58 protein-coding genes and 1 tRNA gene (2 of these 59 cut by a window edge) are annotated in these 57671 nt (G+C 33.2%); 37 read left to right on the top strand and 22 right to left on the bottom strand.

What is annotated here, in order from left to right; translation table 11 throughout:
- The 3 genes in view from dinB to Q0770_RS08185 are tightly spaced (at most 39 nt apart) and all read left to right on the top strand, a layout consistent with a single transcriptional unit that may run on beyond the window.
- Positions 1-435: the 3' end of a DNA polymerase IV gene (gene dinB / locus Q0770_RS08195; RefSeq protein ID WP_299115860.1), read on the top strand. Its footprint begins 675 nt before the window's first position; the window shows 435 of its 1110 coding nt (coding positions 676-1110); its start codon lies off the left edge, out of view; the stop codon is at positions 433-435.
- Between the two features lie 39 nt (positions 436-474).
- A complete protein-coding gene (locus tag Q0770_RS08190) occupies positions 475-837 on the top strand; it encodes a glyoxalase/bleomycin resistance/extradiol dioxygenase family protein (protein ID WP_299115858.1) in 363 nt (120 codons plus the stop codon).
- 25 nt (positions 838-862) lie between these two features.
- Positions 863-1852, top strand: coding sequence for a hypothetical protein (locus Q0770_RS08185; RefSeq protein ID WP_299115856.1), 990 nt, complete (start codon positions 863-865; stop codon positions 1850-1852).
- A 92-nt stretch (positions 1853-1944) separates the two neighbouring features.
- On the opposite strand, the gene pyk is transcribed toward Q0770_RS08185, so the two are convergent.
- From pyk to Q0770_RS08160, 5 genes are all read right to left on the bottom strand, one after another.
- Positions 1945-3384, bottom strand: coding sequence for a pyruvate kinase (gene pyk / locus Q0770_RS08180; protein ID WP_299115854.1), 1440 nt, complete (start codon positions 3382-3384; stop codon positions 1945-1947).
- 5 nt (positions 3385-3389) lie between these two features.
- Positions 3390-3869 (bottom strand): IPExxxVDY family protein, encoded by a 480-nt coding sequence (locus tag Q0770_RS08175; protein WP_299115852.1) that lies wholly within the window; start codon positions 3867-3869, stop codon positions 3390-3392.
- Positions 3870-3993: 124 nt separating this feature from the next.
- Entirely contained in the window at positions 3994-4737 is a 744-nt protein-coding gene (gene rnc / locus Q0770_RS08170) for a ribonuclease III (protein ID WP_299115850.1), read from the bottom strand.
- A 7-nt stretch (positions 4738-4744) separates the two neighbouring features.
- Complete coding sequence (fabF, locus tag Q0770_RS08165; protein WP_299115848.1) at positions 4745-5995, bottom strand: beta-ketoacyl-ACP synthase II; 1251 nt, start codon at positions 5993-5995, stop codon at positions 4745-4747.
- Positions 5996-6007: 12 nt separating this feature from the next.
- A complete protein-coding gene (locus Q0770_RS08160; protein ID WP_008269813.1) occupies positions 6008-6241 on the bottom strand; it encodes an acyl carrier protein in 234 nt (77 codons plus the stop codon).
- Between the two features lie 183 nt (positions 6242-6424).
- On the opposite strand from Q0770_RS08160, the gene purN reads away from it, so the two are divergent.
- The 5 genes from purN to Q0770_RS08135 all read left to right on the top strand — a co-directional run bounded on the left by purN (position 6425) and on the right by Q0770_RS08135 (position 11294).
- Complete coding sequence (gene purN, locus Q0770_RS08155) at positions 6425-6991, top strand: phosphoribosylglycinamide formyltransferase (RefSeq protein ID WP_299115846.1); 567 nt, start codon at positions 6425-6427, stop codon at positions 6989-6991.
- Complete coding sequence (locus Q0770_RS08150) at positions 6984-7625, top strand: ribonuclease H family protein (RefSeq protein WP_299115845.1); 642 nt, start codon at positions 6984-6986, stop codon at positions 7623-7625. The genes purN and Q0770_RS08150 overlap by 8 nt, the downstream gene beginning before the upstream one ends.
- An 81-nt stretch (positions 7626-7706) precedes the next feature.
- Positions 7707-8324 carry an START domain-containing protein gene (locus Q0770_RS08145; protein WP_299115844.1) on the top strand — a complete coding sequence of 206 codons (618 nt, stop codon included), beginning with the start codon at positions 7707-7709 and terminating at the stop codon, positions 8322-8324.
- Between the two features lie 56 nt (positions 8325-8380).
- Complete coding sequence (locus tag Q0770_RS08140; protein ID WP_299115843.1) at positions 8381-9310, top strand: PfkB family carbohydrate kinase; 930 nt, start codon at positions 8381-8383, stop codon at positions 9308-9310.
- A gap of 85 nt (positions 9311-9395) precedes the next feature.
- Positions 9396-11294, top strand: coding sequence for an amidophosphoribosyltransferase (locus Q0770_RS08135; protein ID WP_299115841.1), 1899 nt, complete (start codon positions 9396-9398; stop codon positions 11292-11294).
- Positions 11295-11751: 457 nt separating this feature from the next.
- On the opposite strand, the gene Q0770_RS08130 is transcribed toward Q0770_RS08135, so the two are convergent.
- The gene (locus Q0770_RS08130; RefSeq protein WP_299115839.1) at positions 11752-12360 is read right to left on the bottom strand and encodes a superoxide dismutase; all 609 of its coding nucleotides are present in this window, start codon (positions 12358-12360) and stop codon (positions 11752-11754) included.
- Between the two features lie 116 nt (positions 12361-12476).
- Between Q0770_RS08130 and Q0770_RS08125 the strand changes: the two genes are divergently transcribed.
- From Q0770_RS08125 to Q0770_RS08100, 6 genes are all read left to right on the top strand, one after another.
- Entirely contained in the window at positions 12477-15605 is a 3129-nt protein-coding gene (locus Q0770_RS08125) for an exodeoxyribonuclease V subunit beta (RefSeq protein ID WP_299115837.1), read from the top strand.
- A gap of 28 nt (positions 15606-15633) precedes the next feature.
- A complete protein-coding gene (kbl, locus tag Q0770_RS08120; protein ID WP_299115835.1) occupies positions 15634-16827 on the top strand; it encodes a glycine C-acetyltransferase in 1194 nt (397 codons plus the stop codon).
- A gap of 123 nt (positions 16828-16950) precedes the next feature.
- Complete coding sequence (locus Q0770_RS08115; protein WP_299115833.1) at positions 16951-18342, top strand: OmpA family protein; 1392 nt, start codon at positions 16951-16953, stop codon at positions 18340-18342.
- Positions 18343-18446: 104 nt separating this feature from the next.
- Positions 18447-19841: an OmpA family protein gene (locus Q0770_RS08110; protein WP_299115831.1), complete on the top strand. Its 1395-nt coding sequence runs from the start codon at positions 18447-18449 to the stop codon at positions 19839-19841.
- Between the two features lie 62 nt (positions 19842-19903).
- On the top strand, positions 19904-22648 hold the full coding sequence (locus Q0770_RS08105; RefSeq protein WP_299115829.1) for a PD-(D/E)XK nuclease family protein: 2745 nt from the start codon (positions 19904-19906) through the stop codon (positions 22646-22648).
- A complete protein-coding gene (locus Q0770_RS08100; RefSeq protein ID WP_299115827.1) occupies positions 22648-23487 on the top strand; it encodes a S9 family peptidase in 840 nt (279 codons plus the stop codon). Before Q0770_RS08105 ends, Q0770_RS08100 begins: the two co-directional genes overlap by 1 nt.
- A 4-nt stretch (positions 23488-23491) precedes the next feature.
- On the opposite strand, the gene Q0770_RS08095 is transcribed toward Q0770_RS08100, so the two are convergent.
- A tRNA-Ala gene (locus tag Q0770_RS08095) sits at positions 23492-23565 on the bottom strand.
- Between the two features lie 464 nt (positions 23566-24029).
- Here Q0770_RS08095 and Q0770_RS08090 point away from each other — a divergent pair.
- Both Q0770_RS08090 and Q0770_RS08085 read left to right on the top strand, forming a co-directional pair.
- On the top strand, positions 24030-25829 hold the full coding sequence (locus Q0770_RS08090) for a DUF6119 family protein (protein WP_299115825.1): 1800 nt from the start codon (positions 24030-24032) through the stop codon (positions 25827-25829).
- A 15-nt stretch (positions 25830-25844) separates the two neighbouring features.
- Positions 25845-27077: an ImmA/IrrE family metallo-endopeptidase gene (locus Q0770_RS08085; protein ID WP_299115823.1), complete on the top strand. Its 1233-nt coding sequence runs from the start codon at positions 25845-25847 to the stop codon at positions 27075-27077.
- A gap of 27 nt (positions 27078-27104) precedes the next feature.
- On the opposite strand, the gene Q0770_RS08080 is transcribed toward Q0770_RS08085, so the two are convergent.
- Complete coding sequence (locus Q0770_RS08080) at positions 27105-27326, bottom strand: helix-turn-helix domain-containing protein (RefSeq protein WP_299115821.1); 222 nt, start codon at positions 27324-27326, stop codon at positions 27105-27107.
- A 104-nt stretch (positions 27327-27430) separates the two neighbouring features.
- Between Q0770_RS08080 and Q0770_RS08075 the strand changes: the two genes are divergently transcribed.
- Positions 27431-28108, top strand: coding sequence for a lipocalin-like domain-containing protein (locus Q0770_RS08075; RefSeq protein WP_299115819.1), 678 nt, complete (start codon positions 27431-27433; stop codon positions 28106-28108).
- A gap of 255 nt (positions 28109-28363) precedes the next feature.
- The gene (locus Q0770_RS08070; RefSeq protein ID WP_299115817.1) at positions 28364-28594 is read left to right on the top strand and encodes a DUF2188 domain-containing protein; all 231 of its coding nucleotides are present in this window, start codon (positions 28364-28366) and stop codon (positions 28592-28594) included.
- Between the two features lie 42 nt (positions 28595-28636).
- On the opposite strand, the gene Q0770_RS08065 is transcribed toward Q0770_RS08070, so the two are convergent.
- The 4 genes from Q0770_RS08065 to Q0770_RS08050 form a co-directional block, all read right to left on the bottom strand.
- The gene (locus tag Q0770_RS08065; protein WP_299115816.1) at positions 28637-28885 is read right to left on the bottom strand and encodes a hypothetical protein; all 249 of its coding nucleotides are present in this window, start codon (positions 28883-28885) and stop codon (positions 28637-28639) included.
- Positions 28886-28962: 77 nt separating this feature from the next.
- A complete protein-coding gene (locus Q0770_RS14715) occupies positions 28963-29319 on the bottom strand; it encodes a 4-fold beta flower protein (RefSeq protein WP_368667006.1) in 357 nt (118 codons plus the stop codon).
- Positions 29303-29977 (bottom strand): hypothetical protein, encoded by a 675-nt coding sequence (locus tag Q0770_RS08055; RefSeq protein ID WP_299115812.1) that lies wholly within the window; start codon positions 29975-29977, stop codon positions 29303-29305. The genes Q0770_RS14715 and Q0770_RS08055 overlap by 17 nt, the downstream gene beginning before the upstream one ends.
- Before the next feature lie 434 nt (positions 29978-30411).
- The gene (locus tag Q0770_RS08050; RefSeq protein ID WP_299115810.1) at positions 30412-31302 is read right to left on the bottom strand and encodes a DNA cytosine methyltransferase; all 891 of its coding nucleotides are present in this window, start codon (positions 31300-31302) and stop codon (positions 30412-30414) included.
- A 646-nt stretch (positions 31303-31948) separates the two neighbouring features.
- On the opposite strand from Q0770_RS08050, the gene Q0770_RS08045 reads away from it, so the two are divergent.
- The 9 genes from Q0770_RS08045 to Q0770_RS08005 all read left to right on the top strand — a co-directional run bounded on the left by Q0770_RS08045 (position 31949) and on the right by Q0770_RS08005 (position 38704).
- The gene (locus Q0770_RS08045; protein WP_299115809.1) at positions 31949-32290 is read left to right on the top strand and encodes a hypothetical protein; all 342 of its coding nucleotides are present in this window, start codon (positions 31949-31951) and stop codon (positions 32288-32290) included.
- A complete protein-coding gene (locus tag Q0770_RS08040; RefSeq protein ID WP_299115807.1) occupies positions 32290-33543 on the top strand; it encodes a hypothetical protein in 1254 nt (417 codons plus the stop codon). Before Q0770_RS08045 ends, Q0770_RS08040 begins: the two co-directional genes overlap by 1 nt.
- A 335-nt stretch (positions 33544-33878) precedes the next feature.
- On the top strand, positions 33879-35339 hold the full coding sequence (locus tag Q0770_RS08035; RefSeq protein ID WP_299115805.1) for an arginine decarboxylase: 1461 nt from the start codon (positions 33879-33881) through the stop codon (positions 35337-35339).
- A gap of 1 nt (position 35340) precedes the next feature.
- Positions 35341-36279 (top strand): agmatinase, encoded by a 939-nt coding sequence (gene speB / locus Q0770_RS08030; protein ID WP_299115803.1) that lies wholly within the window; start codon positions 35341-35343, stop codon positions 36277-36279.
- The gene (locus Q0770_RS08025; protein WP_299115801.1) at positions 36266-37243 is read left to right on the top strand and encodes a deoxyhypusine synthase family protein; all 978 of its coding nucleotides are present in this window, start codon (positions 36266-36268) and stop codon (positions 37241-37243) included. The genes speB and Q0770_RS08025 overlap by 14 nt, the downstream gene beginning before the upstream one ends.
- A gap of 8 nt (positions 37244-37251) precedes the next feature.
- A complete protein-coding gene (locus Q0770_RS08020; RefSeq protein ID WP_299115799.1) occupies positions 37252-37659 on the top strand; it encodes an NUDIX hydrolase in 408 nt (135 codons plus the stop codon).
- Positions 37660-37669: 10 nt separating this feature from the next.
- Positions 37670-37975: a hypothetical protein gene (locus Q0770_RS08015; RefSeq protein ID WP_299115797.1), complete on the top strand. Its 306-nt coding sequence runs from the start codon at positions 37670-37672 to the stop codon at positions 37973-37975.
- A 36-nt stretch (positions 37976-38011) separates the two neighbouring features.
- A complete protein-coding gene (locus tag Q0770_RS08010) occupies positions 38012-38272 on the top strand; it encodes a hypothetical protein (RefSeq protein ID WP_299115795.1) in 261 nt (86 codons plus the stop codon).
- A gap of 18 nt (positions 38273-38290) precedes the next feature.
- Complete coding sequence (locus tag Q0770_RS08005) at positions 38291-38704, top strand: VOC family protein (protein WP_299115793.1); 414 nt, start codon at positions 38291-38293, stop codon at positions 38702-38704.
- Positions 38705-38884: 180 nt separating this feature from the next.
- Here the strand turns inward: Q0770_RS08005 and Q0770_RS08000 are convergent, their stop codons facing one another.
- Positions 38885-39364: a hypothetical protein gene (locus Q0770_RS08000; protein WP_299115791.1), complete on the bottom strand. Its 480-nt coding sequence runs from the start codon at positions 39362-39364 to the stop codon at positions 38885-38887.
- Between the two features lie 25 nt (positions 39365-39389).
- Positions 39390-41174, bottom strand: coding sequence for a hypothetical protein (locus tag Q0770_RS07995; protein ID WP_299115789.1), 1785 nt, complete (start codon positions 41172-41174; stop codon positions 39390-39392).
- 150 nt (positions 41175-41324) lie between these two features.
- Between Q0770_RS07995 and Q0770_RS07990 the strand changes: the two genes are divergently transcribed.
- Genes Q0770_RS07990 through Q0770_RS07980 form a run of 3 tightly spaced genes read left to right on the top strand, consistent with a single transcriptional unit; the run spans position 41325 to position 45292 of the window.
- Positions 41325-41849, top strand: a complete 525-nt coding sequence (locus Q0770_RS07990) for an RNA polymerase sigma factor (protein ID WP_299115787.1) — start codon at positions 41325-41327, stop codon at positions 41847-41849.
- A gap of 49 nt (positions 41850-41898) precedes the next feature.
- Positions 41899-42801: a FecR family protein gene (locus Q0770_RS07985; RefSeq protein ID WP_299115785.1), complete on the top strand. Its 903-nt coding sequence runs from the start codon at positions 41899-41901 to the stop codon at positions 42799-42801.
- The gene (locus Q0770_RS07980) at positions 42788-45292 is read left to right on the top strand and encodes a TonB-dependent receptor (RefSeq protein ID WP_299115783.1); all 2505 of its coding nucleotides are present in this window, start codon (positions 42788-42790) and stop codon (positions 45290-45292) included. The genes Q0770_RS07985 and Q0770_RS07980 overlap by 14 nt, the downstream gene beginning before the upstream one ends.
- Before the next feature lie 157 nt (positions 45293-45449).
- Here Q0770_RS07980 and Q0770_RS07975 read toward each other — a convergent pair whose 3' ends face one another.
- On the bottom strand, positions 45450-46247 hold the full coding sequence (locus Q0770_RS07975; protein ID WP_299115781.1) for a universal stress protein: 798 nt from the start codon (positions 46245-46247) through the stop codon (positions 45450-45452).
- Positions 46248-46283: 36 nt separating this feature from the next.
- Here Q0770_RS07975 and Q0770_RS07970 point away from each other — a divergent pair, with 36 nt between their 5' ends.
- The 5 genes from Q0770_RS07970 (at position 46284) to Q0770_RS07950 (ending at position 50838) form a co-directional block, all read left to right on the top strand.
- Positions 46284-46784 (top strand): GNAT family N-acetyltransferase, encoded by a 501-nt coding sequence (locus tag Q0770_RS07970; RefSeq protein ID WP_299115779.1) that lies wholly within the window; start codon positions 46284-46286, stop codon positions 46782-46784.
- On the top strand, positions 46781-48115 hold the full coding sequence (locus Q0770_RS07965; protein WP_299115778.1) for an MATE family efflux transporter: 1335 nt from the start codon (positions 46781-46783) through the stop codon (positions 48113-48115). Before Q0770_RS07970 ends, Q0770_RS07965 begins: the two co-directional genes overlap by 4 nt.
- Before the next feature lie 133 nt (positions 48116-48248).
- A complete protein-coding gene (locus Q0770_RS07960) occupies positions 48249-48701 on the top strand; it encodes a 6-carboxytetrahydropterin synthase (RefSeq protein ID WP_299115776.1) in 453 nt (150 codons plus the stop codon).
- Entirely contained in the window at positions 48694-49464 is a 771-nt protein-coding gene (locus tag Q0770_RS07955) for a UDP-2,3-diacylglucosamine diphosphatase (RefSeq protein WP_299115774.1), read from the top strand. The genes Q0770_RS07960 and Q0770_RS07955 overlap by 8 nt, the downstream gene beginning before the upstream one ends.
- 60 nt (positions 49465-49524) lie before the next feature.
- A complete protein-coding gene (locus tag Q0770_RS07950; RefSeq protein WP_299115772.1) occupies positions 49525-50838 on the top strand; it encodes a sulfatase-like hydrolase/transferase in 1314 nt (437 codons plus the stop codon).
- Positions 50839-50842: 4 nt separating this feature from the next.
- Here the strand turns inward: Q0770_RS07950 and Q0770_RS07945 are convergent, their stop codons facing one another.
- Genes Q0770_RS07945 through Q0770_RS07935 form a run of 3 tightly spaced genes read right to left on the bottom strand, consistent with a single transcriptional unit; the run spans position 50843 to position 54251 of the window.
- Positions 50843-52111, bottom strand: coding sequence for an MFS transporter (locus Q0770_RS07945; RefSeq protein WP_299115770.1), 1269 nt, complete (start codon positions 52109-52111; stop codon positions 50843-50845).
- A 3-nt stretch (positions 52112-52114) separates the two neighbouring features.
- Positions 52115-53806 carry a single-stranded-DNA-specific exonuclease RecJ gene (gene recJ, locus Q0770_RS07940; RefSeq protein WP_299115768.1) on the bottom strand — a complete coding sequence of 564 codons (1692 nt, stop codon included), beginning with the start codon at positions 53804-53806 and terminating at the stop codon, positions 52115-52117.
- Between the two features lie 13 nt (positions 53807-53819).
- A complete protein-coding gene (locus tag Q0770_RS07935; protein ID WP_299116466.1) occupies positions 53820-54251 on the bottom strand; it encodes an OsmC family protein in 432 nt (143 codons plus the stop codon).
- A gap of 143 nt (positions 54252-54394) precedes the next feature.
- Here Q0770_RS07935 and Q0770_RS07930 point away from each other — a divergent pair, with 143 nt between their 5' ends.
- On the top strand, positions 54395-54997 hold the full coding sequence (locus Q0770_RS07930) for a carboxymuconolactone decarboxylase family protein (RefSeq protein WP_299115767.1): 603 nt from the start codon (positions 54395-54397) through the stop codon (positions 54995-54997).
- 81 nt (positions 54998-55078) lie between these two features.
- Here the strand turns inward: Q0770_RS07930 and Q0770_RS07925 are convergent, their stop codons facing one another.
- Genes Q0770_RS07925 through Q0770_RS07910 form a run of 4 tightly spaced genes read right to left on the bottom strand, consistent with a single transcriptional unit; the run spans position 55079 to position 57430 of the window.
- Positions 55079-55651 carry a uracil-DNA glycosylase family protein gene (locus Q0770_RS07925; RefSeq protein WP_299115765.1) on the bottom strand — a complete coding sequence of 191 codons (573 nt, stop codon included), beginning with the start codon at positions 55649-55651 and terminating at the stop codon, positions 55079-55081.
- Positions 55651-56322 carry a 16S rRNA (cytidine(1402)-2'-O)-methyltransferase gene (rsmI, locus tag Q0770_RS07920; RefSeq protein WP_299115763.1) on the bottom strand — a complete coding sequence of 224 codons (672 nt, stop codon included), beginning with the start codon at positions 56320-56322 and terminating at the stop codon, positions 55651-55653. The genes Q0770_RS07925 and rsmI overlap by 1 nt, the downstream gene beginning before the upstream one ends.
- A 1-nt stretch (position 56323) precedes the next feature.
- Positions 56324-56680: a DoxX family protein gene (locus Q0770_RS07915; protein ID WP_299115761.1), complete on the bottom strand. Its 357-nt coding sequence runs from the start codon at positions 56678-56680 to the stop codon at positions 56324-56326.
- Between the two features lie 3 nt (positions 56681-56683).
- On the bottom strand, positions 56684-57430 hold the full coding sequence (locus Q0770_RS07910; protein ID WP_299115759.1) for a hypothetical protein: 747 nt from the start codon (positions 57428-57430) through the stop codon (positions 56684-56686).
- Positions 57431-57514: 84 nt separating this feature from the next.
- Between Q0770_RS07910 and Q0770_RS07905 the strand changes: the two genes are divergently transcribed.
- Positions 57515-57671 carry the 5' end (the start) of a thymidine kinase gene (locus Q0770_RS07905; protein WP_299115757.1) on the top strand. 491 nt of this gene lie beyond the right edge of the window, so only the first 157 of its 648 coding nucleotides appear in the window; its start codon is at positions 57515-57517; the stop codon falls past the right edge of the window.

The raw sequence follows: 57671 nt of genomic DNA, 5'->3' as shown, positions 1-57671 counted from the left end.
TACTATTACCATATCGTTAGAGGAATTCATAATAGTCAGGTAAAACCAAACCGTATCAGAAAATCTCTAGCCGCTGAGCGTACATTTAGCGAAAATCTATCTTCAGAAATTTTTATGCTAGAGAAACTAGACCATATTGCCGAAGAGGTTTCTAGACGATTAGATAAAAGCAAAGTAGCGGGAAAAACAGTAACGCTAAAAATAAAGTACAGTGACTTTACATTACAAACCCGAAGTAAAACCTTACCTTATTTTATTAGCGATAAAGACATTATACTAGAAACCGCAAAGAATTTACTCTACCAAGAAAAACTAAATAATTCTGTTCGCCTTTTAGGTATTTCTTTGTCTAATTTAAATACAGAAGCTACAAAAAAGAAACCCGCTGAAAAGGAAAAGAAATCTGTTAGCGTACAGTTAAAATTTGAGTTTTAAAAAAAGTTGTTGTATTAATTCTTGTAAATTGTAACAACTATGAAGACAAAACTATTACACGTATCTCCAGTATTGCCGAGTCAAGATATTGATAGAGATGTGGCTTGGTATGAAAAATACATTGGGTTTTCGCTCTTACACAAAGACTCAATGTATGCTGTAATGCGAAGAGAAAACATCTACTTTCATTTACAATGGCATGCCGATACTGAGGACGACCCTCTACTTGGCGGTTCTGTGGTGAAAATATTTGTTGATGATATACAACCTATTTTTGAAGAATTTGTTGACCGTGGCACTATAAAACCAGAAAAACTAAGACTAAAAACCGATTGGGGCACTAGCGAGTTTGGTTTTTATGACTTGAATAACAATGCTGTTTTCTTTGTTCAAGATTTATAACCCTTTTTTAAATACATCATCAATCATGAAACCACTACAACTTTTTATCTCAATACTTACTTTTTCGCTTGTTTTATCATGTAACGAAAAGATAAAAGCTCCAGAAGTTGATTATGAAGCAAAGCAAACTGAAGCCATAAAAGAGGGTGTTCAGCCTTTTGCTAAAAACATCTTTTCGCAATTTACCAATGTTAGAGATTTTACGATAAATACTGACGATACAGAAGCCTACTTTTCATTGCAAAGCCCAGGACGAGAGCTATCTGTAATTATGAAAATTGAAAAAGTGAATGATAGTTGGCAAGCACCAGAAATCACAAACTTCTCAGGCAAGTATACCGATTTAGAACCCTTTTTATCTCCAGATAATCTAAAACTCTATTTTGTATCTAACAGACCCATTTCAAAAGATAATTCAAAGACTAAGGATATGGATATTTGGTTTGTGGAGCGCGCAACAACAACTGATAACTGGTCTAGCCCTAAAAATATTGGTGCGCCTATTAATACTGAAGGTGACGAGTTTTACCCTGCGGTAGCTGCCAATAGAACCCTTTATTTTACAACTATAAAAAAAGAACTCGAATCTGCTGATGATATTTTTATGAGTAAATGGGAAAACGGCACATATACCGAACCAGTAATTTTAGGTGAAGGCGTTAACACTAAAGGTGCTGAATACAATGCCTTTATTGCTCCAGATGAGTCTTATATTATTTTTGGCGGTTGGAGACGCACAGATGGATTAGGCTCTGGTGATATGTATATGAGTAAAAATGTAGATGGCGAATGGACAAAAGCCGAAAACCTTGGAAAAAAGATTAATTCTAAATACATGGAATTTTGCCCTTTTGTTAACAATGAAACATTATACTTTACTAGTCGTAGAAGTAATGTTACAAAAAAAGAAGAAGGTTATACAAATGCCGAAGAGTTACTTTCGGAAATAAACCGCTATGACAATGGAGCTAGCAGAATTTATAAAGCAGATTTTAGCAGCCTTTTAAATGATTGATTTTCTTGACTTTCTAAAAATTTTCCACGAACTTCGTTATCGACCGATAAAATCAATTAAAACTGAATTTATCTAAGCAATAACGAAACTCCTTAAAAATTACAACTCTCTATTTCAGTAACTCTCAAAGTATTTACCATACCCTTATCTTTAATTGGCATCGCCGCTAAACTAATGAGCATATCGCCAACACCAAGATAGCCTTTTTTACACGCAATAGCATTAACGTCTTCGATAGTTTCGTCAGTGCTTACAAACTTATCGTAATGAAAGGCTGTAACACCCCAAAGTAAACTTAAACGTGTTAACATGCGCTTATTTGACGTAAATACTAAAATATGTGCCGATGGTCGCCATGCAGAAATCTGAAACGCTGTATAACCACTATTAGTTAATGTTGAAATAGCTTTGGCATCTATCTCATTTGCCATTTTTGCAGCATGATAACAAATAGATTTAGTAATATATCTTTTGGTACGGATATGTGGTGGCAATTGTGGCACTTCAATTAAAGAAGAATCCTCAACACTACGGATAATATTAGCCATTTGACGTATCACTTCTACTGGATATTTCCCTACGGAGGTTTCACCAGATAGCATGACTGCATCTGCGCCATCCATAACGGAGTTAGCCACATCATTAACTTCAGCACGTGTTGGCGTCAAGCTAGAAATCATGGTCTCCATCATTTGCGTGGCAATAATTACAGGAATACGCGCACGTTTAGCACGATGTACCAATTGTTTTTGCACTAATGGCACTTCTTCGGCTGGGATTTCGACACCCAAATCACCACGAGCAACCATTAAACCATCGCAATATGCTACAATCTTATCTATATTAGCTACTGCTTCAGGTTTTTCGATTTTTGCTATAATTGGAATTTTCTCTTTACTATGCTCACTAATTAACTTCTGAAGTTCCATTAAGTCCTCCGCATGACGCACAAATGATAAAGCTATCCAATCTACATTCTGGCTGATTGCGAAAATAGCATCTTCGATATCTTTCTCTGTTAATGCAGGTTGTGAGATATTTGTATTTGGAAGGTTAACACCTTTTTTAGATTTTAACGGCCCGCCTTGAATCACTTTTGCTTTCACTTCAGATTTGCCGTCTGTAGAAATAACTTCGAAAATTAATTTCCCATCATCTAAAAGAATACGCTCACCAGGTTTAGCATCTTGAGGAAACTTATCATAAGTCATATAAACGCGTTCCTTTGTGCCTTCAAAACGTTTTCCGGTAGCAAAGACTATTTCATCTCCAGGATTAACAACAACCTCTTCTTTCATCGTACCTACACGTAATTTTGGGCCTTGTAAATCTCCCAAAATTGCTGCGTTATAACCATACTCTTCATTAAGCTCACGTATCATTTTAATTCGCTTCTTTACACCTTCATAATCGGCATGAGAAAAGTTAATTCTAAACACGTTTGCGCCTTCTTCTAACATTTGTTTTAAAACACTCTTACTGCTTGTAGCTGGACCAAGCGTAGCTACTATCTTCGTTTTCTTATTCATCATTAATTCTAAAAAATTAAATGTTCTTTCGATTTTATTTTAGTTAAATCTACTGCGTAACTCGTAATAATTTGAGGGACGTTTTGTAGCTTACTAATCATCAGTTTTTCGTTAATCTGTTGCGTTTCGTTAGGTATTTTTATAAAAAAATCTACTTGTTTTAATTCGGGAAGTAGATTATACGTTTTGGTTACCTTTTTATCCTCACTGAATAAAACACCACTACTAGATAAACTCTCTTCTTCCTTTTTACAAATATTTGCAATGAGATTCCAGGTTGTGTCACCAGAAGCATTATAATACTCATATACAGAGTATGATGATGAAGTGTAGTTTAGGTCCAAATCTTTTTCCTTTCGTTCTAAATTGATGCCTAAAAACTTATTAATCATATATGCTAATCGGTAATCTTCTAACCCACAATGAATAGCGATAAGCACGTACGAATCGTCATAAAAATCATCAACTAAAAGCTTATGCAATGCCATATTCTATTTGCAAATAATTAGGTAAATATAAGGTATAAAATTAGGGGAAATATTAAGTTTATATGAAACTTAACTTAATAAAATTACGAAAACGTTTGCGCTAAATGATAGTGCTTTAGGGTAATTAAGAGTGTGTTCTTATCTGTCCTTGGAAAGCAAAAAACGCACGTTTCGATGCTTTTTCTTCAGCCTTCTTTTTAGAAGTTGCACGGCCTTTAGCTACCACTTTGTCATCAATACTCAACTTCACAGCAAAGTGTTTTAACGCATCATTCCCTGTATCTTCATAGACTTCGTAGTCAAAGGTCTTTTTCTCTTTTTGACACCATTCTATCAATAAACTTTTATAGCTAATCACCTTGCCTTCGAGTTTTTCAATATCTACATGTGGGAGAATAACATTTTTGTAAATGAATTTCTCACAAGCTTTATAACCTTTATCTAGATATATAGCACCAACAATAGCTTCAAAAAGATTGCCGTGAATATTACTACCAAAGTTATCTTTTGGTATTCTACTGGTTACTAAATCAATAAGTCTTAACTCCTTACCTAATTCATTTAAATGCTCACGACTTACTACTTTAGAGCGCATCTTAGTTAAATAACCTTCATCACCATGTGGTACTTCGCTAAAAAGATAGGAGGCAATTACAGAACTAAGCATGGCATCACCCACAAACTCTAAACGTTCGTAATTAATAGGGTTACCCTTTTTGTCCTTAATGTTCATAGAACGATGAGTAAATGCCTTAATGTAGAACGACTTGTTTTTGGGTTTAAAACCAAGAATCTGTTGAAGTTGTAAAAAAAAATTCCCGTCTTCTTCAGAACGGGAATTTTTTAATATGTTACGAATGAAGCTCATTCGGGATTTAGTCTATTTTTTTGAATAATACACAAGCGTTGTGTCCGCCAAATCCAAATGTATTACTCATTGCTACTTTAATATCACGTTTTTGAGCTTTATTAAGCGTTAAATTTAATTCTGGATCTATGCTTTCATCAACCGTTTCATGATTGATTGTTGGTGGCACAATACCATGCTCCATTGCCATTATCGAAGCAATAGCTTCAATAGCTCCGGCAGCACCAAGTAAGTGACCTGTCATAGATTTTGTAGAATTAATATTAATCTTCTTAGCATGGTCGCCAAATACTTCGGATATAGCTTTTAATTCTGCAACATCACCCAAAGGCGTTGATGTTCCATGTGTATTTATATGATCTACATCTTCAGGATTTAAGCCTGCATTTTGCAAACAATTTTTCATTACCGCAATAACACCTATCCCATCAGGATGTGGCGCTGTCATATGATAAGCGTCAGATGATAAACCACCACCAACAACTTCAGCATAAATTTTTGCTCCTCGTGCTTTTGCATGCTCATATTCTTCAAGAACAATGGCTCCAGCACCTTCACCTAAGACAAAACCATCTCGATTTGCATCAAAAGGTCTTGAGGCTGTTTCTGGGCTATCATTACGAGTACTCATGGCGTGCATAGCGTTAAAACCACCCATACCAGCAATGGTTACTGCAGCTTCACTTCCTCCTGTAATTACAACATCACAATGACCTAAACGAATATTGTTTAAGGCATCAATCATTGAATTAGCAGAAGAGGCACAAGCAGATACCGTTGTATAGTTAGGTCCCATAAATCCATACTTAATAGAAATGTTTCCTGGTGCTATATCGGCAATCATTTTGGGAATGAATCGTGGATTAAAACGTGGTGTACCGTCACCTTTGGCATAGTTTAACACTTCTTCTTGAAATGTTTCTAAACCTCCTATTCCGGCACCCCAAATCACACCCACTCTTAATTTGTTGACAGCATCTAAATCTAGTTTTGAGTCTGCAATCGCTTCATCTGAAGCTACCATTGCATACTGCGAAAACTTATCCATTTGCCTTGCTAACTTTCTGTCAATAAAGTCAGTAACGTTAAAGTTTTTTACTTCACAAGCAAATTGCGTTTTGAACTTTTCAGCATCAAAATGTGTAATTGGTGCGGCGCCACTCTTTCCATTAACAAGACCATTCCAATATTCATCTTTGGTATTGCCAATAGGTGTAAGTGCACCTAAACCGGTAACTACAACTCGCTTTAATTCCATAAAATTAGTTTGTTATTTTGCTTCTTCTATATAAGAGATAGCTTGACCAACTGTTGCAATATTTTCAGCTTGATCGTCTGGTATTTGAATATCGAATTCTTTTTCGAATTCCATGATTAACTCTACTGTATCCAATGAATCTGCTCCTAAATCGTTAGTAAAGCTAGCTTCTGTTACAACTTCGTTTTCATCAACACCTAATTTGTCTACGATAATCGCTTTTACTCTTGATGCAATGTCTGACATAATCTTTTAGTTTTTAAGTTTTAATTAGAGGGCAAAAATAAAAAACTTTATTTTAAAAAATGCTTTTACCAATAAAATGTGTGCCTTATAGATAAAAATAGAAATAAGTATTTAATTTTTGAGCCTAATTGTTAATTATTATTCTTTTTTTTGTTTGAGTAATCTAATCATGATTGACTGTTTATGAAACGTATTGTAATCTTTGCGTCCGGCTCGGGAAGTAATGCTGAAAATTTGATAAAGTTTTTTCAAAACAGTGAACATGCGTCTGTTATTCAGGTACTCACTAACAATCCTCATGCCAAAGTGTTAGACCGCTCCAAACGCCTTGGTGTATCTGCCTTTTCGTTCAATAAAGTGGCATTTACCAAAACCGATGATGTTCTTAATCTTTTAAAAGCATCTTACCCAGATTTAATTGTTTTAGCTGGTTTTTTATGGAAATTTCCTGAGCATATACTAAAACATTTTCCTGACAAAGTCATTAATATTCATCCTGCACTTTTACCAAAATATGGCGGAAAAGGCATGTATGGTATGCATGTTCATAGAGCAGTTGTTGAAAATAATGAAGCTGAAACTGGCATAACTATTCATTACGTGAACGAAAACTATGATGAAGGCGCTATTATTTTTCAAGCAAATTGTGAGGTTTTGGCTTCTGATTCTCCTGAAAATGTTGCGGAAAAAATTCATGAATTAGAAATGGAATACTTTCCAGAAGTTATTGATAGGCTTTTAAATGGCTAAAAAGAAAAAGAAATATTATACTGTTTGGAAAGGTCATCATATCGGTGTTTTTGAAACTTGGGATGATTGCAAAGCTCAAATTAAAAACTTTGAAGGCGCGCAATACAAATCTTTTGCAACCTTTGAAGCTGCTAAAAAAGCACTAAAAGGTAATTACAAGGATTACATAGGTAAGTCTAAATCCTTTAAAAGTGAACTTTCTGATACACAACTCAAAAAAATAGGACAACCAAATTATAATTCTATTTCAGTCGATGCCGCTTCTAGTGGTAATCCAGGAAAAATGGAATATCGTGGTGTAGATACAAAAACAAAAAAACAACTATTTATCCAAGGCCCTTTTGAAGAAGGCACAAATAATATTGGCGAATTTTTAGCCTTGGTACATGGTCTAGCATTTTTAAAACAACACAAAAGCGACCGTATTATGTATACGGATTCAAGAACAGCTATGAGTTGGGTACGAAAAAAAACATGTAATACTAAACTAGAACGTAACGAAAAAAACAAACCAGTTTTTGAACTTATAGACCGTGCTATAAAATGGCTAGAAACCAATACTTACAAAACCACAATCGTAAAGTGGGAAACCAAAGCTTGGGGTGAAATTCCAGCGGATTTTGGTCGTAAATAATCATTTCAATAAAATTTAACAACCTGTTTTGTAATGCATTAAAAGTTGCCACTACTAAGAGCACTTATAAATTAAATTTCAATGCAAAAGTTTAGACTTTCAATATTTTTTATAATCATTACATCTGTTTCATTTGCGCAAACCGAGTGGAAACTAAAAAAAGATGCTGATGAAATTAAAATATATACGAGATCTATTCCTAATGAAAAGCTTGATGAATATAAAGCGGTAACAACCATCAAGACATCAATTAAGAATGTGCTTCAAGAACTTATCTCTGCTCCAAAATATTATGATCAATGTGAGTCTGGGATTAGTTATCATGTAAAAAAACTTAAAGACAATCAACATCTGTTTTACGCTCGCAAAGATTTGCCGTGGCCAATTAAGGATAGGGATTTAATAACACTCTTAACCGTAGAGAAAATTACAGATACTAAATACAAACTAAAGCTAGAGTCTCTACCAAATGCTATAAAAGAACGAGAAAAAACCATTCGCATCAAAAAACTAATGGGCTTTTGGTTATTGGAAGAAGTCGATGATTCTACTAAAGTTACACAACAGCTTTTTGTAAATCCAGAAGGTTCACTTCCAGCATTTGTGACTAATAGCTTACTTATTAAAGGCCCTTTTAAAACCTTTTCCGAATTAAGAGCTACACTTAATAATTATGAAGATACTGTTTTGGGTAAATAAAATATGTCATTGTCATTAATCACATTATATTTGCACTGAAATTCGAAATTTTACGTATGAGTAAGTTAGTTATTGTTGGAACTGTAGCTTTTGATGCTATTGAAACACCTTTTGGTAAAACCGACAAAATTTTAGGCGGAGCGGCAACATATATAGGGCTTTCTGCTGCCAATTTTGATAATGTAGATGCAGCAGCAGTTTCTGTTGTTGGTGGAGATTTTCCGCAAGAATATTTAGACCTTTTAACAGAAAGAAAAGTAAATATAGATGGTGTAGAAATCGTAAAAGATGGTAAAACATTTTTTTGGAGTGGTAAATACCATAACGATATGAATTCTCGTGACACTTTAGCTACTGAGCTAAATGTTTTAGAGACTTTTACACCAGTTGTTCCTGAAAATTATCAAGATGCAGATATTGTAATGCTAGGTAATTTACACCCTTTAACACAACAAAGTGTACTTGACCAAATGTCTAAAAAACCAAAGTTGGCTATTTTAGATACCATGAATTTTTGGATGGATATCGCTATGGACGAATTAAAAGCCGTTCTTAAAAATGTTGATGTTATTACAATTAATGACGAAGAGGCAAGACAATTATCTGGAGAATATTCTTTAGTTAATGCAGCGAAAAAAATCCATACTATGGGACCGAAATATGTCGTGATTAAAAAAGGTGAGCATGGTGCATTGTTATTTAACGAGGACAATATGTTTTACGCGCCAGCTTTACCTCTAGCGGAAGTGTTTGATCCTACTGGAGCAGGAGATACATTTGCAGGCGGTTTTTCGGGCTATCTTGCAAAAACAGGAAATGTCTCTTTTGAGAACATGAAAAAAGCAGTAATATATGGTTCAGCATTAGCTTCTTTTTGTGTAGAGAAATTTGGCGCGGAGCGCATGCTAACACTTACGGATGAAGAAATATTTGAACGCCTACAGCAATTTAAAGATTTAACACAATTCGAAATAGAATTGAATTAATAAAAACTAACGCGCCTAATTTTGGCGCGTTTTTTATTTCATTATTTTTGAATACTCAACAACACAACAAACTCTTACAGCAACAATGAGTGATGCTTTAAAACACGAATGCGGTATAGCATTAATTAGATTAAAAAAACCTTTAGAGTTTTATAAAGAAAAATACGGCAGCGCATTTTATGGGGTAAACAAAATGTATCTCATGATGGAAAAACAACACAATCGAGGTCAAGATGGTGCCGGTTTTGCAAGCATTAAATTAGACACACAACCTGGCGAGCGTTACATAAGTCGCGTGCGTTCTATAGCTCAGCAACCCATACAAGATATTTTTGCTCAAATTAATGAGCGCATAAATGATGACCTTACCAAAAACCCAGAATATCAAAACGATGTCGCTGCTCAGAAAAAGCATATTCCTTACATAGGCGAGTTACTTTTAGGTCATGTTCGTTATGGTACTTTTGGTAAAAATAGTGTAGAAAGCGTGCATCCGTTTTTGAGACAAAACAATTGGATGCATAGAAACCTTATCGTTGCTGGTAATTTTAACATGACCAATGTTAGTGAGCTTTTTGACAATCTTGTTAAGATAGGGCAACATCCTAAAGAAAAAGCAGACACCATAACTATTATGGAAAAAATCGGTCATTTTTTAGATGATGCGGTTTCTAAAATTTATAAAAACCTTAAAAAAGAAGGCTATAACAAAGCTGAATGCTCTCCTTTAATTGCAAAGCGACTTAACGTTGCCAAAATTTTAAGAAAAGCAGCAAAAAATTGGGATGGTGGTTATGCTATGGCTGGTTTATTAGGACACGGTGATTCCTTTGTGTTAAGAGACCCTGCCGGAATTAGGCCAGCATATTATTACCAAGATGATGAAGTTGTTGTTGTTGCTTCAGAACGTCCTGTAATACAAACGGTTTTTAATGTTGATTTTAACGATGTCATTGAATTAGAACCGGGACATGCTATTATTACCAAAAAATCTGGAGAGACCTCAATCAAAAAAATATTAGAACCATTAGAACGAAAAGCTTGTTCTTTTGAACGCATTTATTTTTCCAGAGGTAGCGATGCGGAAATTTATAAAGAGCGAAAAGAACTAGGAAGGTTACTTATGCCTAAAGTTCTTGAAGCTATTGATGGAGATACTAAAAATTCAGTCTTTTCTTTTATTCCAAATACTGCAGAAACATCATTCTTTGGTATGATTGATACTGTTGAAGAACATCTTAATCAGAGAAAAACTCAAGCCATATTAGATGGTAATGGAAAATTATCAGCAAAGCGTGTTACTGAAATATTATCTGAGCGACCACGTATTGAAAAAATAGCCATTAAGGATGTAAAACTTAGAACATTTATTACTGAAGATAGTAGTCGTGATGATTTAGTAGCCCATGTATATGATGTAACCTATGGCGTTATTAAACCTACTGACAATCTCGTAATTATTGACGACAGTATTGTAAGAGGTACAACACTTAAGAAAAGTATCATAAAAATGATGGATCGCTTAAGTCCCAAAAAAATTGTCGTTGTTTCTTCAGCACCACAAATTAGATATCCCGATTGTTATGGAATAGACATGGCAAATCTTGAAGGCCTTGTTGCTTTTAGAGCGGCCTTAGCGTTACTAAAAGACACCAATAATTATGATATTGTCGAAGAGGTTTATAAAAAGTGTAAAGCTCAGGTAGAATTAAAGGATAAAGATGTCAAAAACTTTGTAAAGGAAATTTATGACAATTTCACTGATGAACAAATTTCGGATAAGATTTCCGAACTTCTTAGTGACGAAGATGTCAAGGCTGAAGTAAAAATTATATTTCAGCCTGTATCCAATTTGCATAAAGCATGTCCAAAAAATTTAGGCGATTGGTATTTTACAGGAAACTATCCAACCGTTGGCGGTAACCGTGTTGTAAATAAAGCCTTTATCAATTTTTACGAGGGTAATAAGGAAAGAGCTTACTAATACATAAATATCTATTAACGATTAGGTTTCGTTGTTAAGCCAAAAAAAACGCCGTTAATCTAATAATTTATACTTGTTAAATACTAGACATATATATTAGCTCTATACCATAACATAAGTAGGTTAAGTTCATGGTAGATTTGGGGCAAAAAAGGGCGATTTATTTCGCTCTTTTTTATTTTCTACAAACACCATAATACCCAGACAAACAGATAAACGTCTACAAAAAATATCTCTTAGACTGATATTTGTGTGTTTCGTCTATATTATATACATTAATTGTTTCGCTTAAAGTATATTTGAAGTTACCATAACATAAGTAGGTTAAGTTTATGGTAGATTTGGGGCAAAAAGGGTGAACTTTAGTTTACCCTTTTTCATTTTATATAATCTAATAAAAAAAGAAAACCCAAGCCTTTCGACTTGGGTCATTTATATAATAAAGAGTCTTTTTTAATTATTTTGCTTCAGCATAACGTCTTTCTACTTCATTCCAATTAATCACTTTAAAGAACGCATCAATATAATCAGGTCTTCTGTTTTGGTAGTTTAAGTAATATGCATGTTCCCATACATCTAAGCCTAAAATTGGGGTTCCTCCACAAGTGACTCCTGGCATTAAAGGATTGTCTTGATTTGGTGTGGAACAAACTTCAACCTTACCTCCTTTATGAACACATAACCATGCCCAACCAGAACCAAACTGAGTAGCCGCAGCTTTACTAAAAGCTTCAATAAAAGCATCTTTAGACCCAAACTCAGCTTCAATAGCATCTTTTAAATCTCCTGAAAGATACCCTCTATCTTCAGGATTCATAACATCCCAAAATAAAGAATGATTATAAAAACCACCACCATTATTTCTAACACCCTTATTAGACATATCTAGATTACCTAAGATATCTTCGATAGATTTTCCTTCTAAATCAGTGCCCGCAACAGCAGCGTTCAGTTTTGTTGTATATCCGTTATGGTGCTTTGAGTGATGTATTTCCATAGTACGCGCATCAATGTGCGGCTCTAAAGCATCATAAGCATATTTTAATTTTGGTAATTCAAAAGCCATAATATTTATGTTTTTATGTGTTAATGATTAGATTGTAACAAATTTACAATATTGCTTAGTAGAAATTCAAAATAAAATATTAAGATTACCTATTTTGGTATAAAATTAATCATTAGTTGAGGCCAACTTTTAAAATATTTAGCGCATCTGCCGGTAGCGGCAAAACATATACACTCGCTAAATCCTACATTAAACTTCTTATAGCTTCAAAAAATCAAGAACATTTTAAGCATATTCTTGCTATAACATTTACCAACAAAGCTGTTGGCGAAATGAAAACAAGGATTGTTGATATGCTAAAGCTTTTTTCTTCAAAAGACAACTTAGAGCATCCACATCCTATGTTTATAGAAATTAGTACAGAACTTTCTATTAGTCCAGAACAATTGTTTGAACGTTCTAAAACAATTTTGAATAAAATTATACACAACTATGGTGCTTTTGATATTTCTACTATTGATGGTTTTACTCATCGTGTCATTAGAACCTTTGCTTTTGATTTAAAACTCCCTTTAAATTTTGAAGTAGAACTAGACCAAGATTATTTACTGACTAAAGCCATTGACGCATTAATTGCAAAAGCAGGAACAGACCAAGCGCTAACTAAAATTCTTGTGGATTTTGCCATAGAAAAAGCTGATGATGACAAAAGTTGGGATATAAGCTATGATTTTAAAAAAACAGGAAGGCTACTTCTTAATGAGAATGACTTGCCTTACTTAAATGAATTTAAAGAAAAAACTTTAGATGACTTTAATGCGTTAAAAAAAGAACTGTATAAAAAAACGAAGCGTCTTAGTCATCAAATTGTAGAAGATGCAACATCAATTATAAACCTTATTGAAGAAGCTGGATTACAATTTGATGATTTTTCTGGCAGTTATCTGCCAAAACACTTTGAAAAACTATCTAATGCCAATTTTAATGTTGGTTTTGAAGCTAAGTGGCAAGAAGATATAGAAGATAAAATACTATATCCTAAACGTGTTTCGGAAAATATTGCATCTACAATTGAAGAGATACAACCAGATATTGTAAATACCTTTAATATTACAAAATCATTGCTCTTCGAACTTAAATTCAATAAAGCAGTTTACAAAAACATAACTCCGCTTTCTGTAATAAACACTCTCCAAAAAGAACTTAATACTTTAAAAGAAGACGAAAACAAACTTCTTATATCAGAGTTTAATACCCTAATAAGCAACGAAATAAAAAATCAACCTACACCATTTATATATGAGCGTTTGGGTGAAAAATTCCGCCACTACTTTGTAGATGAATTTCAAGATACATCCAAAATGCAATGGGAGAATTTAGTCCCCTTAATGGATAATGCATTATCTTCAGCTAACGGCTCGGCAATGATAGTTGGTGATGCAAAGCAAGCTATATATAGTTGGCGTGGTGGCGATGCGCAACAATTTATAAATCTGTATGAAGGTCTCGACAATCCTTTTCAGATAAATCCAGAGGTAAATAATCTTAATACCAACTATCGTAGTTGTAAGAATATAGTTGCGTTCAATAATTCTTTTTTTGACTTTGTTTCAAATCAATTCTTTTATAGAGAGGATTATAAATCCTTATATAAGGATGCAAAGCAAAAAATCTCTAAAGACCAAGACGGATATGTTAACCTTTCGTTTTTAAATTTTGAAATCTCTGAGGATAGAAATGAGACCTATACCAAAAAAACTTTTGAAATCGTTCAGTCATGCCTTGAGAGAGGTTATCAACAGAAAGACATTTGTGTTTTAGTAAGAAAAAAGAAAGAAGGTATAGCGGTTTCTGACTATTTAACCAATCAAAACGTAAATATTATCTCTTCAGAAACACTGCTACTTACTAATTCGCCTAAAGTCAACTTGCTTAATTTAGTTTTAGCTGTATTGATTAATCCAGATGACCAAAAATTGAGATTAGATATGCTTGATGGTATTTCAAAATTATTTGATATTAAAGATAAGCATCACTTTTTTAAATCGCATCTAGACTTATCAATAGAGGATTTGTTTAGTAAGCTAAAGCACATAGATATACAGCTAGACTATAATAGTCTACTGCATATGCCACTTTATGAGATGGTAGAAGATATAGTTAGAGGTCTGTCTTTATGTAAAAATACATCTGATGCGTATATCCAATTTTATTTAGATACAATTCTTGATTACAGCAATAAACAAACACCTAACATATTAGGCTTTTTAGAGTTTTTCGAATCTAAAAAAGAAACTTTAAGTATCGCTATACCAAATACAATCGATGCAGTCTCTATTATGACTATACATAAATCTAAAGGTCTTGAGTTTCCTGTGATTATATTCCCATTTGCTGACTTAGACATGTATCGCGAAATAGAACCGAAATCTTGGTTCCCTATAGAGAGTCAAGATTTTTGTGGTTTCAATTATGCATTGATTAACTATTCGAAAGACTTTCAGAATTTTGGCGAAAAAGGACAAGAAATTTTTAATGAGCATCAGTCCGAACTGGAGCTAGGCAATATTAATTTGCTCTATGTAACATTAACTAGGGCTATTGAGCAATTATATATTGTTTCAAAAAAAGATATTAATAAAAAAGGTGTTGCGAATGATAAAACCTATGCCGGTTTGCTTATTAAATATCTAATGCATTGTAATAAATGGGAAGATGATACGCTAGAATATTCATTTGGAGAACCAAACAACAAAACTGATAACATTTTGGAGAGAGTAGATATGGAAGACTACCATTTTATATCTACTTCAAAAGAAACCCATAACCTTAAAATCATAACTAATTCTGGGATTTTATGGGATACCGAACAAGAACAAGCCATTGAACGCGGAAACCTGATACATCTTCTCATGTCAAAAATTAAAACCAAGCATGATGTAGACTTTGCTATTGAGTCTCTTATAAATCTTGGTCAAATACAACTTCCTGAAATTGAAGAGTTGAAAAATACAGTATTAGCAATAATCAACAATAATGAGATTTCAGAATATTTTAGCAGTAGCTATGATATCTTTAACGAAAGAGACATTATTACCAAAGATGGTCTTTTTCTTAGACCAGACCGGCTGGCAATTAAAGACAAAAACGTTGTTATTATAGATTACAAAACAGGTAATAAAGACAAAAAATACGATATGCAATTGGACTCATATTCAAGAGTTTTGGGCGATATGGGTTTCCAAATTGAAAAAAAATTACTCGTTTATATAAACAAGAACATAGAAATTATTGAAGTTAAATAGTAACTTTGAAAAAACTAAAAAAGCAAAAATGTACGGAGCAATAAAAGAACATCTTAGTAAAGAAATTGAAAATATAAAAGATGCTGGATTATTTAAATCGGAGCGTATAATTACATCTGCTCAGGGTCCAGAAATAACATTAAATACAGGTCAAAAAGTATTAAATTTTTGTGCCAATAATTACCTAGGTCTTTCTTCTCATCCAGAAGTGGTGAAAGCTGCTCAAGAAACAATGGATACACACGGTTTTGGTATGTCTTCTGTTAGGTTTATTTGTGGTACCCAAGACATTCATAAAGAGCTAGAGCAAAAAATAGCAGATTTTTATGGTACAGAAGACACCATATTATATGCCGCAGCATTTGATGCAAACGGCGGTGTTTTTGAACCATTATTAGGAAAAGAAGATGCTATAATTTCTGATTCTTTAAACCATGCATCAATAATAGACGGCGTAAGATTATGTAAAGCTGCTAGATATCGTTACCAAAACAATAATATGACTGAGCTAGAAGCTAAGCTTATTGAAGCCAATGAAAATGGTGCTCGCCATAAAATTATAGTTACTGATGGTGTGTTTTCTATGGATGGTTTGGTAGCTCCTCTGGACGAAATTTGCGATTTAGCTGATAAATATGACGCGATGGTAATGATTGACGAGTGTCATGCCACTGGTTTTATCGGAGAAACTGGAATAGGAACACTTGAAGCAAAAGGTGTTTTGGGTCGCATAGACATTATTACTGGAACACTTGGTAAGGCATTGGGAGGAGCTATGGGGGGCTATACAACAGCAAAAAAAGAAATTATTGAAATTTTAAGACAACGCTCTAGGCCTTATTTATTCTCAAATTCCTTAGCGCCTGCAGTAGTTGGTGCATCAATTAAGGTCTTTGATATGCTATCTGGAGATACTTCTCTTAGAGATAAGCTAGAATCTAATACTAATTATTTTAAATCTGGACTTAAAAAAGCTGGTTTTGATATCATAGATGGAGACTCCGCTATTGTACCTGTAATGCTATATGATGCAAAATTATCTCAAACTATGGCCAATATGCTATTAGAAGAAGATATTTACGTAATTGGTTTCTTTTTCCCAGTTGTCCCAAAAGAAAAAGCTAGGATAAGAGTACAACTCTCTGCGGCTCATGAAAAAGAGCATTTAGATAAAGCCATTAATGCATTTATTAAAGTTGGTAAACGATTAGAAATAATATAAATTCTTTAGAATGTCTTTATTTAAAGGCATTATATCAATATTTTTATATATTTGTCTTTGTTAATAATATTTAACAACTTACATTTGCTAACAATTAACACTTAAAATTAAATTATTTAGAATATGAAAAATCTTAGCAGATTATTATTTGTAGCTGTGCTTTTTGCGAGCTTTAGCACTGCTAATGCTCAGGACAAAAACAATCCATGGGCTTTTGGACTAGGCGTAAACGCAGTCGATTTTTATCCTGTAGGAGAAGACATACCTCAAGGCGATTTTTTTGATGAATTTGTAAATGCAAATGATCATTACAATTTTTTACCTTTTCTATCTAGAATTACTGTATCTAGATATTTAGACGAAGGTTTCACTTTTACAGTAGCAGGAAGTTTAAATCGAATTAATAAATTTGGTTCAAATGTAAATCTATCAACTGGAGAAGAGACAACAAATAGAGTTTCAGATTTAACTTACTTTGCTGTTGATGGTACTGTATCTTACAGTTTTATGGATTTAATTAATTCAAACACTATTGACCCTTATTTAGGTGTTGGTGGTGGTTATACTTGGGTAGACGAAATAGGAGCTGGTACAATTAATGGTACTTTAGGACTTGATTATTGGTTATCTGATAAAGTTGCTTTAAACCTTCAAACATCCTATAAACACTCTTTCGAAGATCGATTAGCAAAGCATTTTCAACATGCTTTTGGTATCAAATTTAAATTTGGTGGCGCTGATACTGATGGTGATGGTATATATGACCACGAAGATGCTTGTCCAGAAGAAGCTGGTTTAGAAGCTTTCAATGGTTGTCCAGATTCTGATAACGATGGTATCGAAGATTCTAAAGATGATTGCCCTAACGAAGCTGGTTTAGCTGAGTTTAACGGTTGTCCAGATTCTGATGGTGACGGTGTTGTAGACGGAAGTGATAAATGTCCTACTGTTCCTGGTCTTAAGTCTTTAGCTGGTTGTCCAGATGCTGATGGTGATGGTATCGCTGATGGTGATGATGGTTGTCCTAACGAAGCGGGGCCTTCTGCTAATAACGGATGTCCTTATAAAGATAAAGATGGAGATGGTGTATTAGACAAAGATGATAAGTGTCCAGATGTTGCAGGTACTGTAGCTAATGATGGTTGTCCAGAGATTACTGATACAGAAAAAGCTAGATTAAATGAGTATGCAAAAACAATTTTATTTGATACTGGTAAGTCTTCTATAAAAGATGAGTCTAAGCAAGTATTAGCAGATATCATTGCTATCTTAAACAAGTACCCAGATGCTAAGTTTACTGTTGAAGGTCATACTGATAGTGTAGGTTCTGCTAAATTAAACACTAGATTATCTGAAGATAGAGCAGCTTCTGTTAAGGATTATTTAGTTGCTAATGGTGTAGATCAATTTAGATTATCATCTAAAGGATATGGTGAAGATAAGCCTATCGCTGATAACAAAACAAGAGATGGAAGAAAACAAAACAGAAGAGTTGAGATTAACTTAGCTAACTAGTTTTTGTTTAATAATATATAATAAAAAAACGCTTCGGGTTTCCGGAGCGTTTTTTTATTATATATTTATACTTTGTTGGAAATACACAAATTAAGTTTAAAATTATGGGGGATATTTATAAACTAATTTTAGCTTTAGTACTTTTTATAAGTATAAACAAAACTCAAGCGCAAGACCAAAATAATCCATGGGCATTAAGCCTTGGTGTAAATGCAGTAGATTACTATCCTGTTGGGCAACCTGATCCACAAGGTGATTTATTTGATGAGTTTTTTAATGCTACTGACCACTGGAATATATTTCCATTTTTTTCGAGAATAGAACTTTCAAGACATTGGACAGGAGGTCTTAGCTTTTCTGCAATTGGTTCATTTAATAAGATAAATAAGTTTGGAACTAATGTGAATTATTCTACCGGAGAAGAAACGACAAATGAAGTTGATGATTTAACATACTACTCTATAGATGGCGCTATTAATTACAGTCTTATGGATTTGTTTAATTCAAATAGAATAGATCCATATATTAGTGGTGGTGGTGGCTATACCTGGTTAAATAAAATAGGATCCGGCACCTTAAATGCGTCTTTAGGTATGAGGTATTGGTTTTCTGAAAAACTTGCTTTCAATCTTCAAAGCACTTATAAGCATGTTTTTGAAGTTTATGGATTTAGACACTTTCAACATTCTGCTTCTATAACGTATAAATACGGAGGTGTCTCAGACACAGATCGTGATGGTATATATGATGATAAAGATACTTGTCCTGAAGAGCCGGGTTTAGCTATATATAATGGTTGTCCAGATTCTGATAATGATGGTGTTGAAGATTCCTTAGATGAATGTCCAGATATAGCAGGTTTAGCTGAGTTTAATGGTTGTCCAGATTCTGATGCCGATGGTATTGCAGATAAGAATGATAAATGTCCAACTGTTGCTGGGCTTAAGTCTCTAATGGGTTGTCCTGATGCTGATGGAGATGGTTTAACTGACAAACAAGACAAATGCCCAACTACTGCTGGTCCTTCAGCTAACGCTGGTTGTCCGTGGCCAGACAGAGATAAAGATGGTGTGTTTGATAAAGATGATAGGTGTCCTGATGAAAAAGGCATCGTAGAAAATAATGGTTGTCCAAAAATTACTGAGCAAGACAAAGAACTTCTTAATAAGTATGCTAAGACAATACTCTTTTCTCCAGGTAGATCTGATATAAGAGAAGAATCAAAACAAATTCTATCAGATATTATTAAAATACTAAAGAGTAATCCAGATGCCAAATTTACTATTGATGGCCATACAGATAGTATAGGGTCAGACTTACTAAATCTACGCTTGTCACAAGAAAGAGCTGATTCGGTAAAACAATATTTAGTTGCTAATGGTGTTAAAGAGTCTAGATTGACATCAAGAGGTTTTGGTGAAGAGAAGCCTATAGCTACAAACTTTTACAAAGACGGGAGACAAAAAAACAGAAGAGTAGAAATTAATTTGTCTAATTAATTTCTTCAACATAAAATCTCACAAAACGCTTCGGATATCCGAAGCGTTTTTTATTTTTAGCTATGCCAACTTTTATAACTGATGTTTTACAAGATTTAAAATCCAAACATCTGGATTTTTCAGAAATTATATTTGTTCTACCAAGTAAAAGAGCTGGTGTATTCCTTAAAAGTCAACTACATAATTATATTGAGAAAACTACTTTCTCTCCTTCAATATTAAGTATCGAAGATTTTGTACAGGATTTATCTCAACTAAGACAAGTAAAAGGTATTGAGTTACTGTTTCAGTTTTATGACTCATATAAAACTATTACCCCAGAAGATAAGGTTGAATCTTTTGATTCTTTTTCTAAATGGGCACAGGTACTTATTCAAGATTTTAACGAAATTGACAGACACCTTATCTCTTCTAACAATATTTTTGATTACCTAAGTGCTATTCAAGAGCTAAATCATTGGTCTTTACAAGAAAATAAAACTGAACTGACTTCAAATTATTTAGCTTTTTGGGAAAGTCTTAGTAAATACTATAATCAATTTGTAAATGACTTAATAAGAAAAGAAAGTGCTTATCAAGGCCTAATCTATAAGGAAGCAACAGAACATATAGAGGCATATATTCAAACCACAAATAAGACTCATGTTTTTTTAGGTTTTAATGCCTTAAATACGGCTGAAGAAAGAATAATCCAAGAGTTACTTCAAAACAATTTAGCTTATGTCTATTGGAATATAGATTCTCATTTTATTAATAACCCCATTCATAGTGCGGGTCTCTTTGCCAGACAACATAAACAAAATTGGTCTTTTTATAAGCAAAATGATTTTAACTGGATAACTTCGGTTTACAAGGAAGAAAAAAACATAAACGTAATAGGCTGTCCTAAATCTGTTGGGCAAAGTAAATATGTAGGGCATCTCATAAAAAAGCTATCCCAACAATCGCAAAGCCTTAATAATACTGCTATAGTTTTAGGAGATGAAACTCTATTAACTCCTGTGTTAAACTCACTTCCTAATAATACAAATGCTGTTAACGTAACAATGGGTTTAACTCTAAAATCTGTTCCTCTTGCCTCATTATTTGAGGAACTTTTTAGAATACATAAACTAAAATCTAAACGTTATTATTTTAAGGATATCATCAATATATTATCAAACCAAATGATACAATATATACTTGTATCTGGCGATAAAATCATCCAAAATATTCAACATAACAATATTACTCATCTAACAACAGATGAGCTTTTAAAATTAGCAGATGATAGTGACATAAAGGTCCTAAAATTACTCTTTGGTGATTGGGAAATATCAATATCTAACAATATTGATAATTGCCTTAAACTTATCTTTAAAGTTAAAGAAGCGTTAGATAATTTAAAATCTAAAAAGCGATTAGAACTAGAGTACTTATATCGTTTTAATGTGCTTTTTAATGAAATAGCAAATTTAAATACTACTTATGGCTATATAAAAGATGTTTCAACCTTGCATAGTGTCTATAAAGAACTACTAAATACTGAAACCTTAGACTTTCAAGGAGAACCTCTCGATGGTTTACAAATTATGGGAATGTTAGAGTCTCGTGTTCTTGATTTTGAAACCGTAATTATTACATCTGTAAATGAAGGTATTCTCCCAGGCGGAAAAACCAATAATTCCTTTATCCCCTTTGATGTAAAAATCGAAAACAATCTACCCACTTTTAAAGAAAAGGACGCAGTATACACCTATCATTTTTACAGCTTAATACAAAGAGCAAAAAATATATATTTGCTTTACAGTACAGAGGTTGACGCATTAAAAGGTGGAGAAAAGAGTAGGTTTATTACACAACTCGAAGTTGAGGGTCTTCATGATATAAAACACAAAACTGTTTCTCCTAATATACCAAAAATTGAAAAAACACTTACTGTTGTTAAAAAAACAAATGATGTCATTGAAAAACTTAAAGAGATAGCCGCAAAAGGATTTTCACCATCGTCACTTACAAACTATATCAGAAACCCAATAGATTTCTATTTCGAGAAAGTTTTAGGCGTTAAAAACGCTGAAGAAGTTGAAGAAACTGTTGCTGCAAATACACTCGGGACAGTTGTTCATAATACTTTAGAAGACTTTTATAAACCATTAGAAGGAAAACACCTTACACTTTCTCATTTAGAAATCATGAAGCGTCTAATTGATAAAACAATAACGCATCATTTTGCTGCTATCTATAAAAAAGGAGATATTACCAAAGGGAAAAACCTAATCAGTTTTGAAATTGCCAAACGTTATATTTTAAATTTTTTAGATACAGAAATAGAACTGTTAAAAGCTGGAAATTCATTAAAAATAATCGCTATTGAAGTAGAAAGTAATGTCGCAATTAATATCCCTGAATTAGACTTTCTCGTCAATATTACTGGTAAAGTAGACCGTGTAGACGAATTAAATGGAGAGATACGTATCATCGATTACAAATCAGGAAAAGTTGAACAAAATAAGGTTGAAATTGCAGATTGGGATTTACTCAATACTGATTATGATAAATACAGTAAATCGTTTCAAATTTTGTGTTATGCTTATATGCTAACACAACAAGACATTGTACAATTGCCTCTTGAAGCTGGTATCATATCTTTTAAAAATCTAAAACAAGGTCTTTTAAAATTTGCTGAAAAAGAATCGATATATAGCAGAAAGAAAAATCACTTAATCTCTGAGCAAACACTTCAGAATTTTGAAACTCAACTTAAGTCTCTTATTCTAGAAATCTGTAATCCAGAGATTGACTTTACTGAAAAAGAACTTAGATAATGCATATTGAAAAAAACATAGTTCTACACCCTAACAATAAAAAACCTATTGTTATTGATACATTTTGTAATCTCAAATTACAAAGTCAGCCCATTGTTATCTTTTGTCACGGCTACAAAGGGTTTAAAGATTGGGGCGCGTGGGATGTTATGGGAAAAACAATTGCAGATGCTGGATTTTGCTTTATAAAATTCAACTTTTCTCATAATGGAGGAACAGTTGAAGACCCAATAGATTTTCCAGATTTAGAGGCTTTTGGCAATAATAACTACACCAAAGAATTAGATGATTTAGGTGATGTTTTAGACTGGACAACTAAATATTTTTATAGTAATAGCGCTGTAGATACTTCTAAAATCTACCTCATCGGCCATAGTCGTGGTGGAGGTATTGCTATTTTAAAAACTGCTGAAGATTCAAGAATTAAAAAATTAATCACATTAGCTAGTGTATGTGATTTTGAAAAACGAACTGCTACCATCGGTAACTTAGACCAATGGAAAAAAGATGGTATCAAATATGTCACTAATGGCAGAACAAAACAGCAAATGCCACATTACTACCAATTCTATGAAGATTTTGTTGAGAATAAAGAGCGTTTAAATATCAAATCTGCTTGTAAAAATATTAAAGTCCCTCAACTCATTATCCATGGCGATATGGATACTTCAATTCGTGTCGAGGAAGCCGAAAATATACATCAATGGGCTACAAATAGTCAGCTCAAAATTATTAAAAATGCCAATCATGTGTTTAATGTAAAGCATCCTTGGATAGAAACATATTTACCTGAAGAATTTGAAGAGTTAATTGATAATACTATTCAATTTTTAGAATAAAAAGTGGAGAAGAGCGGACTCGAACCGCCGACCTCTTGACTGCCAGTCAAGCGCTCTAGCCAGCTGAGCTACATCCCCAAGCTCCTTAAAATACTTGTCTACTCTATTTATCAGCAATTAACATAAAAATATGCTGGTGCGGCAAACCTCAGCTAATGTAAGCATTTCGATGCAAAAGTGCACCATTAAACTACACCATGAAGTTGTCTTATATAAAAATAGAAAATAATTATATAGTTAGAGTTTTTAAATGATAGTTTAATGAGTACAAAATCATCAACTTAAAATGACTCAAAAAAATCCAAATACTGTTATCAATTTAATTGAAAAGTGTAAAAAACGACTTTAATGTCAATAGAGAAGCTGTGTATGCATTTCAAGCGATGTAATAAACTCACGTCCAGTTATTTGTTTTTTTATGTTAAGGTAAGTTGTATATTTACAATATCCCCCTATGTAATTAATTCCTAGTAATACGGATATCCGTAAGTATTTGTTATATACTGTAATTAAATTTTCAGTGATACTCTAATTTATCAATATTGAAAGCATCAGTAAAAAAAAGATTTTTTGATAGTTCAGAACAATACGAGATAAAAGTCTTTCAAATTCAGAAGGATTTTTACGAATTGGCCAAATTAGGAACTTCTGAAGCTATGGTAAACTACATGGTGGACAAGCATAGGGAGTTAGTAAATGACAATGACTCTATAGGATTAAAGATTCCAAAAGTTGAATATGATGAAGTAGTATATTACTCATACGTCTATAATGAGAATCTCAAGGACTCATATTGGAAATCTTTTCTTCCTTCTTCAATAACCGATTATCACGATTTTAGTGTAATGAGAATTTCTTTTGTTCTATTTGCAGTGATAAAAGGAGACATTTTTGCTACAGTTGGGGGTGGTGGATTAAGAGTAATCAAACGGTATTTGAATCATAGGTTCGGTTTAGATTTTTTTGAATATTTAACCATCCCTAAAGAAGATGTAGTAGTAAATATGACTGTTAGAGGCATTTCGGGGACTTTAGTACAACAAAGTGACATATACAGAAATGGAAGAAGACTAATTGACTGTTTGAGCTTCACAGAGATTCCAACTAAAATTAATCTTAACTTAAGAGAAGACCTAAAGAATTCAATTTTTGATTTTATCCATTTTAACAATGAAAATGTTTGCTTAGAAGTCGGTAGTTATTTCTATATTAAGCATAGTATTCCTTTTAAAACACTACATGTTTTATTCAAGAAGATAAATGAAGTTTTCAGATTACATGAACCAACTTCTATATCATCATTTGTAAGAGTCCAAGACAAAACTCTTGTTGATGATGAATTCAAAAAAATATTGCTTGGTAATCTTTATGATGATATGCTGAACATGTTTGCTCCAAATCGTTCTGCAAACCCATATAAATTTGACATAGATTTTATTCATCCATCAAAGATTAGAGATTTTTATGAATGTGATAAATTTGAGTTAAAAGCAAAAGGAAAAAGAACTCCATTCTTGGAGACCTCAAACAAAGACATCTTGTACAAAGAAACTCTCAGATATCTTTATAATAATCTGGAAAATCGTAACGACCAATTTGAGTTTGGGAAGATTCTACTTGGAATTAGAGTAATTGGTTATCGTGACGATAAACAGAAAACAGTTGCTATGTTTCACCAACATATCACTTGTGAAATAAAGTATGAAAACAGACCTGTTTTTCAAATTGACAATAATTGGTATAATGTTAAAAGTGACTTTATTGATACAATAAATGATAGATGTGTAAACCTATTAGATAAAAACTATTTACGAGATAAATTCTTGAATATTCCTTGGAGTGAAGATATTAAAGACGAGGGCTCTTATAATTCGAAATATACTGGAATCGATAACTATTATGTTTTTGATAAAATTAAACCTCAAAATATAGAGTTTTGTGACATTATGTATGAGAATGCAGACACTATATATTTAGTTCATGTAAAAGATGGGTTTGATGCGAAAATAAGAGATGTATCTAATCAGATAATCATTTCAGCAAATAGATTTTGGAATGATATAAATTCGGGAAATTTATCATATATAAAAGAACTTGTTGACTCCTACAATAGAAAAGAAGATACCCCAAATATTAATAAAGAAAAGTTTCTAAGCAAGTTCAATGTTAGTAAAGAAATAGTTTATGTAATGGCTTTTAAATCAATAAGAGCTAATTTAGAGATAAAAGAAAGAGTGGTAAGAAGTAAGTCTAATATTGCAAAATACTCGTTGATTCAATGTTCTCATGATATGGCTTCAAGATATCCATTAAAAATATTTGACTTAATTGATTTACAATAAAAAATATTTGCCTCAATGAACACAGTAAAAATTGGTGATGAATTTGAATCTAAATCCAAAGAATTGATTCATGAAATTATAAATAATCATGAATTAAGTATAAATCCAGCTCATTGTAGTGTCAAGGAAAAGGTAAAATACTACTCAGTTAAAAGAAAGAAAAAAATCATTTTTGATTTATCAATTGAGGTTAAGCACCCTAATGCAAACAAACCCTTTTTAGTATGTATAATTGAATGTAAAAGCTTGGGGGGCGCTGTACCAGTAGATGATATCGAAGAGTTTGAAAGTAAAGTAGATGGTATACAAGAGTTTCAAACCAAAAAAATTGTTATTGCTAAAAATGGTTTTCAGAGTGGTGCATTTGAAACTGCAAAAACGCTTGGTATAACATTAATCAATGTTAATGAAGATGATTATGATATCATTCTTTATAAGTCTGAAAGAAAACAGAAAATTGACACAAAACAATTAGAACTTGAAGAAGAACTTGAAAATCTAATTAAAACAGCATTACTACCGAAAAAAATACAAGGTCTTAAAAGATTATCAAAGAAAGACATCAACACAATTGCAATAGAGTTATTAGATAGAATTGATAACAATATCACTGAAAGATATTGGAGGACACCTTTAGATAAAGTCACAGATTATTTAGAAGAGAATTATTCAACAACAATTAATAATACTAGTTATTTAGTTGACAATTCAGGTGATGTCCAATTGGGCTATTATGACATTAAGAATAACATAATATATATAAATGTCACAATTGTAAATACAGTACGTTATCCTTTTGTTTTGTCTCATGAAATAGGTCATTTAATTTTACATAGAGAATTAAAAACCCATCAATTCACATATGACAATTTTAAAGATTCTGAATATAGTTTATTTATACAACAAAACTTACTCGCTAATGATAAAAATTGGGTTGAATGGCAAGCCAACTGTTTTGCCGCATGTTTATTAATGCCTGAGAAGACCATGATTGCTAGATTAATAAATGTACAAACAAAAATGGGCATAAGTAAGCAAGGAAGAATATACCTAGACCAACAAAAAATTAATAAAGAAGACTTTAGGAATATAGTTAATGATTTATCTCTATTTTTTGGAGTTAGCAAAATAAGTGTAGAGTATAGACTTGAAAGTTTAGGCTTAATTGAACATCCACCTTTAACTGAAGAAGACGAAATTGGCAGAGAGTTTTTAAGAAACTTATCGAGAATGAATAATAATTTTTGACACTAAATCAATTCAATTTTTAAATAATTACTCATCAATTAATTTAAAAAATTCCGAAATCTTTATTTCACGAGCTTCACAAATTCTTTCTAAAGTAGTTAAAGAAATACCGCTCCCCTCAGGTCTTAAAATTCGTCTTACTATTTTTTCATCTATGGCATGGTCTTCTGCAAACTGACGATTGGATTTTGCTTTACTAATCCACTCTTCTGCGATATAATTACAAATTTTCTTTTTTAGACTTACCATATTAAGCAAAGAAATAGCTTGTCTTACAGATTAATGCGGAATTATTTCCGCATTAAATTGATTTCTCATACATTTGAATTCTAACTCCGATAAAAAATTTAGATATGAGAAATTTAATTGCACTTTTATTAATCTCAATAACATTAACTTCATGCAGTACTGATGAATCAACAAATCAAAACAACAACGACGCTATCTTAGGACGATGGGGAACTTTTAAATTAATAGATGATATTAATAATGAAATCGAATATTTTGTTCCATACGATGGCATTACAACATTCAACCCTGATGGCACGCTAACTCAAATTTTCTTAGGTACTTCTACTGAAGGCACATGGGAAAACTTAAGTAATGGAACGTACAGGTTTTCTTTGTTTGGTTTTACAGCTGAAAGTGAAGTGCAATTTATAAGTAATACAGAGCTAACAATTTATAATGATGAAGACGAATACACAGAACACTATAGGAGAATTGAATCTGATTCAGAGCTAATAAATAAAGTCATTGGTACTTGGCAACTCATAGAGGATTGTGATGATTTATCAACTACTGAATCTGACACAATAACTTTTAATTCTGATGGAACAGGTTTCATTGATGATGGTATTAATGGTGATATAACGTGGGAAATTACAAATGGCAGTATGTATATGACATTATTGTCATTTCCAAATAGCGACCCATTAATAGTTAATATTGTATTCGATACTGAAAATAAAATGATATTAGAATTTGATATAATTGAATATGATATCCAATGTCTGGTCAGGACTGAATAGAATCCAACTAAATATTATTTGCTCTATAAACTGTTTATAACTTTCAATATTTAATATTGACAGAGCAGCTCCAATGGTAAGGTTATTGATGCAAACTAATCAGGCTTAAGAGAGAGTTATAAGCCTGATTGATGTGGTTTGCATTTTGTTTAGTTGATGCGACAAATATAAATAAACCGCATAAATCAAATTCGGTTAACTCTTATAGAGATTTGTTTCTCTCTAAAGGTATGAAACTAGCCAAATTTATAGTTTATGAGTAGAAAAAAATACCATGTAACTAAAAGTGGGGATGGTACTTGGAAAGGTACAGCGCAAGGAGGACAAAGAGCCTCTGTTGTTGCAGATACTAAAGCTGAAGCTGTTCGCAAGACAATTGAACTAGCAAAGAAGCAACAAGATTCTCAGGTAATCATTCACAAACAAGATGGTAAAATCCAAGAGGAACGTACTTACGGGAATGACCCTCATCCACCTGATGGTTAGGATTAAACCAAAACAAAGAAGCCGCTTTAATCCGCGGCTTTCTTATTGACTTTTAATCCATTTCACTAACTCAATTATTAAAAGAATCATTAGCCCCAACAGCGAGAATACAACTTGAAAGATGAGTCCGATGATGCTCAGGTCATCTTTGATGTTTCTTGGTTTGTGCTTTCTTTTTGCACTTTTAAAAGCTCTCACCCAATGCTCGGCTTCTAAATCATAACGTGTTCTTGTGGTGATACTGTTATCATTTGGTCGCCATAGAAAATCCTGTCTGTCTTGAGTTGCCATAATTTATGATGTCTTTTGGTTCTATACAAGGATATTAAATTCATGGTTCCTATACCAGTAATATTAAATATACCCGTTCAACTACATTTTATAAAATCATGCCAGCCTAGCTTTGACCATTGGGATTTGACAGATTTAGGTGGTGGTATGGGAGACTTTGGTTTAATAATAGATTTAGATTTTCTTATGGGCTTGGTCGGCAATGGCTTTAATACTGGCAAAACAGGACCATTTTTGGCATCTTTTAGAAATGCCACGACATAACCTTTGATATCCCTAAAAAAACTCTTTCTGAGCGTTCCACAATAATTGGATGTAGTATCATAGACTGTTTGTTTGTCTATGTAGCCTAAGAAAATGCCTTTCCTATCGTAAATATCATCACCACTAAGCCAAGCTACCGTAAATCCGTTACTGTCAAATATTGGCACCATCTTTAATATGCTTAATATTGATGCCGTCACCTTCTAGATTGTTGCCCAAAAGACCCCAATACAGACCGCTGTTATTTCTATCCATTTCTTTGCATATATAGAATATTGCCGCCAGTTCATAATCATAACGTTGCACATCAATAATACCTACTGGTTCCAGCTCTTCTATAAGCTCTTTGACCTGATACAGCTTCAAATCAGATTTAAGCACGAAATGATTGTGATTGCCCTTGCTAACGGAATAGGTCTCGGTAGTGAAGAACATACGTGTGTCACCAGAGCTTTTGGATTCTGTTTCGAAATAAAGTTCGTTCATAAAACTAACGCATTCCATTTTGGATTTTGGTTCTTCATAGGTGACCGTAACGAAATAATCCCAGTTCAGGAACGATAAATGCTGTTCTAAAGTATCGTTTCTGTGCATACACTCGATGGTGTTGGATAGACTTCTGTTTCTCTGGATTAAATCAAAAAGTTCTGGACTTGTGAACTGCTCCATCATCTTGAAATTATATTTATAGGGCCTTGACTTCATTTTGAACCAATCAAGTTCTGGATTTTCCTCCAATAGTTTATCCCTTCTTCTTTCAAGTGTTCTAGTTGATATTTTACATATATCACTTAGTTCCTGTGTAGTGTACCAATTTTTTAATTTCACTGTTTCTCTATTTTACTATAAGGCACAAAAACCCAATACAAGGGTTCTTGCAGTTATCTATATTAACTATACGCCATTTGTCCAGAAAGTCAAGTCCTTTTCAAAAAATTCTAAAAATATTTTTTATGGACATTTGTCGTGATGTTTAAAATGGGGATTTTTATAGCCCCCAATTATAAATATATCTGTTTGCCCAAAAAGACGACATTGGTCATCATACTATGTAAGCGCGGATACGTGTCTAGGACTTTTGTAAGCTAATAATCCATTGAAATACAGGGAAGTGACACGCAGAAAGGTCGAACCGCATAAGCTGATTTTTTTTGAATATTAACGTTTTATATTTAAAGCCCTATAGCATAAACGTGCTAGTGTCTTTCAATAAGGAACGGTAAACACGATTTTAGGTTTATGCCATATTTCAAGGTGATGAATCAATTAAAATTGGCATGAACTAGAATATGTTTTATAACCGATAGGCTAAATGCGTTTCCAATAGCGTGTTGGCTTGGGGTTTTTCGCAGTATATCGCCAACATATCCAATCGGTAAGGTTTGGCATTGCTCAAGCTCACTAACGGTAAAAGGTCTAAACAGAGCTTTAGCTTCATCATTTGTCATTGATTCAATATGCTCAAGCTTTTCTTTTTTTGGTAGCTTGGCAAATTCTTTAGAATGGAACACCACCTGACCAATGGATTTGGTCAAATATCGCTTCAACCCATTTTTGGTATACGGTATATTTTTGGTCAATATTGCTGGTGCCTTATCTCGGTCTGCATAACCATCTTCTATTATATCTTCCAATAAGATATTTTTGTCTTCAGGATTTGAAATCCCTGGGATGTTGGTCCAGTATAACCTATCTCTTAATGCTGGGCCTACCAATGCACTATTGATTCTAATGGGTTCCACACCCAAAAGGTCCGTTATGATATTTTTGTCTCTCTCTGGCATTGATGCCACGTTTTCCATTATAAAATATTTCGGTTTTACTTCTTTCAATATCCGTAGAGCTTCATAAAACAATCCCGAATCCTGAGAGTCTAATCCTGTCCTCTCTTTTTTAAGACTTGAAAGCGATTGGCAAGGTGAACCAAAAGCCATGAGAGATATGTTATTGTAGTCTTTACAGTTAACATCTCTAACGTCGCCAATCTGAATGATGTCGGGGTGGTTTGTTGTTGCAACTTTGATTGCATTTTTACAAATTTCACTAGCATTATATTTTTTTACATTTATGTTTAGTTCTTTTAAAGCTTGTCTCAAACAAGCAATCCCATCAAAGAGACTAAGAACTTCAATAGGTTCATTTTTAATATTCATTGGGGCTTTACCAATAAATATTCAGCCAAATCAAAAAAGACAGGGATAAACCTTAGAACTGAAGCGATTTGCTCAAAAAGAGCTGAATCATGCCTATTCTAATCTATACTATTGGGTGAAGTGATTTTGGCAACAGATTCTAACTCATATATTAAGATGTGGCAACCTGTTAAGCAGAGTTCTAAAAGGAATATTGTTAATTCTTTACGGATAATATTTTATAAATACAAATTTTTTAACACAAAATATTCGTTTTCCCTTGTTTATATCGTTTATTATGAGTATATTTGCACTGAACAATCCATAAAACTGCTCTTTTCTTATTTTCTGAAAAAGGGTATTTCACAATAAACAATATGTTATAGCTCTCTTTTGAGGGCTTTGTAATATGAACAAAAGCCAAGGTGCAATTTGCGTCTATGGCTTTTTGTGTTTTTGATATTGAGTTAATCGCTATCATAAAACCATGAAAAGTCAATAAGGACGGGGCTTACCGTGAATAAATAAATTAAAAAACGCTGGTGTGGGTAAATTATTCCCTCCATATTTGAGATAGAGAATAATGAAGGTTACTCTCTATTAAAAGCATTTAAAAAGGAATAATTAAAAAGTCGGCGGTCTCAAAACATAAAGTAAACTTAAGCATATGCTATTATTATTTTTACATATTGAATACCTCCAAATAAAAGAAGTTGCTGAATCTCTTGGGCTTAAAGATTCTCGGTCTGCAAAAAATTGGTTGAGAGATAATAACATTCCAATATCTAACATTGGGAATAAGGACGTAGTACATAAATTCCTATTTGAGTTTAAACAGCAACAAATTATAGTAAAAGAGCTGAGGACATGTTATCCGAATAACTGGTTCGAAATATATGATGCAAAAACAGATGATAAAGCTATGGTTAAAGCTATTCAAGAACTATATCCTAATATTAAAAAAGCAAAAATAAATCGGAATCATATTGACAATAAGTATATCAAATAATGAAATTAAAAATTTTAAAAAATAGATATGGTCTGAGGGTATATTGCACCAAGTGTCATAAACAATTTAATTATGATAACCCTATCTGCAACCATGATGGATACCATCATTATAAATCAATTGTCACTGATGGTATGCGTAGGAGAGTGAAGCTGCATCAAACTAAGGATTTTGACTTAGCACTTCAGTACGCTATACAATTTAAAAAAGATGTGAAAAATGGTGTTTTCAAAGACAAGGAAAAACTCGACCAAGTGGATGTTAATGAAATTTCAATTCTTGAAGCAGCTAATATGTTTATTAAGTTTAAAAAAGGGGATGGAGTTCCTGAGCACCTTAAACAAGACCTAACAGAGGACTATTTTAAAAATCTTAAAGCCACGATTCAACAACTTATTGATATTTTGAGAAAAAATAGGGTAAAAGTTGAAACTTTGAAAATTGCAGACCTCAACGATATACACGTTGGTTTCTGGTTTAAATATATTAGAGATAAATACGCTGAAACAACATTACCTTCAAAATTAAAAACAGTTAATTGCTTTATAAATCACATGATAAATCATGTCGGTATATCAATGAAAAATCCATTTAAGAAAATCACAATTGAAACACCCGAATATAATACTAGAGCAATTACAAAAGAAGAATTTGAAGGTGTGATAGATGCCATTAATACTAAATCACAATATCAGCAATTGGGTGGTCTAAGAAAAGAAATTAAGAATCATTACAGACCCTATTTAAAAGATGGGTTAAAGCTTGCATTATATACTGGACTTCGAAGAGAAGAGTTAGTAACCTTGTCGTGGAACGATATTGGTTATAGTGAAAAAAATCACTGCCTGATGCTAGTGGTCGATAATCTTAAGGTAGAAAGATATACAGGTAAAAAGTATAAAAAGAAATTTATTCCAATTGGTCCTGACCTAGAGTCATTATTGTATGAACTTGGACTTGACGATTTAAAGGGTAGTGATTTATTTATTCTAGAACCTAATAGAAAAATCAAGTATACTACAATGATGGCAGCGTTATCAAAAGGATTTAGTCATTATTATAAGCAAGCTTTCCCAGAATTAAAGCCAGCAAAGTTCAAAATCCTAAGAAAGACTTACCTATCATATTTAAATAAATCAGCTGGTGACGATATGATAGAATTAAGTTCTCATGGTGGCATGAAAGTATTAAATACACATTACCTAGATGCAGAAATCGTGGCTAAAGGATTGACTATGAAAATTTTTGAATGACGGAAATTTATTTATTTTAATTTTTTATTTGATTTTTTGTGTTTACTTTAGTTTTCTAAAGCTTTTATCATAGGAGCTTTTAGCTGAACAAAGTGAAAACTGTTTTTACGTTCGGGCTTTTGAAAATTAGGAAGTCAAATTCAAAAGCAGCTTATGGTGTAAGTACCCGAAATTTAGAGCTAACTTCCACAATTAAAATTTTTACTGCGCAGTACAATTTGTGTTTTGTCCCCAAAGCACAATATCAGATTATGATTTGATAAAACTTATTTGACCTCACTTCGTGAAGGTGTTTTATCATGCCTTCTTTTCAAATAACTTTTATAAAATCTAAGATGAATACTAAGTATGTTGATTTAATCAATCAGACATTTGACTTTCCTCAATCTGAATTTACATTAGAGGAAGATAATCTATTGTTTCACGGTTTAGACTTAAATGAATTAGTAGAAACTTATGGGACACCTTTAAAATTCACCTACTTACCGCAGATTTCTAATAATATTATCAGAGCTAAAGAATGGTTTAATAGTGCTATTAAGAATCACAACTATAGTGGTGCCTATAAATACTGTTATTGTACTAAAAGTTCACATTTTAAGCATGTTTTGGATGAAGCTTTAAAAAATGATATTCATATTGAAACATCCTCAGCTTTTGATATTGATATTGTTGAAAGCCTAAAAACAGAAGGCAAAATAAACCAAGACACTTTCATTATCTGTAATGGCTTTAAAAGAGAACAATACATTTCTAACATTGCCAGACTTATTAATAATGGCCACAGAAATTGCATTCCTATAATTGACAATTATGAGGAAATAGATTTACTATCCAGCGAAATAGAAGGGAAATTCAATATTGGTATTCGCATTGCCTCAGAAGAAGAACCAAAGTTTGAGTTTTATACTTCGAGATTAGGTATCGGCTACAAAAACATAGTTCCTTTTTACAATAAGCAGATAAAAGAAAACCCTCAAGTGGAGCTAAAGATGTTGCACTTCTTTATCAATACTGGAATTAGAGACAATGCTTATTATTGGAATGAACTACTAAAATGTCTAAAAGTATATACAAGTTTAAAAAAGATTTGTCCATCATTAAATAGTTTGAATATTGGTGGTGGTTTTCCTATAAAAAATTCACTGGCTTTTGATTTTGATTATCGGTACATGATTGATGAAATCGTAAATCAAATTAAACTCGCTTGCGATGAAGAAGAAGTAGAAGTGCCTAATATCTTCACTGAATTTGGAAGCTTTACTGTAGGTGAAAGTGGTGGTGCAATTTATGAAGTGCTCTATCAAAAACAACAAAATGATAGAGAGAAATGGAATATGATAAACTCATCTTTTATTACAACGCTTCCAGACACTTGGGCAATTAATAAACGTTTTGTGATGTTGCCTATTAATAGGTGGAATGATAACTACGAAAGAGTGCTATTAGGAGGTTTAACTTGTGATAGTGACGACTATTATAATAGTGAACAGCATATCAATGCCATTTACTTACCGAAGTACCATAAAGATAAACCACTTTATATAGGCTTTTTTAATACTGGTGCGTACCAAGAGACCATTGGAGGTTATGGAGGCTTACAACATTGTTTAATTCCAGCACCAAAGCATATCTTAATTAATAAAGATAGTAAAGGAAATATAATAACAGAGCTATACAGAGAACAACAAAAAAGTGAAGACCTGATGCAGATATTAGGTTATGGTAAAAACTTAAAATTAAAAACAACAACGCAATCAAATTCTAAAACAGAATTACAATTAGCTAACTCATAAAATGAAAACTAAAACCTATGCTGGGATACCAGATGAATATGCGAAATTAGAGACATCAAAGATTGTTTTAATACCTGTGCCTTATGATGGTACAAGTACATGGCAAAAAGGTGCTGATAAAGGTCCTAAAGCCTTTTTGGAAGCTTCAGAAAATATGGAACTCTATGATATAGAAACAGATTCAGAAGTCTATAAAAATGGAATTTACCTTACCGAACCAGTTACCTTAAATGCCACGCCTGAAGCTATGGTAGATGTCGTGCACCAAGAGACTAAAAAATATATAAAGAAGAATAAGTTTGTTACCATTATTGGGGGAGAACATTCAGTTTCAATAGGAACTATAAGAGCTTTTAACGAGGTGTTTCAGAACCTAACTGTTTTACATATTGATGCGCATGCTGATTTAAGAAAATCCTATGAGGGAAGTGCTTGCAATCATGCCTGTGCAGTTTATGAAGCAAGTCAGAACACGAACTTAATTCAAGTTGGCATTCGTTCTATGGATGTACAAGAAAAGTCTGTAATGGATTTTGACAAAACCTATTTTGCCCATGAGATAGTTACTGATGATACATGGATGGATTCAGCAATAGACCAAATAACAAAGAATGTATTTATCACTTTTGATTTGGATGCTTTTGACCCTTCTATATTACCAAGTACGGGAACACCTGAACCAGGAGGATTGTTTTGGTATGAAACTTTAGAGTTTTTAAAAGAAGTTTTTAAAGAGAAAAATGTGGTTGGTTTTGATATTGTAGAACTATGTCCTAATGAAAATGAAAAATCATCAGACTTCTTAGCAGCTAAATTGTATTACAAGATGTTAAGTTACAAGTTTCAGAATCAAGATGAAGAAGAAAATTATGATGATACTTATGAAGAATCAAACCGTTTAGGAAACTATTTAAAATTTGATGAAGATGACAACTACTAAAGGAGCTATTTCAAACTTTATAGAAGAGTATTACTTACATTTTAATGCCGCTACTTTGGTAGATGCAGCAAAAGCTTACGAGTCTCAATTACAGAGTGGAGCAAAAATGTTAGTGTCTTTAGCGGGAGCTATGAGTACTGCTGAAATAGGAAAAATATTTGCTGAAATGATACGACAAGATAAGGTTCAAATTATTTCTTGTACAGGGGCAAATTTAGAAGAAGATATTATGAATTTAGTAGCACATTCACACTATAAAAGAGTTCCTAATTACAGAGATTTAACCCCAAAGCAAGAATGGAATTTATTAGAACAAGGACTTAATCGTGTCACAGATACATGCATCCCAGAAGAAGAAGCATTTAGAAGATTACAAAAACACATTTTTGAAATATGGAAAAAAGCAGATGTAAACGGAGAACGATATCTTCCACATGAGTATATGTACAAGCTATTACTATCAGGAGTTTTGGAGGAATATTATGAAATCGACCTAAAAGATTCTTGGATGTATGCAGCAGCAGAAAAGAATTTGCCAATTGTATGCCCTGGATGGGAGGACAGTACAATGGGAAATATTTTTGCAAGTTACGTTTTAAAAGGAGAAATCAATTCAAGTATTATGAAATCTGGAATTGAGTATATGACCTTTTTAGCAGATTGGTATACCGATAACTCAAGTAAAGGGATTGGATTTTTTCAAATTGGTGGTGGAATAGCTGGTGATTTCCCTATTTGTGTTGTTCCAATGTTATATCAAGATATGGAACGTACCGACACACCTTTTTGGAGTTACTTCTGTCAAATTAGTGATTCTACAACAAGTTATGGTTCTTATTCAGGAGCTGTGCCTAACGAAAAAATTACTTGGGGAAAATTAGGTATTGATACACCTAAGTTTATCATTGAAAGTGATGCTACTATAGTAGCACCTTTAATTTTCGCTTATTTATTAGACATGTAATAAAAGAAATGAAAAAAGAAATTATAAAGGCAAAGGTTGTTATTATAGAAAAAGGTAAAGTACTACTCTTAAAAAGAATTGACAGAGAAAAACGCTTGTCCTTCGCTGGTGGTATCGTCAAATCTAATGAATCCCATAAAGAAGGGTTGATTAGGGAAATTAAAGAGGAACTTGGGGTAAAGGTAAGCAAACAAGACCTTGAATATATTTTCTCATTTAAAAAGAAGAAAGCAAAAGTTAAAATAACTACTCGTTATTATAGGCTCAAAACAACGAACAAAAAATTCAAAATAAACGAACCAAATAAGTTTAACCTTTTAAAGTGGTTTAACATTAAATATGCAATCTCTAATGTCACTAAAAAACAAGGGTTTATATTAAAACAACAACTTAACCTGCATAAAAATGCAAGCTAAAACCAAACTAATGATACGTAAAATTGTTGACTATCAAAAACTAAATGAAGAGTTACTAAATCTTTTAGTTGAGAAATTTCCAGACGGATATGAAGATAAGGATATAATTGCATTTAGGAATGCTCAAAATGAACATATAGAAGCTGTTGAGATAAGAACAGAAGGCACTATATATCTTGTAAAAGTTGGGAAACGATTAATACAGGCCATGGAAGAATTTGAAGATGGTGATGATGAATATGATAAAGAAAGTAAAAAAGATTCCGACAATGTAGACTTTGATTCACTAAGTGATGGTGATTTTGAAGAGGATTAAACTAAATAATAAACATTAAATTAAAATTGACATTTTATGAATTACTATAGTACAGAAGAAATCAGAACTGAAGAAGGTATATTTGTTAAGCACCTTGATGGATTTTTTACTTTTCGATTTTCATTTGATGAACTAATTGTTTTTGAAGAAGTAAATACTGCTGTTTTAGAAGAATTTAATCTACGTAGTGAAGAATATATTGGTTCTACTTTTGAAGTAACCTATAAAGAATTTATTAATGATTTAGATGATGAAGATTTTTTGACATTCAGAATCATGAAATTAAAACTAGTTTAACTAATAAATTTTAATCTAATGGATAATCTATTTCACTTATCATTACCCTGCAACAACGTAGTTGAAACTAAAATGTTTTACGTAGATACCATTGGCGCAAACTTAGGAAGATATGCAAATAATTGGGTCGATATAAATTTGTTTGGACATCAAGTTACATTCACACAAGTAGGTAAATTTGATTTTACTAATCCAAAGTATGCTTTTGAAGGAAAGGTCTTGTCATCTTTTCATTTTGGAATAATTCTTGACATCGACTCTTGGGGTAAAATGTATTCTAAGCTAACAAATGAGAATTTAGAACTAACTACCCAAACTACTTTTTTAAAAAATAAGTCAGGTGAACACCTGTCTTTTTTTGTAACAGACCCTAACGGGTATATGTTAGAATTTAAGAGTTTTAAGAATCTTGAAGAAGTATTTAAAGTGTAAAAGCAATTAGAGTTTTATCTGAAGAATAAATCATTAAATAAGATAATTTATACTCAGTGTATTTAAATTGCAATCTAATTTAAAAAAACCAACCATGATAATCATGGTTGGTCTGCTATTAATCAAATATTTTGGGGCAGAGAGGGAGCGATTACTTGACTAACTAATTCTTCTTTTTCTTTAATTTTTCTCAAATGTGAGCATATCAGTGCCCCCATTTCCTCCACTTATATCAATTAATTCTATTCTAGTAGATGATATAGAGACAATATCCCAATCATCATTTAAATCTTCAAAATTATTGCTGGCTGGGACTGGAAAGAAAATATTGAAATCAATATCATCGCTACTACTGCTACTGCTACTGCTGTCATCAGTAACAGACCAAGTACCATTTACGGTATTTGAACCGTTAGTCGCTACTAAAGTTCCGTCAGAATTAAAGCTAAAGTTATAGCCGTTAAAATCTGAAGTTTCATTTTGACCAGAGTCATTGAAATTTGTAATTCTCCATGTTCCAGACTGAGCTGTACTTACAGCTTGAGCAATTTGCTGACTATTATCGTTTGGGCTTCCGTCATCATCATCTGTTGAACATGTTGTTGACATCAGAGAAAAACTTAGCATTATCAATAAACCGAAATAAAATCTTTTTTTCATGATTATAGTTTTAAATAGATTAAAATTATATTTTTTGTAGGGTTAATGTGTCAGTTCCACCATTTCCACCACTCACATCTTGAATTGTTACTTCTGTGTCTGATACTGAAATAACATCCCAGTCGTCATCATTAAATTCATCGAAAGGTATATCTGTACCAAAATTTAGAGCTATTTGATTACCTGAACTAAATACATTCCAAGTTCCATTATTAGTATCTGTACCATTTGAAGCCGAAACTGTACCATCCATATTAAAATCTAATTCATAACCTGTGTAGTTAGCGGTTTGGTCATTTGTATCTTCAGTGTATGACGCTACAATCCATAATCCATCTGATAAAATTGTATTTAAATCATCATTTCCATTGCCACCGTCAAAAGGTGTTCGCTCAAAGGTCAAAAAGTCTTCTGAGCCATCTCCACCACTAATATCTTTTAATCTAATAATATCGTTTGTTACTTCAAGAACATCCCAATCATCTGCTATTTCATCAAGCGGAATACTTGTACCAAAGTTTAAGTTCAGCCCTAGTTCAGTATTATCTCCTGATGTTGTTGACCAAGAACCATTCGTAGTTCCAGACATATCGGTTGCTGTTGCTGTATTATCAGATGCAAAAATGAAAGTGTAATCTGCAAAGTCAGCAGTTTCATCTGTATCATCAAAGAAGTAAGTTACGTACCAATCTCCGTTAGTAAGTGCGTTTACTAAAGCTGAATCATCAATGCTTCCTCCACTTGAACAATCGCTTTCAAAACGCAACCTATCATCATCTAACCTTAAATCAACTTTTACTTCTCCTGCTTCTTGTTCTATTTCATGCAAGTTCCACGTATCATTGAAATCCGTTAACCCCGTAACATTTATAGTCACTGATATATTGTTGCCAGAACCTGAAGCTTCCCATGTTCCATTGAAAGTATTTGACCCTTGAGTGACTAATATTGTTCCATCATTATTAAACTCAAATACATAACCTACATAAGTATCTTCAAGGTCATTATCATTTCGTTCTAATTTGTCAACCGTCCATTCAGGGCAGTCAGCAAAAACTGTATCCAAATCATTGGTTGTACAGTTATCGCAATCGTCATCATCAAAATCGTTATCATCATCTTCGTCACAAGTGTCATCTGCCGTTTCAATGACATTCTCAAGTTCTTGTATAGAGTTGATGGTTTGGGTTGAACCATCTGCAAAAATTACGGTAATAGGGAAGTTGATTGTTACTGCTACAAATTCATCTAAATCATCAATAAAATCATACATGTCATTGTCATTGTTGATGGTAATAGTGTTTATTAAATCATTATTCTCATCAAAAACAGATGCCGTTATAGGGTACTGAAAGTCAATACATTCAATATCGTCATCATCTTCGTTTTCACCAACACAATTGGCTGCTAGAGCTGCTAATTCGGAATCTGAATTCACAACAACAGTTGAAAAATCTGTTAGGATTACTGTAATTGGATATGTGATGATAACGGAATCTACATCGTCATCAAATAAATCAATAATGTCTTCTATATCCTCATAACCATCTTCGTCATTTATAATAAGTTCAATCCCGTTTACTGTAACCGTAACTGGAAGTTGAACACTTAAACAACTTGCACTGTCTATAATGTTATCGCTAGAACCATCATTAGAAGCAGTTCTACTCATTAAATTAGCTACTGTTGAATTTGCTTCGATTGTTTCTTCAGTTGGTGGGTCAATCGCTAAATCGTCTTCAGTTCTACAGGATGTCAATGTAAGTACAACACCAAGAACTAATAATAAGATTGGTTTTAAAGTTTTCATAATAAATGTTTTAATTAATCAATTTCGTTTTTTGATTTACCGTAATCTAGGTTCTTTATTCTTAAAACAACCGACAAAAAAATTGTCCCAAGAAAAAATAGATTTTTTTTTATTTATCTTTCATTAGTAAAATCAAAAAACGTCTTTTCCTTGCCAAAATCATTGCATCAAGATATATGTGATAAAATTCGTTTCTCAAAATTATATGAGAAGTATGCACAGTCGTTAAGCAATATCTTGTTGTATAAGTATGGAGAACTTTTAAATCCTTCCGACAAGGTACAGGAAGCGTTTATTAAACTTTGGGAAAACTGTTCAAAAATAAAACCAGAAGCTGTCAAATCGTATTTATATACCACAGCGAATAACATGATGCTTAATGAGGTAAAACATCAGAAGGTAGTTTTAAAATACCAACAGGTAAAGCCAAAAGATTATACTAATGAATCCCCTGAATTTGTACTACGTAAAAAAGAGTTTCTAAAACGATTTGAGTGTGCATTATCAGAATTAAAAGAAGAAGAACGAGTTGCATTCCTCTTAAGTAAGGTAGATGGTAAAACTCATAAAGAAGTAGCTGAAATTTTGGGTATTACTAAAAAGGTGGCTGAACATAGAATTTACGCAGCTTTGAACAAACTTAAAGATGGCCTTGAAGAACTAAAGCGAAAATAATTATGGGACAATTATATTTTAAGTTGTTTTAAAAATATAACAGTATGTTATGGACAAAGAACAATTAATAATAAAATGGCTGAATAACGACCTGACTGAAGCAGAGTTACAGGATTTCAATGCGTTGGAAGATGCTGACCTCTATAAGGAGATTATTGAAGAAGCTCAGAGGTTCAATGGTAGTGTAAATGCCACCGTTGATTCCTTTGATTCGTTAGATAAGAAACTTGTTTCCAAAAGCAACAATTCTATCAATTGGATAAAAGTTGCATCTAGCCTAGCCGCAATATTTATTGTTGGCTTTGCTCTCTTTACATTAATAAATAAAGACCGTATTAGCTCTTTTAAGACAGATTTAGCTCAAAATGAAGTAATTACCTTACCTGACAACTCAATAGTAAATCTTAACGAGTTATCTGAGTTAAAATATAATAGTTCAAAATGGAAAGATAACAGGGCTTTAGATTTAAACGGAGAAGCTTTTTTTGATGTAGAAAAAGGTGGGCGATTTGATGTTAATACCCCATTTGGAATCGTGAGTGTTCTTGGTACTGAGTTTAATGTTCTATCCAGAGATAGTATTTTTAAAGTCTCTTGTTATGAAGGCTTAGTACAAGTAGCATACAATAATAAGCAAGTTAAACTACCTGCTGGAACAGAGTTTAATTTGGCTTCAGGAAAAGGTATTAAGTCCAATATAGCTATTGCAGAACCTTATTGGCTTAAAAACATGAGTGTTTTTGAAAATGTTTACTTTAAAGATGTAGTCGAGGAACTTGAAAAACGATATAATATAAAAGTTCAGTACTCATCTGATTTGAATATTCAGTTCACAGGTGCTTTTGAACACAACAATCTAGAGAACGCCCTAAAATCAATCTCTATCCCCTTTAATTTGGCCTATAAAATCGATAACAATAATACGGTCATTATTAAGAATGGGGAGAACTAAATTTTACATATTTCTATTATTAAGTGCCTTTCCACTATATCAAACATTAGGACAAAATTCTGAACAGGGTGTGCCTATTTCTAAAGTTCTTGAAGAAATTTCACAAGCTCACTCTATCACTTTTAATTATGAAAGCAGTCTTCTAAAAGATATCATTGTAGAGCCTGTATCAAAAGATTTAAAACTATCAGCTAAAATTAAGAATCTCGAAAACCAAACTAACCTCATCTTTGAGAGGGTTAGTGATATGGTATATACTATTTCTAAAGCTATTCAGTTATGCGGTTATATTAGAGATTCTGAATCACAAAATCCACTCATTTCAGCTACGGTAACGGGCAAGATTGCTTATGCTGTGACTGATGATAATGGTTATTTTGAAATTGAATTGAAATCTTTGAATGAAGTGTTGACCATTAGACATATTGGATTTAAGACCATAGAACGTCAATTAAAATATTTCAACTTGGAAGCCTGTTCAACAATAGTAATGTTTGCGCAACAAGAAGTTATAGCTCCTGTACTCATTGAAACATATCTGGTTCGAGGAATTGACAAAAGGCAAGACTGGACTACATCCATTGATTATAAAAAGTTCAGCTTGTTACCTGGTCTTATTGAATCTGATGTTTTGCAGACTGTTCAAGCACTACCAAGTATTTTAAGTGTTGATGAAACAGTTTCAAACATTAATATTAGAGGAGGCTCTAATGACCAGAATTTGATGCTTTGGGATGATATAAAAATGTATCAGACAGGGCACTTTTTTGGTCTAATATCAAGTTTTAACCCTCTAATGACTCAAACTGCAAGTGTTATTAATAATGGCTCAGATGTATCATTAACAGATGGTGTTTCGGGAACGATTCAAATGCAAACTGACAAACAAATTGATTCAAAATTTAAAGGTGTCTTTGGACTAAACTTTTTAAATGCAGAACTATTTTCAAACATACCTATAGGTAATAAGTCATCACTTCAAATTGCATCCAGAAAATCAGTAGATGATTTTGTTAGGACACCTACTTATGATGTGTATTTCGATAGAGTAATTCAAGAAACTGAAGCTGATAATAATGTCGCTAATGTCATCAATTCAAACCAAGAGTTTGATTTTTATGATGCTTCTTTAAGATGGTTATATCAACCAACGGATAAAGACCACATAAGGTTGAACTTTATTTTAATTAACAACAACTTGGGCTTTAATGAAACTGCTGATGTAAATGGGTCCTCGCAAACAAGAAGGAGTAATATTTCTCAAAATACTTTAGCAATTGGATTGCACTATAAGAGACAATGGAATGAGAAGTTGACCTCAACCATTAACATTTATGATAATGAATATAAACTAGATGCTCTTAATGCAGATGTCTTGAACAATCAACTTCAATTACAAGAGAACATTGTTTCTGAAACAAGTATTCAATTGAATAACACATATGAAGAAAATAGATGGCGTTTTAATCTTGGCTATCAATTCACAGAAACTGAAGTCATTAACCTAAACGATATTGACTTACCTCGTTTTGTTAGGCGTGACGAAGAAATATTAAGAGAACATGGAGTCTTTGGTCAAGCTTGGTATAAAAACCCTAATAATGACTTTTCAATTAGAGGTGGTGTAAGAGCAAACTATTTAACTCGCTTTGAAAAATTGATAATCGAACCTAGATTAAGTGTTAGAAAATCAATAGGGGAACATTTTGAAATTGAGGCACAAGGAGAATTTAAACACCAAAGCACTTCTCAAATCGTCAATTTCCAAAATGACTTTTTAGGAATTGAAAAAAGACGATGGCAGCTAACAGATAACGATAGTATTCCTGTTTTACAGAGTAAGCAAGGTTCAGTCGGAATTTTGTATAAGAATAGCGGTTGGCTTTTGAATGCTAAAGGTTATTACAAAACTATTAATGGTATAACTACCCAAAGTCAAAGCTTCACAACTAAATACGAATTCGCAAAGGAAAAAGGTAGCTATGAAGTCTATGGATTTGAGTTCCTATGTCGAAAAACGTTTGGCGATTTCAATAGCTGGTTAAGTTATTCTTATATGGATAATACTTATACATTTGATGCACTCGAAGATGTTGAATTTCCAAGCAACTTTGATATCACACATTCTTTTACTTTAGGTACAACGTTTAGTAATAAATCTTGGAATATTTCAGCAGGATTGAACTATAGAACTGGTAATCCAACAACTATTCCATTAGTTGGCAATGAAATAAATGATGATGACGTAAATTTCGATGAAGGTAATAGTCAAAGATTAATTGACTATATGAGAGTTGATGCTTCTGCTATATACAAATTCAAAATAAGTAACACTTTTCGGTCGGAAATTGGTGCATCCGTATGGAATATATCCAACAGGCAAAATGTTATCAACGATTATTATAGAGTCAATGCAGTTGATGGAGTAAATAAGTTCTCACGATTTTCTCTTGGCTTAACTACTAATGCGGTCGTTCGTATATATTTTTAACTCAAAACGCACCACCAAACTACACCACCATAAAAATAAAAAGACCTTACATCTCTGTAAAGCCTTGTTATTCAGGGTGGAGCATATCGGAGTCGAACCGATGACCTCTACGCTGCCAGTCAAGCGCTCTAGCCAACTGAGCTACATCCCCGTAAAATTACTTTAAACCACTTAAAACGAGTACAGGAATTGTAGTGCTATGAAAATCTTTTTTAAGAATAGTATTGTCTTCCCATAACTTTTGGAAGAATCCTCTTTTGCGCCTTACAACACATAATAAATCTGGATTATGGTCTTGGTAATGTTCTAACACCGCTTGAAACGTGGTCTGAGCATTTGCTTTAGTCGTGTTTGTTATAATAGCCGCCAATTCTTTGCTAACCTCTAAATCGCCTTTGTTATAATTAGGTGTTTTTACCAATAGCAAATTAACAATCGCCTTATACTGATTCTTTATAGCTATTAATGGCTTTAAAGCATCTTCTTTTTTAACAGCTGCAGATTTAGTAGCCATTAACATTTTTACAATAGGCTTGTATTCATAACATTCAGGAACAATTAAGGCTGGTATTTCTGTTTGTTTAACAATTTTACCTGATGTTTTTCCTAAATACACTTCTTCTTTAATAGAGTTTGTTCGAGGCTCTAAAACAATTAGGTCAATTTCTAAGGCTTTACAAGCTGATTCAATAGTATCAACCAACTTCCCTTTAAAAACGCGAGTAATGACCTCAACGCCCTTTTTATCTATTGATGCCACATGTTCATCTAAAAAAGCTTGGCTCTCACGTTCTAATATATGATCTATCTTAATCATAGTACCAGCTTTGGTATAAACATTATATATTTGAACAACATATACCTTGGCTCCAAAAGCTTTTGCAAAATCAACAGCATATTGTAAATGACATTTTGCGTTTTTTGAAGACCCAACAGGAACTAGAATATTTTTCATTACTATAGAATTTAACCACAAAAGTAAACATTATTAATGATTCGGAAAGGAACTTTAATGGATATAGAAGTCATTATGGAGATGACTAAAGCATGTGCTAAACATATGATTTCCAATGGCATTTATCAATGGAATGAACATTATCCTAATAAGGACGCTTTTGTAAATGATGTAAAACGAGAGGAACTTTATGTTTTAGAAATAGATAAAAAAATTGCAGGAACCTTAGTTGTTTCAACTTATATGGACAAAGAATATATACCTATAAAGTGGTTAACTCAAAATGAAAATAATATATATATTCATAGATTAGGTGTTCATCCTGACCATCAGAGCAAAGGTTATGCACAAAGCCTTATGGATTATGCGGAGCGTTACGCTATAGATAATAACTATACGTCTATAAGATTAGACACCTTCTCTCAGAACAAGAGAAATCAAAAGTTTTACGAACTTCGTGATTATAAACGCTTGGGCAATATTTATTTTCCTAAGCAAAGTGAATATCCATTTTACTGTTACGAAAAGGTCTTGTGAGTCAAATTATCTCTTTAAAACATATTAATAAACTAGCCATTCCAGCATTAATCTCTGGTGTCTCTGAACCTATCCTTTCATTAACTGATGCTGCGATTATTGGCAATATGTCTTTGAACGCTACTGAATCTTTAGCTGCTGTTGGTATTGTTTCTACATTTTTATCGATGCTTATTTGGGTTTTAGGACAAACGAGAAGTGCAATTTCCTCAATAGTGTCGCAATATTTAGGTGCTGGAAATGTTGATGTAGTTAAAAATTTACCAGCTCAAGCGATATTTATTATAACATCCTTGAGCTTAATTATTATTGCTTGTACTTATCCTTTCGCGTCACAAATTTTCAAGCTCTATAATGCGTCAGATACTATTCTTGACTTTAGTGTAGATTATTATCAAATACGTGTTTGGGGGTTTCCATTCACATTATTTACAATTGCTGTTTTCGGGACTTTTAGAGGGCTTCAAAACACATATTATCCAATGCTTATTGCCATTTCTGGAACGGTGGCAAATATTATATTCGATTTTATTTTAGTCTATGGCATAGCAGACATCATTCCTGCAATGCATATTAAAGGTGCCGCTTATGCAAGTGTCATTGCGCAAATGCTCATGGCGGGTTTGTCTGCATTCTACATTTTGAAAAAGACTGACATCCCATTATTAATTCGTTTCCCTTTTAATGCAGAAATAAAACGATTTGCATTAATGATTCTTAATCTATTTATAAGAACCATTGCCTTAAACGTTGCTTTATACTATGGGACTAGTTTTGCTACATCTTATGGTCCTACTTATATCGCAGCATATACTATTGCTATAAATCTTTGGTTTTTGGGTGCCTTTTTAATTGATGGATATGCAAGTGCGGGTAATATTTTATCCGGGAAATTATTAGGAGCAAAAGATTACAAAAATCTTATAAGTTTAAGTGATAAATTAATAAAATATGGTATTGTAGTTGGTTTAATTATGGCGTCTATTGGAGCTGTATTTTATTATCCTATAGGTCGTATTTTTTCCAGTGATTCTGAGGTGTTAACTGCTTTTTATGATGTGTTTTGGATTGTGCTTCTAATGCAACCCTTATGCGCATTAGCATTTATATTCGATGGTGTTTTTAAGGGTTTAGGAAAGATGAAATACTTAAGAAATCTACTGCTTTTTTCAACATTATTAGTTTTTATTCCTGTTATATATTATACAGACAGTATTGGGCTTAAACTTTATGGTATTTTTATAGCCTTTACCTTGTGGGTAATTGCTAGAGGTATACCATTAATCATAAAATTCAGGAAAACATTTAGACCGCTTGCTCAAAACCCTTAAATTTGACTATATATCGACATTAAATTATAAATATGGATATCTTAAGTTTTTTTAGTGGAAATGGCTTGTTCCTTTTACTAGGGTTAGTGCTTGTTATTGTATATTTTGTAAACAAAAGAAAAGGTCGTAGATAATGAGTAAAATTAGAATCACCAAACAATTTTCTTTTGAAACTGGTCATGCGCTTTACGGTTATGACGGCAAATGTAAAAACGTACATGGGCATAGCTATAGATTAGATGTTACTGTTATCGGTGTCCCTATTTCAGATACATCAAATGTAAAGTTTGGAATGGTTATCGATTTTGGTGACCTCAAAAAAATAGTAAAAGCTGAAATTGTTGATGTTTTTGACCATGCCACTGTGTTTAATAAAAATACACCTCATGTTGAGTTAGCTAAAGAGTTAAAAAACAGAGGCCATAATGTGCTTTTGGTAGATTATCAGCCAACAAGTGAAATGATGGTAATTGACTTTGCCGAAAAAATCAAAAAACATTTACCCTCAAATATTCAACTGCATTCATTAAAACTTCAAGAAACAGCCACATCTTTTGCAGAATGGTTTGCTTCAGATAATGAGTAATAGTCATCACATAGAAATTCCAAAAGGCAAGAAAATCTATTTTGCTTCAGACAATCATTTAGGTGCGCCAACTATGGAAGCTTCTCGTCCTCGAGAACAAAAATTTGTAGCTTGGTTAGATGAAGTTAAGGGAGATGCTGCTGCCATTTTTCTTTTAGGTGATTTATTCGATTTTTGGTTTGAATACAAAACCGTAGTTCCTAAAGGGTTTACAAGAACCTTGGGCAAACTTGCTGAGATTTCAGATTCTGGCATTCCTATTCATTATTTCGTGGGTAATCATGACTTATGGATGAACGGTTACTTTGAAGAAGAATTAGGCATTCCTGTTTATCATAAACCTCAAGAATTTAAACTGGGCAATAAAGATTTTTTTATTGGTCATGGTGATGGTCTTGGTCCTGGGGACAAAGGCTATAAACGCATGAAAAAAATCTTTTTAAGTCCGTTTTTTAAATGGCTATTTCGTTGGGGGCATCCAGATATTGGTATGCGCATTGCTCAATATTTCTCAGTGAAAAACAAACTGATTTCAGGTGATGACGATGCTAAATTTTTAGGTGAAGACAATGAATGGCTTGCCGTTTATAGTCGTAAAAAACTAGAAGAGAAGCACCGTGATTATTTTGTCTTCGGCCATAGACATTTACCTCTTGAAATTCCACTAAATGAAAAATCAAAATACATAAACTTAGGCGATTGGATTCAATATTTTACCTATGGCGAATTTGATGGAGAATCATTTGAGTTGAAAAAATATTAAAGATTTCTTTTAATAATTAAACCTAAATGGTCTTTTAAGGTCTTAATTAAAAATGTATTTATGAAATTTCGCTCAATTACTATTACCACTTTAATATTTATACTCTCAACTACTTGCCAAAATTCAGATGATTCTGATATCACAAATCCATCTCCTCAAACCGAAAAACCAAATATCCTTTTAATCATCGCTGATGATATGGGTTTAGACGCAACGCCTAACTACAACATAGGAAGTGTAAAACCAAATATGCCCAATCTGCAAGCAATGATGAATACTGGAATACGATTTAATAATTTCTGGTCAAATCCAACATGTACACCAACACGAGGTAGTATTATAACGGGTAAGTATGGATTTAGAACTGGTGTTACTGAAGTTGGAGATGTAATGCCACTCTCTGAGGTCTCTTTACAATCGCATTTAGATAATACGAATACTGGCTACAGCCATGCAGTTGTTGGTAAATGGCATTTGGCAAATAATGATGCTAGCCATCCAACAAATATGGGTATAGGATATTATGCAGGTTTATTAAGTGGTGGTGTGCAGTCTTATACTAGTTGGAATTTAACCGAAAATCAACAAACAACTACCTCTTCAGAATATACAACAACAAAATTTACAGACTTAGCTATAAATTGGGTTGATCAACAAACACAGCCTTGGTTTTTATGGCTTGCATATAATGCACCTCACACACCTTTTCATTTACCTCCAAGTAATTTACACAGTCTAGGAAGCTTACCTACTGACCAAGCTAGCATTGATGCTAATCCATTGCCTTACTATATGGCTATGCTTGAAGCTATGGATACAGAGATAGGGAATCTACTTAGTTCTATGAGTCATACGGAAAGAGAAAATACAGTTATAATTTTTATTGGTGATAATGGTACACCAGGTGAAACCGCTCAGGACTATTTAAGCTCAAGAGCAAAAGGCTCTATTTTTAATGGCGGTATTAATGTCCCAATGATTATATCTGGCAAAGATGTTACACGAGTAAATGCAGTTGAAAATGCATTAATCAACTCAACGGACTTATTTGCTACTATTTCTGAATTAGCAGGGAACTCAACACCTGAAATAAATGACAGTAAAAGCTTTAAAGATTTACTCTCTTCAACTAACGCAAATAGGCGAGAGTATATTTATGCAGAAAGAGGGCCAATTGGCGCGCAAGATTATACCGTTAGAAATTCCACTCATAAATATATGTATTTCGATAACGGCAATGAGCGTTTGTTTAATCTTAGCACTGACCCATTTGAAAATACAAATCTATTAAACGTAAATCAATTGCCACTTAGTCAAGATGATAGTGATGCTTTAAATGAGTTAATTGATAGAGTTAATGAAATAAGGAATTAATATTTTATTCTACTTTTTCATGAGCTTCAATATCATTAGTTAAGTCTAACTCTCGAAGTGGCCTATTTCTGAAATTCATTACGGTCACAACAATTAGGGTAACTGTACCACCAAGCATAACAGCTAAAGGCGCTCCAAAAATCCTTGCGGCAATTCCACTTTCTAAAGCTCCCAACTCATTTGATGAGCCTACAAACATTGAGTTTACAGCACCTACTCTACCTCTCATTTCATCAGGCGTTTTAAGCTGCAGAATGGTTTGACGGACAACCATAGAGATACCATCAAAAACACCAGCCATAAATAGCGCAATTACACTTAACCACATTAATTTTGATGCTCCAAAAATTATCATACAAATGCCAAACCCAAAGACTGAAACAAGTAGTTTTTTTCCAGTATTTTTTGTAATTGGGATATAGGTTGTTGCTAGCATTGTAATTATACTTCCTGAAGACAATGCGGCGTTTAATATCCCAAACCCTTTTGGTCCAGCATCTAAAATATCTTTTGCAAATACAGCAAAAATAGCAACTGCCCCTCCAAATAAAACTGAAATCATATCTAAGGTCAAAGCACCGAGAATTACTTTATCATTAAATACAAATTGCAAACCGCTTTTGAGGCTCTCTTTTACTGACTCACCAATTTTTTTGTTGAGTATTGGCTTTCTTTTGATGAAAAAAACTATAAGTAAAGCAACCATAACTAGTAAAAAAATGATTCCTAATGTATAGTTTACTCCTATACCGGCTATTAAAAACCCTCCGATTAAAGCCCCGGTGACCGCAGCCCCTTTCCAAGTACTACTGCTCCATGTAGCGGCGTTTGGGTAGATAGATTTAGGAACCAAAAGTGCCACTAAAGAAAACACTGTTGGACTAAAAAACGCTCGCAATAAACCTCCAAAAAATACTAAACAATAGATTCCTAAAACTATTTGTGATGTTTCCCAAGAGTTTTCAATAGTTTCAGTAGTAAGCCAAAACAATCCAAAACTTATGAGGGAAAACAATACAATTAACAATGCGAAAAGATTTCGTTTTTCTTTTCTATCTACAATATGCCCTGCAAAAGGTGCCATAAAAAAGGCTGGAATAAACTCACAAGCACCAATAATCCCTAGGCTTAATTCATTATTTGTAAGAGAATATACTTGCCATTCTATAACCACAAATTGCATAGACCAAGCAAAAATTAGTGCAAAGCGTACTAACAAAAAAATATTGAATTCTCTAAATCTTAATGCAGCGTATGGATCGTGTTTTGCCAAATTTTATACTTTAATATCTTTCAATTTCAACTGTAGGCTTACATTACCATTCCAATGGTTTTCATCAATGGTATAAGCTGCGTTAAAAGTTTTTCTATCTTTTATCAAGTCTAATTTATCACCAAGGCCAAAACCAATACATACTATCTTCTCATTTGCATTTTGCGTTGCTGTAAATCGTAAATGCTTATCATCTTCACCAACACATTTTCCCCAACCAGTATCTCTAATACCTTGTGTCATAAAAACTGGGGTCATATTTCCTGGGCCAAAAGGTGCAAATTGACTTAAGATTCTATAAAGTTTATTATCTATTTCATTGAGATTAATTTCTGAATCTATTTTTAATTCTGGTGTTAGTAGTTTGGGGTCAATACTTTCCTTTACAACGGCTTCAAACTTTGCTTTAAAGGCTTCGTAATTTTCAGGCAATAATGTTAAACCTGCTGCGTATTTATGTCCTCCAAATTGCTCAATATGCTCTGAACAAGCTTCTAATGCATTATACACGTCAAAGCCTTTTACTGAGCGTGCAGATGCCGCTAACTTATCGCCACTTTTAGTAAATACTAATGTAGGTCTGTAATAGGTTTCGGTTAATCGTGACGCCACAATACCAATCACACCTTTGTGCCAATTTTCGTCATAAACAACAGTTGTAAAACGGTCTTTTTCGTTATTATCTTCAATTTGAATTAAAGCTTCTTCAGTAATTCGTTTATCAGTTTCTCGACGGTCTGTATTGTACTGGTCTATGTCAACTGCATATTCTGCAGCAAGATTAAAATCGGTTTCTGTGAGTAGAGTTACAGCATGATTGCCGTGTTTCATTCGTCCTGCGGCATTAATGCGTGGTGCAATTATAAAAACGACATCTGTTATGGTTAATTCATCCTTTTTAACCTCAGCAATAATGGCCTTCATGCCTGGTCTTGTATTACTATTAATCACCTGCAATCCAAAATAAGCTAATGCCCTATTTTCTCCTATGATAGGTACAATATCAGCACCGATTGCTGTGGCAACTAAATCTAAATATTGGACTAAATCTTCTGGAGTTTGATCATCTTTTTCAGCTAAAGCACAAATTAACTTAAACCCAACGCCACAACCACAAAGTTCTTTAAATGGATAGTTGCAATCGCTTCGTTTTGGGTCTAAGACCGCAACAGCATCTGGGATAGTATTACTTGGCCTGTGATGGTCGCAGATAATAAAATCAATCCCTTTTTCTTTAGCATAAGCTACTTTATCAATAGCCTTAATGCCACAATCAAGCGCAATAATTAACGAGAAGTCATTGTCTTCAGCAAAATCAATTCCTTTATAAGACACCCCATAACCTTCATCATAACGGTCAGGGATGTATGTCGCAACATGTTCTGTTTTTGTTTTTAGGTAAGAAAACATTAAAGCTACAGAAGTTGTGCCATCAACATCATAATCGCCATACACCAAAATATTTTCAGCATTCGCTATAGCTTTTTCAATGCGTTCAACAGCTTTGTCCATATCTTTCATAAGAAATGGGTCGTGCAAATCATCAAAACTTGGTCTAAAAAAAGTCTTTGCAGCGTTATAAGTCTCAATGCCGCGTTGCAATAATAATGTCGCCACAGTTTCATCAACTTGAAGTGACGTCATTAGTGCCTTAACTTTATCAGAATCTGGTTTTGGCTTTATAGTCCAACGCATAGTCTAAAAAGGTCTATCTTTTTGTGGCAATATGAAAATGATTGTTGGTTTCAATTTTAGCAAACTGCCTAAACATTTCCATAACGCCGCAGTATTTATCAATAGATAACTGAACTGCTTTTTCGCACTTTTTCTTATCTAAGTCTGAGCCATAAAAATGGTAACCTACAACTACCGAATGATAATACCTTGGGTGTTCATCGGTTAACTCACCAGAAACTTCAATCTTAAAATCGTCTATTGGCGATTTCATTTTCTCTAAAATTGAAATCACATCCAACGCCGAGCATCCTGCTAATGACGATAACATCATGGCTTTGGGCGATAAGCCAAAACGCTCGTCTTGGCCTTCAATATTAGTATCCATAACTACAGTTTTTCCGCTTGGATTATCCGACTCAAAGGTTAAGCCTCCTTTCCAATGTGTTGTGATTTTATCTGCCATGTTTAAAGTTTCTAAATTATAAGTGTCTAAAGTTAACAAGTTAAAATGGTTTAAAAAGATTAAAGTGTACTAAAGTTTAGTTTGCAACGCAAGTGTACTTTAAGTACTTTAGACATCTCAAACTTTAAGTACTTTTTAAAACTATGGCATTAGTAACTCCGTTATCTCCGGAACACGATTTAGAAACTAAAGAATTGGCAGAATTCTTTAACGAAACTCTTGGGTTTTGTCCAAATTCTGTATTAACCATGCAGCGCAGACCCGCAATAAGTAAAGCATTTATAAACCTTAATAAAGCAGTTATGGCTAACGAGGGTCGTGTAACCTCGGCCTTAAAACGTATGATTGCTTGGGTAAGTAGTAACTCTACCGGTTGCCGTTATTGCCAGGCGCACGCTATTAGAGCTGCTGAACGTTATGGCGCAGAGCAAGAGCAATTAGATAACATTTGGGAATACCGTACACATCCTGCCTTTTCTGAGGCAGAACGCGCTGCACTTGATTTTTCTTTACAAGCGTCAATGGTACCAAACGCAGTTGATGCTGAAATTAAAGAACGTTTATACAAACATTGGGATGAAGGCGAAATCGTAGAAATGCTTGGCGTTATTTCACTGTTTGGATATCTTAACCGTTGGAATGATTCTATGGGAACCAATATTGAAGAAGGTGCTGTTGAAAGTGGAAACCAATACTTAGGTAAACATGGTTTTGAGGTTGGGAAGCATGATGGAAGTAGGTATTAGGCTCTAGACCACTTACTTTGATTCCTATTAATACAAGTCGCTATTAGATATAAATTAAACCTTGCCAGAAATGGTGAGGTTTTATTTTAAAATAGCTTTAACCTTCTCCTGCAACTCTGACACAATCAGCTCCTCAAACCAAGGGTTTTTAGCACGCCAAAATCGATTGGTTGGTGAGGGATGCGGAATCGGGAAATATTTAGGCAAGTAACTTTTGTATTCACCAACGGTTTCGGTTAAAGTCCGTTTAGCTTTATCTTTTAAGTAATATTTCTGAGCATAAGCACCAATTAAAATAATCAATTCTACATTGGGCATTTTATCTAATAGCTGCTCATGCCATTGTGGTGCACATTCTGGTCGAGGTGGTAAATCTCCTGTTTTTCCTTTTCCTGGATAACAAAACCCCATAGGAATAATGGCAAAATTTTCAGTGTTGTAAAATTGAGCATCTGTAACATTAAGCCATTGCCTCAATTTTTTACCGCTTTGGTCATCCCAAGGAATACCAGATTCATGAACTTTAGTACCTGGTGCTTGACCAATAATTATAATTTTAGAATTGATATGCGCTGTTGCTACTGGTCGTGGACCTAGAGGTAAATACGCTTTACAAATGTTACATTGACTGATGTTATGTAGTAACTCTTCCATCATTTCTTTCCGCCAACGATAATCACAATTTCACCCTTTGGTGGTTTATTGGTATAATATTCCAAAACCTCTTTTGCTGTTCCACGAACAGTTTCCTCATAGAGTTTAGTAAGTTCTCTCGATACAGAAACTTGTCGTTCATCGCCAAAATATTCAGTAAAATGCCCTAAAGTTTTGACTAGTTTATGTGGGCTTTCGTAAAAAATCATGGTTCTAGTTTCTTCTGCAAGCAATAATAACCGTGTCTGGCGGCCTTTTTTTACAGGCAAAAAGCCTTCAAATACAAATTTATCGTTTGGCAAACCACTATTGACTAGAGCTGGTACAAAAGCTGTAGCACCTGGCAAACATTCAACCTCAATATTATTTTCTACACAAGCGCGGGTTAATAAAAATCCAGGGTCAGATATGGCTGGTGTACCAGCATCACTAATAATAGCAATTGATAATCCGGATTTTAATTTTTCTACTAAGTGCGTGACCGTTTTATGCTCATTATGCATATGGTGACTTTGCATTTGGGTAGTAATATCAAAGTGTTTTAAGAGTTTTCCCGAAGTACGTGTGTCTTCTGCTAGAATTAAATCAACGTCATTCAGTACCTCAACAGCTCTAAACGTCATATCTTTTAAATTGCCAATCGGCGTAGGTACAAGATAGAGTTTAGACATATTAATCGCGGATATACTTTCCTAAAAAATACGATGGAAACAATGCAATTAAAGCGTATAATGAAAAACCTATAACGCCATGACCCGCATAATGATGTGCTGCAATAGCTAACACTAAGTCAAAAAAGAAACCAGCATAAGCCCATTCAGTGAGCCATTGGCTCTTTCGCCATAAAACCATAATAACACCAAGCACTTTTAAAACCGCAAGCGGGATTACGAAATACGTAGGGTAATTTAATGCTTCAAAATAACCTTCTGCCATCTCGGTATTTCTGAAATACATTTGAGCAGAATAAAGCATAATGCCACAAAGGACAGCAGTGGCCACCCAGTAAATAATTTTTTTGGTCAGCATATTTTAGTTGAATTTACCTTCTACAATCTCAAGAAAACGTTCTTCATATTCCTCTTTTCCTTCCCAGTTATTGTAATCAGGTTTTACTAATTGATGTATAAAGTCTTCCGCTTCTTGTAAAGTTGTGGATGTATTTATTTGAGATATAACACGGTCATAATCTTCATTCTTTCCATCGAACAAATGTTTTATAAACGCAATTTTATCATTAAGACCAATCTGTAATCCACCTGATTTTAGTTTGTCATTTAAGGACTTTACTTTGTTTTCTGCTTCTCGTTTTTGAGCATCTTCAATAGGTTCAAACTCGGGAATATTAGCAAAATCTTGAGTTATAGTTTCAAACTCTACTGTCTTTGTCTGCTGTCCATTAGAACTTGCCTTTGGTGTTTCTTCAACAACCTCATCTTCTTCTGGCATAAAGGCTACCATGTCTTTAATTTTGTTCATCACAGGTTCAATGATGCGCTCGTTTTCACGCTCGTCCATATCCACATAGACCTTGTTTTCAATTTCAATATTATCACTAATCCTATTATTGAATGCCGTATCTAACATCCCAAAAAATGAAGAATCGTTGCCAATTGTTGGAATATCGTCTTCAAAATTTTCTTGCGCAAATTTTAAAACCGTGAGTTTTTCATACAATGCAGCAACCTCTTCGTGCATACGATTGATATCTTCTTTCCCTGTTAATTTTAGAATCCTATGCGCTATGCTAATTAATTCTGATTCTAATTTCTTTTTCATCTTGAAATACTTTTGTTTTTTAATAAATTTGCGTCACCTTTATACAAACGAAAATTAGACACGATTTAGTGCTAAAATTACAAAATGTTTCTCGAAAATACAGTAAATCATAAAGAACAATTTGGCTGGATTGAAGTCATTTGCGGATCTATGTTTTCTGGTAAAACAGAAGAATTGATACGTCGATTAAAGCGTGCGCAATTTGCGCGACAAAAAGTTGAAATATTTAAGCCTTCTGTAG

This window comes from uncultured Winogradskyella sp. (assembly GCF_947501905.1).
In the GTDB taxonomy this organism is placed as follows: Bacteria; Bacteroidota; Bacteroidia; order Flavobacteriales; family Flavobacteriaceae; genus Winogradskyella.
The sequence above is the reverse complement of the archived record's forward strand: the minus strand, read 5'-3'. Positions and strand labels throughout refer to the sequence as shown.

Coding starts and splice junctions, on each gene's coding strand:
- pyk (WP_299115854.1), bottom strand. CDS start 3,384: ATGATGAATAAGAAAACGAAGATAGTAGCTACGCTTGGTCCAGCTACA.
- Q0770_RS08135 (WP_299115841.1), top strand. CDS start 9,396: ATGAGTGATGCTTTAAAACACGAATGCGGTATAGCATTAATTAGATTA.
- Q0770_RS08050 (WP_299115810.1), bottom strand. CDS start 31,302: ATGAATATTAAAAATGAACCTATTGAAGTTCTTAGTCTCTTTGATGGG.
- Q0770_RS08045 (WP_299115809.1), top strand. CDS start 31,949: ATGCTATTATTATTTTTACATATTGAATACCTCCAAATAAAAGAAGTT.
- Q0770_RS08025 (WP_299115801.1), top strand. CDS start 36,266: ATGACAACTACTAAAGGAGCTATTTCAAACTTTATAGAAGAGTATTAC.
- Q0770_RS14715 (WP_368667006.1), bottom strand. CDS start 29,319: ATGGTGCCAATATTTGACAGTAACGGATTTACGGTAGCTTGGCTTAGT.
- Q0770_RS08105 (WP_299115829.1), top strand. CDS start 19,904: ATGCCAACTTTTATAACTGATGTTTTACAAGATTTAAAATCCAAACAT.
- Q0770_RS08110 (WP_299115831.1), top strand. CDS start 18,447: ATGGGGGATATTTATAAACTAATTTTAGCTTTAGTACTTTTTATAAGT.
- Q0770_RS07980 (WP_299115783.1), top strand. CDS start 42,788: ATGGGGAGAACTAAATTTTACATATTTCTATTATTAAGTGCCTTTCCA.
- Q0770_RS07970 (WP_299115779.1), top strand. CDS start 46,284: ATGATTCGGAAAGGAACTTTAATGGATATAGAAGTCATTATGGAGATG.
- Q0770_RS08035 (WP_299115805.1), top strand. CDS start 33,879: ATGAATACTAAGTATGTTGATTTAATCAATCAGACATTTGACTTTCCT.
- Q0770_RS07955 (WP_299115774.1), top strand. CDS start 48,694: ATGAGTAATAGTCATCACATAGAAATTCCAAAAGGCAAGAAAATCTAT.
- kbl (WP_299115835.1), top strand. CDS start 15,634: ATGTACGGAGCAATAAAAGAACATCTTAGTAAAGAAATTGAAAATATA.
- Q0770_RS08065 (WP_299115816.1), bottom strand. CDS start 28,885: ATGGCAACTCAAGACAGACAGGATTTTCTATGGCGACCAAATGATAAC.
- Q0770_RS08020 (WP_299115799.1), top strand. CDS start 37,252: ATGAAAAAAGAAATTATAAAGGCAAAGGTTGTTATTATAGAAAAAGGT.
- Q0770_RS08130 (WP_299115839.1), bottom strand. CDS start 12,360: ATGGCTTTTGAATTACCAAAATTAAAATATGCTTATGATGCTTTAGAG.
- Q0770_RS08150 (WP_299115845.1), top strand. CDS start 6,984: ATGGCTAAAAAGAAAAAGAAATATTATACTGTTTGGAAAGGTCATCAT.
- Q0770_RS07985 (WP_299115785.1), top strand. CDS start 41,899: ATGGACAAAGAACAATTAATAATAAAATGGCTGAATAACGACCTGACT.
- Q0770_RS08080 (WP_299115821.1), bottom strand. CDS start 27,326: ATGGTAAGTCTAAAAAAGAAAATTTGTAATTATATCGCAGAAGAGTGG.
- Q0770_RS08190 (WP_299115858.1), top strand. CDS start 475: ATGAAGACAAAACTATTACACGTATCTCCAGTATTGCCGAGTCAAGAT.
- fabF (WP_299115848.1), bottom strand. CDS start 5,995: ATGGAATTAAAGCGAGTTGTAGTTACCGGTTTAGGTGCACTTACACCT.
- speB (WP_299115803.1), top strand. CDS start 35,341: ATGAAAACTAAAACCTATGCTGGGATACCAGATGAATATGCGAAATTA.
- Q0770_RS08140 (WP_299115843.1), top strand. CDS start 8,381: ATGAGTAAGTTAGTTATTGTTGGAACTGTAGCTTTTGATGCTATTGAA.
- Q0770_RS07915 (WP_299115761.1), bottom strand. CDS start 56,680: ATGCTGACCAAAAAAATTATTTACTGGGTGGCCACTGCTGTCCTTTGT.
- Q0770_RS08015 (WP_299115797.1), top strand. CDS start 37,670: ATGATACGTAAAATTGTTGACTATCAAAAACTAAATGAAGAGTTACTA.
- Q0770_RS08005 (WP_299115793.1), top strand. CDS start 38,291: ATGGATAATCTATTTCACTTATCATTACCCTGCAACAACGTAGTTGAA.
- recJ (WP_299115768.1), bottom strand. CDS start 53,806: ATGCGTTGGACTATAAAGCCAAAACCAGATTCTGATAAAGTTAAGGCA.
- rnc (WP_299115850.1), bottom strand. CDS start 4,737: ATGAGCTTCATTCGTAACATATTAAAAAATTCCCGTTCTGAAGAAGAC.
- Q0770_RS07910 (WP_299115759.1), bottom strand. CDS start 57,430: ATGAAAAAGAAATTAGAATCAGAATTAATTAGCATAGCGCATAGGATT.
- Q0770_RS08075 (WP_299115819.1), top strand. CDS start 27,431: ATGAGAAATTTAATTGCACTTTTATTAATCTCAATAACATTAACTTCA.
- Q0770_RS08040 (WP_299115807.1), top strand. CDS start 32,290: ATGAAATTAAAAATTTTAAAAAATAGATATGGTCTGAGGGTATATTGC.
- Q0770_RS07975 (WP_299115781.1), bottom strand. CDS start 46,247: ATGAAAAATATTCTAGTTCCTGTTGGGTCTTCAAAAAACGCAAAATGT.
- Q0770_RS07950 (WP_299115772.1), top strand. CDS start 49,525: ATGAAATTTCGCTCAATTACTATTACCACTTTAATATTTATACTCTCA.
- purN (WP_299115846.1), top strand. CDS start 6,425: ATGAAACGTATTGTAATCTTTGCGTCCGGCTCGGGAAGTAATGCTGAA.
- Q0770_RS08000 (WP_299115791.1), bottom strand. CDS start 39,364: ATGAAAAAAAGATTTTATTTCGGTTTATTGATAATGCTAAGTTTTTCT.
- Q0770_RS08175 (WP_299115852.1), bottom strand. CDS start 3,869: ATGGCATTGCATAAGCTTTTAGTTGATGATTTTTATGACGATTCGTAC.
- Q0770_RS07930 (WP_299115767.1), top strand. CDS start 54,395: ATGGCATTAGTAACTCCGTTATCTCCGGAACACGATTTAGAAACTAAA.
- Q0770_RS07935 (WP_299116466.1), bottom strand. CDS start 54,251: ATGGCAGATAAAATCACAACACATTGGAAAGGAGGCTTAACCTTTGAG.
- Q0770_RS08100 (WP_299115827.1), top strand. CDS start 22,648: ATGCATATTGAAAAAAACATAGTTCTACACCCTAACAATAAAAAACCT.
- rsmI (WP_299115763.1), bottom strand. CDS start 56,322: ATGTCTAAACTCTATCTTGTACCTACGCCGATTGGCAATTTAAAAGAT.
- Q0770_RS07960 (WP_299115776.1), top strand. CDS start 48,249: ATGAGTAAAATTAGAATCACCAAACAATTTTCTTTTGAAACTGGTCAT.
- Q0770_RS08115 (WP_299115833.1), top strand. CDS start 16,951: ATGAAAAATCTTAGCAGATTATTATTTGTAGCTGTGCTTTTTGCGAGC.
- Q0770_RS08010 (WP_299115795.1), top strand. CDS start 38,012: ATGAATTACTATAGTACAGAAGAAATCAGAACTGAAGAAGGTATATTT.
- Q0770_RS08085 (WP_299115823.1), top strand. CDS start 25,845: ATGAACACAGTAAAAATTGGTGATGAATTTGAATCTAAATCCAAAGAA.
- Q0770_RS08145 (WP_299115844.1), top strand. CDS start 7,707: ATGCAAAAGTTTAGACTTTCAATATTTTTTATAATCATTACATCTGTT.
- Q0770_RS08160 (WP_008269813.1), bottom strand. CDS start 6,241: ATGTCAGACATTGCATCAAGAGTAAAAGCGATTATCGTAGACAAATTA.
- Q0770_RS08070 (WP_299115817.1), top strand. CDS start 28,364: ATGAGTAGAAAAAAATACCATGTAACTAAAAGTGGGGATGGTACTTGG.
- Q0770_RS08185 (WP_299115856.1), top strand. CDS start 863: ATGAAACCACTACAACTTTTTATCTCAATACTTACTTTTTCGCTTGTT.
- Q0770_RS07925 (WP_299115765.1), bottom strand. CDS start 55,651: ATGGAAGAGTTACTACATAACATCAGTCAATGTAACATTTGTAAAGCG.
- Q0770_RS07995 (WP_299115789.1), bottom strand. CDS start 41,174: ATGAAAACTTTAAAACCAATCTTATTATTAGTTCTTGGTGTTGTACTT.